This window comes from Pseudophaeobacter leonis, from assembly GCF_002087335.1.
GTDB lineage: Bacteria > Pseudomonadota > Alphaproteobacteria > Rhodobacterales > Rhodobacteraceae > Pseudophaeobacter > Pseudophaeobacter leonis.
Genome location: NZ_MWVJ01000021.1, coordinates 1 through 57,671, shown reverse-complemented (window position 1 = coordinate 57,671; position 57,671 = coordinate 1). Strand labels below are relative to the sequence as shown.

The 57,671-nt window shown below is 61.8% G+C and carries 35 protein-coding genes, 9 pseudogenes and 1 riboswitch (1 of these 45 running past the window's edge); of the genes and pseudogenes, 19 read left to right on the top strand and 25 right to left on the bottom strand.

From position 1 onward, the window contains the following. From B4968_RS06870 to B4968_RS06855, 4 genes and pseudogenes are all read right to left on the bottom strand, one after another. A protein-coding gene (locus B4968_RS06870) for a MupA/Atu3671 family FMN-dependent luciferase-like monooxygenase (RefSeq protein WP_083097699.1) crosses the window boundary here: on the bottom strand, nt 1-4,499 show its 5' portion. Its footprint begins 238 nt before the window's first position; 4,499 of the gene's 4,737 nt are visible here — the first part of the coding sequence; it begins with the start codon at nt 4,497-4,499; its stop codon lies beyond the left edge, outside the window. Beyond that, a complete protein-coding gene (locus B4968_RS06865; protein WP_083097697.1) occupies nt 4,496-5,506 on the bottom strand; it encodes a glycosyltransferase family 2 protein in 1,011 nt (336 codons plus the stop codon). Before B4968_RS06865 ends, B4968_RS06870 begins: the two co-directional genes overlap by 4 nt. Nucleotides 5,507-5,514: 8 nt before the next feature. Further along, nucleotides 5,515-12,068, bottom strand: a pseudogene (locus tag B4968_RS06860) (type I polyketide synthase). Nucleotides 12,069-12,401: 333 nt separating this feature from the next. Next, nucleotides 12,402-13,866 (bottom strand): annotated as a pseudogene (locus B4968_RS06855) (hypothetical protein). A 269-nt stretch (nt 13,867-14,135) separates the two neighbouring features. On the opposite strand from B4968_RS06855, the gene B4968_RS06850 reads away from it, so the two are divergent. Then, nucleotides 14,136-14,888: a WecB/TagA/CpsF family glycosyltransferase gene (locus B4968_RS06850; protein ID WP_083097695.1), complete on the top strand. Its 753-nt coding sequence runs from the start codon at nt 14,136-14,138 to the stop codon at nt 14,886-14,888. A gap of 239 nt (nt 14,889-15,127) precedes the next feature. Here the strand turns inward: B4968_RS06850 and B4968_RS06845 are convergent, their stop codons facing one another. The 6 genes and pseudogenes from B4968_RS06845 to B4968_RS06825 all read right to left on the bottom strand — a co-directional run bounded on the left by B4968_RS06845 (nt 15,128) and on the right by B4968_RS06825 (nt 24,174). Then, nucleotides 15,128-16,099, bottom strand: a complete 972-nt coding sequence (locus B4968_RS06845) for a glycosyltransferase family 2 protein (protein WP_083097693.1) — start codon at nt 16,097-16,099, stop codon at nt 15,128-15,130. After that, nucleotides 16,092-17,195 (bottom strand): glycosyltransferase family 2 protein, encoded by a 1,104-nt coding sequence (locus tag B4968_RS06840; protein ID WP_083097691.1) that lies wholly within the window; start codon nt 17,193-17,195, stop codon nt 16,092-16,094. Before B4968_RS06840 ends, B4968_RS06845 begins: the two co-directional genes overlap by 8 nt. A 157-nt stretch (nt 17,196-17,352) precedes the next feature. After that, nucleotides 17,353-18,303 carry a translocation/assembly module TamB domain-containing protein gene (locus B4968_RS24145; protein ID WP_241525614.1) on the bottom strand — a complete coding sequence of 317 codons (951 nt, stop codon included), beginning with the start codon at nt 18,301-18,303 and terminating at the stop codon, nt 17,353-17,355. Further along, nucleotides 18,297-20,879 (bottom strand): translocation/assembly module TamB domain-containing protein, encoded by a 2,583-nt coding sequence (locus tag B4968_RS06835; protein WP_241525613.1) that lies wholly within the window; start codon nt 20,877-20,879, stop codon nt 18,297-18,299. The genes B4968_RS24145 and B4968_RS06835 overlap by 7 nt, the downstream gene beginning before the upstream one ends. After that, nucleotides 20,879-22,753 (bottom strand): annotated as a pseudogene (locus B4968_RS26065) (autotransporter assembly complex protein TamA). The gene B4968_RS06835 and the pseudogene B4968_RS26065 overlap by 1 nt, the downstream one beginning before the upstream one ends. Before the next feature lie 192 nt (nt 22,754-22,945). Continuing rightward, nucleotides 22,946-24,174, bottom strand: a pseudogene (locus B4968_RS06825) (urate hydroxylase PuuD). A 139-nt stretch (nt 24,175-24,313) separates the two neighbouring features. On the opposite strand from B4968_RS06825, the gene B4968_RS06820 reads away from it, so the two are divergent. After that, nucleotides 24,314-25,255, top strand: coding sequence for a LysR family transcriptional regulator (locus tag B4968_RS06820; RefSeq protein ID WP_083097690.1), 942 nt, complete (start codon nt 24,314-24,316; stop codon nt 25,253-25,255). Nucleotides 25,256-25,556: 301 nt separating this feature from the next. Here B4968_RS06820 and uraH read toward each other — a convergent pair whose 3' ends face one another. Then, on the bottom strand, nt 25,557-25,913 hold the full coding sequence (gene uraH / locus B4968_RS06815) for a hydroxyisourate hydrolase (protein ID WP_083097688.1): 357 nt from the start codon (nt 25,911-25,913) through the stop codon (nt 25,557-25,559). A gap of 191 nt (nt 25,914-26,104) precedes the next feature. On the opposite strand from uraH, the gene puuE reads away from it, so the two are divergent. The 3 genes from puuE to B4968_RS06800 all read left to right on the top strand — a co-directional run bounded on the left by puuE (nt 26,105) and on the right by B4968_RS06800 (nt 29,521). Continuing rightward, entirely contained in the window at nt 26,105-27,523 is a 1,419-nt protein-coding gene (gene puuE / locus B4968_RS06810) for an allantoinase PuuE (protein ID WP_083097744.1), read from the top strand. Nucleotides 27,524-27,541: 18 nt separating this feature from the next. Further along, nucleotides 27,542-28,018, top strand: coding sequence for an ureidoglycolate lyase (locus B4968_RS06805; RefSeq protein WP_083097686.1), 477 nt, complete (start codon nt 27,542-27,544; stop codon nt 28,016-28,018). Nucleotides 28,019-28,093: 75 nt separating this feature from the next. After that, a complete protein-coding gene (locus B4968_RS06800) occupies nt 28,094-29,521 on the top strand; it encodes a uracil-xanthine permease family protein (RefSeq protein ID WP_083097684.1) in 1,428 nt (475 codons plus the stop codon). Nucleotides 29,522-29,898: 377 nt separating this feature from the next. Here the strand turns inward: B4968_RS06800 and B4968_RS06795 are convergent, their stop codons facing one another. From B4968_RS06795 to B4968_RS24130, 5 genes are all read right to left on the bottom strand, one after another. Continuing rightward, complete coding sequence (locus B4968_RS06795) at nt 29,899-30,885, bottom strand: type I glyceraldehyde-3-phosphate dehydrogenase (protein ID WP_083097682.1); 987 nt, start codon at nt 30,883-30,885, stop codon at nt 29,899-29,901. 117 nt (nt 30,886-31,002) lie between these two features. Next, on the bottom strand, nt 31,003-31,422 hold the full coding sequence (locus tag B4968_RS06790) for a hypothetical protein (protein WP_241525610.1): 420 nt from the start codon (nt 31,420-31,422) through the stop codon (nt 31,003-31,005). Nucleotides 31,423-31,651: 229 nt separating this feature from the next. After that, nucleotides 31,652-32,476, bottom strand: coding sequence for a bifunctional allantoicase/(S)-ureidoglycine aminohydrolase (locus tag B4968_RS06785; protein ID WP_083097681.1), 825 nt, complete (start codon nt 32,474-32,476; stop codon nt 31,652-31,654). 41 nt (nt 32,477-32,517) lie between these two features. Continuing rightward, the gene (locus tag B4968_RS06780) at nt 32,518-33,324 is read right to left on the bottom strand and encodes an IclR family transcriptional regulator (protein WP_241525609.1); all 807 of its coding nucleotides are present in this window, start codon (nt 33,322-33,324) and stop codon (nt 32,518-32,520) included. Nucleotides 33,325-33,362: 38 nt separating this feature from the next. Beyond that, the gene (locus B4968_RS24130) at nt 33,363-33,518 is read right to left on the bottom strand and encodes a helix-turn-helix domain-containing protein (RefSeq protein WP_241525608.1); all 156 of its coding nucleotides are present in this window, start codon (nt 33,516-33,518) and stop codon (nt 33,363-33,365) included. Between the two features lie 173 nt (nt 33,519-33,691). Between B4968_RS24130 and B4968_RS26060 the strand changes: the two genes are divergently transcribed. The 5 genes and pseudogenes from B4968_RS26060 to B4968_RS06760 all read left to right on the top strand — a co-directional run bounded on the left by B4968_RS26060 (nt 33,692) and on the right by B4968_RS06760 (nt 39,563). Then, the gene (locus B4968_RS26060; RefSeq protein ID WP_420916480.1) at nt 33,692-34,522 is read left to right on the top strand and encodes a Rieske 2Fe-2S domain-containing protein; all 831 of its coding nucleotides are present in this window, start codon (nt 33,692-33,694) and stop codon (nt 34,520-34,522) included. Beyond that, on the top strand, nt 34,473-35,066 hold the full coding sequence (locus B4968_RS26055; RefSeq protein WP_420916479.1) for an SRPBCC family protein: 594 nt from the start codon (nt 34,473-34,475) through the stop codon (nt 35,064-35,066). The genes B4968_RS26060 and B4968_RS26055 overlap by 50 nt, the downstream gene beginning before the upstream one ends. 96 nt (nt 35,067-35,162) lie before the next feature. Next, entirely contained in the window at nt 35,163-36,656 is a 1,494-nt protein-coding gene (locus tag B4968_RS06770; protein ID WP_083097679.1) for a glutamine synthetase family protein, read from the top strand. 209 nt (nt 36,657-36,865) lie between these two features. Next, a riboswitch (glycine riboswitch) is annotated at nt 36,866-36,946 on the top strand. A gap of 175 nt (nt 36,947-37,121) precedes the next feature. Beyond that, nucleotides 37,122-37,481: a glycine cleavage system protein GcvH gene (gene gcvH, locus B4968_RS06765; RefSeq protein ID WP_083097677.1), complete on the top strand. Its 360-nt coding sequence runs from the start codon at nt 37,122-37,124 to the stop codon at nt 37,479-37,481. Nucleotides 37,482-37,721: 240 nt separating this feature from the next. Then, nucleotides 37,722-39,563 (top strand): annotated as a pseudogene (locus B4968_RS06760) (amidohydrolase). A gap of 32 nt (nt 39,564-39,595) precedes the next feature. On the opposite strand, the gene B4968_RS06755 reads toward B4968_RS06760, so the two are convergent. After that, nucleotides 39,596-40,531, bottom strand: coding sequence for a 2-hydroxyacid dehydrogenase (locus B4968_RS06755; RefSeq protein ID WP_083097675.1), 936 nt, complete (start codon nt 40,529-40,531; stop codon nt 39,596-39,598). Between the two features lie 125 nt (nt 40,532-40,656). Between B4968_RS06755 and B4968_RS06750 the strand changes: the two genes are divergently transcribed. Beyond that, entirely contained in the window at nt 40,657-41,892 is a 1,236-nt protein-coding gene (locus B4968_RS06750; protein ID WP_083097673.1) for an acyl-CoA dehydrogenase family protein, read from the top strand. A 172-nt stretch (nt 41,893-42,064) separates the two neighbouring features. On the opposite strand, the gene truA is transcribed toward B4968_RS06750, so the two are convergent. Then, a complete protein-coding gene (truA, locus tag B4968_RS06745) occupies nt 42,065-42,850 on the bottom strand; it encodes a tRNA pseudouridine(38-40) synthase TruA (protein WP_083097671.1) in 786 nt (261 codons plus the stop codon). Between the two features lie 110 nt (nt 42,851-42,960). Here truA and B4968_RS06740 point away from each other — a divergent pair, with 110 nt between their 5' ends. The 3 genes and pseudogenes from B4968_RS06740 to B4968_RS06730 all read left to right on the top strand — a co-directional run bounded on the left by B4968_RS06740 (nt 42,961) and on the right by B4968_RS06730 (nt 45,891). Further along, a complete protein-coding gene (locus B4968_RS06740) occupies nt 42,961-44,376 on the top strand; it encodes a YcjX family GTP-binding protein (protein ID WP_083097740.1) in 1,416 nt (471 codons plus the stop codon). Next, nucleotides 44,373-44,831: a GNAT family N-acetyltransferase gene (locus B4968_RS06735; RefSeq protein WP_083097669.1), complete on the top strand. Its 459-nt coding sequence runs from the start codon at nt 44,373-44,375 to the stop codon at nt 44,829-44,831. The genes B4968_RS06740 and B4968_RS06735 overlap by 4 nt, the downstream gene beginning before the upstream one ends. An 8-nt stretch (nt 44,832-44,839) precedes the next feature. Continuing rightward, nucleotides 44,840-45,891 (top strand): annotated as a pseudogene (locus B4968_RS06730) (YcjF family protein). Nucleotides 45,892-45,915: 24 nt separating this feature from the next. On the opposite strand, the gene B4968_RS06725 reads toward B4968_RS06730, so the two are convergent. Continuing rightward, a complete protein-coding gene (locus tag B4968_RS06725) occupies nt 45,916-46,317 on the bottom strand; it encodes a group III truncated hemoglobin (protein WP_083097738.1) in 402 nt (133 codons plus the stop codon). 266 nt (nt 46,318-46,583) lie between these two features. Here B4968_RS06725 and B4968_RS06720 point away from each other — a divergent pair, with 266 nt between their 5' ends. After that, complete coding sequence (locus B4968_RS06720) at nt 46,584-47,324, top strand: VIT1/CCC1 transporter family protein (RefSeq protein WP_083097667.1); 741 nt, start codon at nt 46,584-46,586, stop codon at nt 47,322-47,324. A 408-nt stretch (nt 47,325-47,732) separates the two neighbouring features. Then, nucleotides 47,733-50,666: pseudogene (ileS, locus tag B4968_RS06715) on the top strand (isoleucine--tRNA ligase). Between the two features lie 245 nt (nt 50,667-50,911). On the opposite strand, the gene B4968_RS06710 reads toward ileS, so the two are convergent. After that, nucleotides 50,912-51,277 (bottom strand): hypothetical protein, encoded by a 366-nt coding sequence (locus B4968_RS06710; protein ID WP_083097665.1) that lies wholly within the window; start codon nt 51,275-51,277, stop codon nt 50,912-50,914. A gap of 223 nt (nt 51,278-51,500) precedes the next feature. Between B4968_RS06710 and B4968_RS06705 the strand changes: the two are divergent. Continuing rightward, nucleotides 51,501-51,954 (top strand): annotated as a pseudogene (locus tag B4968_RS06705) (methylated-DNA--[protein]-cysteine S-methyltransferase). An 85-nt stretch (nt 51,955-52,039) separates the two neighbouring features. On the opposite strand, the gene B4968_RS06700 reads toward B4968_RS06705, so the two are convergent. Together B4968_RS06700 and B4968_RS06695 are read right to left on the bottom strand one after the other, a co-directional pair. Further along, nucleotides 52,040-52,732, bottom strand: a complete 693-nt coding sequence (locus tag B4968_RS06700; protein WP_083097663.1) for a CDP-alcohol phosphatidyltransferase family protein — start codon at nt 52,730-52,732, stop codon at nt 52,040-52,042. A gap of 39 nt (nt 52,733-52,771) precedes the next feature. After that, on the bottom strand, nt 52,772-52,993 hold the full coding sequence (locus B4968_RS06695) for a hypothetical protein (protein WP_083097661.1): 222 nt from the start codon (nt 52,991-52,993) through the stop codon (nt 52,772-52,774). Between the two features lie 235 nt (nt 52,994-53,228). Between B4968_RS06695 and B4968_RS06690 the strand changes: the two genes are divergently transcribed. Further along, entirely contained in the window at nt 53,229-53,414 is a 186-nt protein-coding gene (locus B4968_RS06690) for a hypothetical protein (RefSeq protein ID WP_083097659.1), read from the top strand. A gap of 315 nt (nt 53,415-53,729) precedes the next feature. Here B4968_RS06690 and B4968_RS06685 read toward each other — a convergent pair whose 3' ends face one another. The 3 genes and pseudogenes from B4968_RS06685 to fsa all read right to left on the bottom strand — a co-directional run bounded on the left by B4968_RS06685 (nt 53,730) and on the right by fsa (nt 57,091). Continuing rightward, nucleotides 53,730-54,671 carry a tyrosine recombinase XerC gene (locus B4968_RS06685; protein ID WP_083097657.1) on the bottom strand — a complete coding sequence of 314 codons (942 nt, stop codon included), beginning with the start codon at nt 54,669-54,671 and terminating at the stop codon, nt 53,730-53,732. Nucleotides 54,672-54,801: 130 nt separating this feature from the next. Next, a complete protein-coding gene (locus tag B4968_RS06680; RefSeq protein WP_139792620.1) occupies nt 54,802-55,425 on the bottom strand; it encodes a DUF484 family protein in 624 nt (207 codons plus the stop codon). Between the two features lie 1,011 nt (nt 55,426-56,436). Beyond that, nucleotides 56,437-57,091: pseudogene (gene fsa, locus B4968_RS06670) on the bottom strand (fructose-6-phosphate aldolase). 97 nt (nt 57,092-57,188) lie between these two features. Here fsa and B4968_RS06665 point away from each other — a divergent pair. Further along, nucleotides 57,189-57,671, top strand: a 483-nt coding sequence (locus B4968_RS06665) for a primosomal protein N' family DNA-binding protein (RefSeq protein ID WP_479559042.1), incomplete at its 3' end; no start/stop codon positions are given.

Here is a 57,671-nt window from a genome sequence, read left to right as displayed (position 1 = left end):
AGGGAATGCCCCCCAAGGGCAAAGAAATTGTCCTGTGCTCCGATGCCCTCAACCCCGAGGATCCGGGACCAGACCTTGGCGATCTCGTCCTGAACCCCGGCGCTGAGAGGAGACACTGCACCGGCGTCATGCGCCTGACCTTCTTTGGCCTGTCCTGTTGCAACCTGTGTTGAAGCAGTCTGCCCACCTGTGATCTGTGCACCTGCGACCTTGCCGGGGACTGGCGCGGGCAGCGCCTTACGGTCGATTTTTTTGTTGGGTGTCAGCGGAAAGGCGTCCAGAACAACGATATGCGCCGGAACCATGACAGCCGCAAGGCTGCGCGCCAGTTCGGCTTTTGCGGCAGCAAGATCTACCTGCTTGCCACTTTCCAGGCTACTCTCCTGGGTGATATATCCGACTAGCTGCACATCCGCGCCAAGCTGGCGTTCCACCACCACAGCGCCGGTGACATGGGGCTGGGCGGCGAGGGCGGCCTCAATCCCGCCCAGCTCAATGCGCTGACCACGGATCTTGACCTGATGATCGGTGCGGCCCAAAAAGGCGAGCTGGCCATCTGCGCGCCAGCGCACCAGATCGCCGGTGCGATACATCTTGCCCGCCGCAACAGGGCCAGCCGTGTTTGGATCGGGAACAAACCGCTCTGCGGTCAGATCGGCGCGCTGCCAGTAGCCGTCCGTCACCCCAGCGCCTGCAATATACAGCTCACCTGCAGCGCCCATGGCCACCGGGCGCTGGGCCGCGTCCAGCACATAGAGCGCGGTATTGGCCACGGGGCTGCCAATAGAGGTCACGCCGTTGGGCACCTCTGCAAGGGTCGCAGAGCTGGACCAGATTGTGGTTTCGGTCGGGCCATACATGTTGTGGATCTGCGCAGGCGTTGCTTCGCGCAGGGCGCCAACCAGATCGCCGGGCAGGGCTTCGCCGCCAACCAGCAGATGCTGCAGGCGGTGCATAACCATGCGGGCCTCGTCGTCCTGCACCAGCATGCGTGCCATCGAGGGGGTGCATTGCATATGGGTGACGCCGTGCCGCATCATCTGGGCCGACAGGGAATAGTCATCTGCTGCCAGCTCCTGCGCCGTATTGGCGCGGCGCAGCACCTCGGCCAGCGGTTTTAGCCCTTCCAGCACCACCTCCGGCGCAATGCCATAGTCGATGAGGCAGGCGATTTCATCGACGCCAATGCGCTTCAGCTGCTCGGTGCGCGCCAGAGCGTCCTCAACGGTGCCAAACAGACCGGACTCTTCAAAATAGCGCTCAAAGGCAAAGTCCAGAATGGCTTCCAGCTCATCTTCGCCCAGCATATCCAGCTGCATCTCAAAGGCATTGTTGACGCCCTTGGGACGTTTGAAGGCGGGAAAGGCCCAGGCATATTGCTTGATCAGGCCAGCGGCGGCGCGCAGGTAATCCTTCATCGGCTCGCGGGCAATGCGGCGGGCGTCTTCGCGGCTCTCGGCGAGATAGCTGTGCAGCATCAGCGTAACCTTATAGTCGGCAGGATCGCGCCCCGAGGCGCGCAGGGCATCGTGATAGATGCGGATCTTGCCGCCGACCTCTTCAATGCTTTGGCCCAACAGATGCGTCAGCACATTGGCGCCAATCTCACCGGCCTCGCGCCAGGTGTCGGGGTTGCCAGCGGTGGTGACCCAGACCGGCAGCTCTGCGCTGACCGGGCGCGGCTGCGTCACAACGGCGTGCATAGAGCCATCCTGACGGGGAAAGGCGACCTCTTCGCCGCGCCAGAGTTTGCGCAGGGTTTCGATTGTTTCAAACATTGCGGGCTTGTTGGCGGGGGGCGTGTTTTCCGGGCGCAGCACAAAATCATCCGGCTGCCAGCCCGAGGCAATACCAACCCCGGCGCGACCATTGGTGAGGTTATCAATCACCGACCATTCCTCGGCGATGCGGGCCGGGTGGTGCAATGGCGCCACGCAAGAACCCGCCCGCACGCTGAGATTGCTGGTCACAGCCGCAACGGCCGCGCCTGTCACCGCAGGGTTCGGGTAGGGGCCACCAAAGGCGTGAAAATGGCGTTCCGGCGTCCAGACCGCATTAAAGCCATTGGCATCGGCAAATTTCGCGCCTTCCAGCAGTAAATGGTATTTACGCGGCCCGGGGCCGTCGTCATTGCCCCAGTAAAACAGATTGAAATCCATCCGCCGGTCCGAGATCGCAATGGGGCCATTGGACAGCTCAAGGCGGCTTTCATCGCTGGACAGCACCAGTTTAAAGCCACGCGACAGGGTCCAGAACAGCTCAAGCACCGAGATGTCAAAGGACAGCGAGGTCACCGCCAGCCAGGCATCGCCCGCCTTATGGGGGATGCGGGCATCCATGGCGGCAAAGAAGTTCGCCACATTGTCCTGCCGCACCATGACGCCCTTGGGCGTGCCGGTCGAGCCGGAAGTATAGATCAGATAGGCCAGATCGGTGCTGGCTGCTGCGCTGGTCACATTTGCCGCGCTGATATCGGCGGCAGGTACAGAATCCACCGTAACAATCTGCGCCTCGGTGGCTGGCAGCTCTGGGCGCAGGGCCTCTTGTGTGACCACAACGCTGGCCTGGCTGTCAGACAGATAATGGGCGATGCGCGCGGGCGGGTAGGCGGGGTCCAGCGGCACATAGGCACCGCCTGCTTTTAACACCGCAAGGGCGCCCACCAGCAGATCAGCCGAGCGTTTGATATAGACGCCCACATGGCTGCCAGGCGCGACGCCCAGCTGTTGCAGCCTGGCGGCCAGCGCATTGGCGCGGGCATTGAGGGCAGCATAACTGTAGTTTTCACCTTCAAACACCAGGGCTGTGGCCTCGGGGGTGCGGGCGACCTGGGCCTCAAAGGCCTGCTGAATAGTGGTCTCGGCGGGCAGAGCGCAGGCGGTCTGGTTCCAGTCCTGCAGCAGGGTTTTGCCCTCGGCCTCGGGCAGGATGGGCAGATCCGGGAGGGGCGTGTCGTTGTGAGATGCGATGACACCCAGCACCAGCTCAAGCCGCGCGGCGAGCAGCTCCGCGGCCGTGCTGTCCAGCTGGGCGTCATCTACATGCAGCGCCAAGGCGCCCTCACTCAGCGAAACGGTTAGCATGCAGCCTGGCAGGGCGGCATCGCGATCCGCTGATATCCCGATTGCAGGCTGGCTCTGCGGACCCAGCTCTGGGGCACGGCCCACCAGATCCAGGGAAAAACCGCCATACTTGCGGGCCTTATGGATGTCTGTTCTTATCCGAGTCGTCAAAGCGGTAACAGTGAGATCTCGCGTCACCTGCAGCGGAATCCAGTCTGAGATCAGCGCCTTTGCACGCAATGCGATAGTCGCCCCGGTAGCCGCTGCTACTGGAGTGGCAAAGGCAACATCTGCCTGCTCTTCACCGGTGCTCAGCAGCGCCCAGGCGAGGCAGGCGGCAAGGATTTGTTCCTCGCTCAGATCTGACGGCAGAGACAGGACATGGCGGCTGCTGCCGGTACTGGCACCGGTCTGGTGCGCCAGTGGCACGGCAACGGGCTGCATGGCACCCAGCGCGCGGCGCCAGTGGCTTTCTCCGGCCTGCGATTTGGCCAGTAATTCGGCCTGAGTCTGTGCCAGCTCAGGGCTTAACCCCGGCAACTGTTCACCGGGCGTGACCAGAGCAGGAAAATCCAGCGCCGTCCCCGCAAGGGTGGTGACATCTTGCAGCGCAATGGCGCCATCAGAGGTGGCAACCGTCACCACAGCGCCCGTGACCGAGAGCACTGTTCCGGCTGAATCAGAGCCATCGGAACCAGCGCCCTCAGCGGGGCTGGCTTTGCCAACGCGCAGGATCTGGTCAGCCAGCAGCAGTTTGGCGCAGCACAGCGGATTCCAGTAGGGGCCAAAATCAAGAGCGCGCACCAGCTGGCACAGCGCCTGAGCTGAAGTGTTGAAATCCAGAATGGCGCCCGCTGCCGGGCGATGACCCTTGCCGAAATAACTGCGTGCACTCAGGTCCTGCGGCTGGCGCTGCAGCTCATTTGCGGCCAGTTGTTGCAGCACCTCGCCAAAGCTGTCCATGGCGGCGGCGTAGCATTTGGAGTTGAGGCTAAAGGCGGTCTCATCCGCGGCAATGTCAAACAGGCGCTGGGCAAGGATACCGCCCTCGTCAATGCCGCCCTCCATCATATGCCAGGTAATGCCGTGCTGCACCTCTCCTGCCATAATGGCCCAGTTGGGCGTGTTGAGGCCGGCATAGCGCGGCAGGGGGCCATCGTGAAAGTTCACCGCCCCTTTGGAGGCCTGCGCCAGCACCTGATCCGGGATCACCCGCAGGTTGGCAATCGAAAGCAGCCAGTCAAAGGGGGCCGTGATTTCCGCCGGGATCTCACTTGGGGCATCCAGAACGGGCAGGTCTTTGTCCCGGGCCCAGGCGCGAATGTCGCCATTGGTCGAGACCACAGCCGCAATTGTGTGGCCCTCGGCCAGGACTGCTTCGGCGCAGCCGATCAACAGGGATTCATTGCCGATAACGACACAGGAAAAATTGCTCATTTGAGGTCCTCCGAAACCGGGGCGTGAAGGCGCGTTTCACTCGATGCAGCAGGCGTGCGGCTGATGGGACGCAGCGCATTCGCGATGAGGTCACCGAGAAAATGGTTGGGGTCGGCCTGCGGTTTACCCTGCACCAGCCGACGGAGTTCGTAAACGCCGCAGCCTGCAATGCGCGCCAGCGTCGCCAGCGCAGCATAGAGCCTGCCGTGAGATGTGGTGAAATAGTGCTGGCGGGACTGAAACCAATAGGTCGGCGTGCGGGCCCATTGTTGCATCCCGGTTGAGGCAGAGCCCACATGCGCCACCTGACTGTCCGGTACGTAATGCGTCTGCCATCCTGCATGCAGGGCGCGGCGACACAGATCTGTTTCTTCAAAATACAAAAAGAAAGTCTCGTCAAAGCCGCCGGTCTGTTCAATGACCGCGCGGCGGATCATCAGGCTGGCACCGGCTGTCCAGGCCACCTGGGTTCCGGTCTTTGGGATCTCCATTGCGACGACCCAGGGCGCCAGCAGCCGGGTAAAGATCCCGGTGCGCGCGCCCATCTCAAACTCGCCGGCAATCGACGGAAAGCGAAAGGCGGTGCGGTGCGGTGTGCCATCTGTGCCCTGCACGTATGAGCCCGCCAGCCCGGCGCGGGGATGGGCGGCAAGAAAGTCGCGCAGGGTGCGAATGGTCTGGCCCTGCACAAAGGCGTCTGAATTCAGCAGGTAGTAATAGTCCGGCCCGGATCCATCTGACAGCCCAGCGGCAAAGCCGATATTCATGCCCGCGCCAAAGCCGCCGTTGACCATAGAGCGCATCAGCCTGATTTTGCCGCTGTCTTGCCAGCCGCGTATCGCCATCCCCGCCTGCAACGCCTCCCAGGAGCCATCTTCTGAGCCGTTATCAATCACCAGCACTTCACCGGGGAGATCTTCCATCTCAGCCAGGGCCGCCTCGGCCGCCTGCAGCGTCATCTCGGGCGTGCGGTAATTCAGGATGATTGTGAGGATACTACCGGTCATTGTGATGGCTACTCCGCTGCCTGCGAGAAGGAGGATGCCCCGCGGGAGGGCGGTGACTGGGCGTCCTGTGCGGCCGCATCCGCAGAGGCGAGCCCCTGTTCCAGCCGGGGTTTCACAGCTGCCGCCAGAGTGCTCACATTTGGCACCAGAACCATGCTGTCATGATTGCCCGGAACCTCGATCACCTCAAGGCCGGGGGCCCAGCGCGTCCAGTCATTGTCGTCAAAAACATATTCGCGCTCAGGGCTTACCCAATTGCCGCGCGAGACCTTCCAGTGCCGGTCCAGCGGTGGGCGCAACAGCGTCAGCGGCCCGCTCCAGGGCTGCAGAGCATAGGTTTCCACCGCGTGGCGGAAACCCATCTCGATCTCGCGGTTGTTAAAGGCCGGGGCCTGGTTGGTCGGCACCGGAGTTCGGCGCCGCTTGCTGATTTCCCACAGGATACGGGCCTTGGCCCATTGCAAAAGATAGCCCGCGCCTTTTTTGCGCAGCTCCTGCAGTTTGATCAGTGCCTTGTCCACAGGCGTCAGGCCGGGGCGCACCGGTAAAGGCGTGTCGAGCAGGATCAGCGCCGCAGTTGTGTCGCCCAGCACCCGGACCTGCTGCGCCATCTCATAGGCGGTGATGCCACCGCCGGAGAAGCCCCCAAAGAGATAGGGCCCCGTGGGCTGGATCTGTATCACCTCGGCCAGATAGTCTGCGGCGGCCTGTGCGATGTCTCGGTGCGGCGTGTCACTGCCCATCAGGCCGCGCGCCTGCAGACCATAAACCGGGCGGTCGCCGCCCAGCTCTTGCGCCAGTTGACGCAGGTTCAGCACATTGCCAAACATGCCAGCCACCAAAAAGACCGGCGTGGCCCCGCCACCTGGGCCGGGATGCAACTGCACCAGATGGGTATAGCTGGCAGGGCTGCTCTGGTCAGTCTGGTCTGAGCTGGGAGAGGCAGAGCTGTCGCCGCTGCCCTGCGGGCCGCCCTGATCCAGTCCCGGACCGCCCTGTTGCACGACCAGCGCCGCAAGTTTGGCAACGCTGGGGGCCTCAAACAGGATTGATAGCGGCAGGTCGACCTCAAACTGGCGTTTGATCTGGGCAAAAAGGCGCACCGCAATCAGCGAGTGGCCACCCAGATCAAAGAAACTGTCCGCAACCCCGACCTGCGATACGCCAAGCAGGCTCTGGAACAATCCGGCAAGATGTTCCTCAACGGGATTTGACGGCGCGAGATACGCGGTGTCCAGATCAGGCCGCTCAAAACTTTGACCACCGGCGGAACTGTCGGCGGAACTGGTGTCGCTGCTGATCTGATCCGCTTGGGTAATCAGCGCGGGCAGATCAAGCGACGAGACCACCACCTGACTGCGCCCCGTCGCCAGCGCGCGGCTCAGCGCTTTGGGGCCCTCATCGGCGCGGATGCCATTGGCAAGATTGCGCTGGAAGCGGCGTTCCTCCTCGGAGAGCGGCTGTGGTGTAGCCCCTGCCACCAGACCCAGCGCCTGCGCGGTTGCATCGGCACTGTCCTGTGCCGGGGAGGCGTCAAACCCGGCGTCAAGCCGTGTCATCTGAAAGCCTGTGATCTCGACCAGAACCGCGCCCGTGGCATCGGTGAGGGTCACGTCAAAACTGGCGCTTTGGGCGGTGGCGCCGTCAGCAAGCCGCATATGGCTGTAAACTTCAGCGCCCAAAGGCGCAAAGATGCGAATGCTGCGATAGGCTAACGGCACCCAGAGCGTTGCGTCGTCATAGCCGGGGACCAGCGAGATCGCCCAGCCGGTGGCCAGATCCATCAGTCCGGGATGCAACTGGCAGTGATCCTGCGCCGCCGCCTGTGGCAGCTCCAGGCGGGCCAGGCCTTCGCCGGCGCCCAATGCCATCTGCTGCAGGACACGCCAGCGGGGGCCAAAATTCAGATGCGCCTCTTGTGGCGAGCGCAGAGGGGCTGCGGCACTTGCTGTCTGAACCTCGGGGCAGCGGCTGTAGATTGCCGCCAGATCAATCGGTTGCGGCGCCTGCGTCGCGGGCAGCAGGGCAACCCTGGCCTCACTGTTGAGGGCATAGCCGCCAGCATTGAGGGCGCTGTGTAGGGCTATATCATAGCCCGCCTCCTGGCCCTCTAAGCGCAACACGATCTGGCGCGGGGCAGTCTCTTCGACCACCAGTGGCCGCAGGAAATACAGATCACTGATCTCAAAGGGGGCGGCAAGATCCAGGGCTGTCAGGGCCTCAGAGATCCATTCGATATAGCCAGTGCCGGGCACCAGTGCTGTGCCAGCTTTGGTGCGGTGCTCATCAACAAGCCAGCTCTTTTTGGCCTCAAGCTGGCTGAGAAAGATTGGATTGCCAAAGCCGTCAAAGCCGGTCTCGTCCAGCAGGGGCTGGGCGCAGGTCTGGCGCGCCGAGGGGCCAGCGCCCCCCTGGCGTGCTACCATGGCTTCGGCCGCCATGCCGGTGTCGGCCCATATGCCCCAGTCAACTGCCACAACGCGGGTCTTGCCGCCCTGCCGATGGGCGGCGTAGGCGTTGAGGTATTCATTGGCTGCGACATAGTCGATCTGTCCGGCGGGCCGGGTAACAGTCGAGGAAGATGAGAACAGCAGCATGAGATCCAGCGTGCCATCCGGGAACAGCGCGTCCAGCACCCGCAACCCGGTGACTTTGGGGGCGAGAACCCGGGCAATCTGCACCTCTGGTTTGGGCCAGAATTGGCCCGTCCTCAATCACGCCAGCGCCATGGATCACACCGCTGAGCGCGCCAAACGTGGTCTCGGCCTGATCCACAGCGGCGCGCATCTCGGCGCTGTTGCAGACATCACCGGTAAGTGGCAGGATTTTTCCGCATCCCAGCGCCTCAAGTGCCCGCACGGCGCGGATGCGCTGGGCGATGCGGTTGGCGGGACTGTGGCTGGCGACATAGCGCTCCCAGCTGTCGCGTGCGGGCAGGCCTTCGCGCGACAGCAGCACCACATTGGCATTGAAATGCTGCATAAAAGGCGCCGCTGTGCTTAGCCCGATGCCGCCATAACCGCCGGTGATCAGATAGGTGCCGCCGTGTTTGAAACCGGCAAGATCAGGTTTGGCCGCAGAACTGGCGCCTGTGTTGGCTCCTGTGCTGGTGCCCGTGCTGGCCGCAGAACTCGTTTCAGGGCTTGCCGCGGGCACTGCCAGACTGCGCCAGCTCTTTTCAAAACGCATGTCTCCCCGCCAGGCGGCGATTGTATTGCCAGGCTCGGCCAGCATCTCTTTCAGCAGGCGCGAGGTGATTTCCGGGGCCTGATCGCCACGCAGGGATGCCAGAAAGCTGGGAGGGGGGGGCAGTTCGATGTCGATCGTGGCGCAGGTGAGCATGGGGAACTCACGCGGAATCACCCCGCAAGGTCCGGCAACCGTCGATTTCTCCGGGTAAGGCAGGGCTTCGGATCTCACCTGTGCGGCGCCGGTAGTAAAGACGCTCAGATGCACAGGCTCTGCCATCTCAAGCGCGCCCAGCTCTTGTGCCAGCGCGGTGAGCGATGAGAACCCCATCTCCAGATTGCGATCAAAGAAGGAGGAGCCGGGACGGAATGTCTCGGTCTCGGTGACCAGCCAGAAATGGGCAATGCGGCTTGGCAGCGCTGCGGCCTCGGTCAGATCTGCCAGAGCGCGCCATAGCCAAAACGCCCCTGCTCAGGCGCCAGAATATAGCTGTCATCGTCCAGCTTTGCATAGGTGTCGCCAGGGTGCACCAGGCTGACGCGATGGCCAGCGGTGCGCAGCTGTGTGGCGGCGGCGGCTGCATGACCACAGTCATCTGCAAAGAGCAGCCAGTTTTGTGGGGCCTCACCCAGCTCTGTCACTATATCCACAGCGCAGTCGGCCAGTCGCTGCCGCCAGGCCGGGCGGTAGCCCCAGTCCGCGATCGCGTCATGGCGCCGGGGCAAGGCTACGTCTTCTGGCTGTTGTTGCGTGCCCGGCGCGATGAAATAGCGATTCCTTTGGAAGGCGTAGCCGGGCAGCGCGAGGCGATGGCGCGTGGCCTCACCCCAGATCTGGTCCCAGTCGGCCTCAACGCCGCAGGCCCAGAGGCGGCCAATGATGCCAAAGAAATAGGCATCATCCGCGATCTGCTGATCCGGGTGGCGCAGCGCGCTGAGCACCTGAGCAGGCTGAACAGCGGGTGACATCTGGGTCAGGGCGCTGAGGGCTTTGCCGGGGCCGACCTCAAGAAACACCCGCCCCGGTGTGGCGGCGAGGCTTTCGATACAGCTGGAAAAGAGCACGGTATTGCGCAGCTGACCAACCCAGTAGTCGGGGTCTGTAGCCTGCGCAGTTGTCAATGGCTGACCTGTGCGGTTTGAGATCACCGGGATCTGAGGCGCCGCAAGGCTGAGCCCGCGCAAAAAGTCGCCGTAGTCTTGCAAGATACCGACCAGCATGCGGGAATGCGCTGCGATGTCGATCTGGATGCGCTGGAAATCGACCTCTTGCAGCGTCAGCTGCGCCGCCAGCGCGTCCAGTGCGGCCTGCGGGCCGGACACAGCGGTCAGGCTGGGGGCGTTGACGCTGGCAATGTCGAGATCGGGCCCGATCAGCGCTTTGACTTCCTCCAGCGGCAGAGCAATGGACAGCATGCCACCAGCAGGCACTGTGTCAAACAGACGGCCCCGCAGCAGCACCAGATCAATGCAGTCCTCAAAAGACATCACCCCGGCCAGACAGGCGGCGGTGTTTTCGCCCATCGAGTGGCCCACCAGGGCCGTGGGGCGCACTCCCCAGCTGATCCAGAGCTGTGCCAGCGCGTATTCCAAAATCATGATCAGCGGCAATTGCACCGAAGGCTTTTGCAGCTGGGCATTTGCGGCCGCCTCATCGCCCTCTGGCGGCAGCCAGAGCGCGCGGATGTCATAGTCGAGCTGCGCCTGCAAATGATCCAGCCCCCGGTCCATCCAGTCGGCAAAGGCGGGCTCGGTCTCGTAGAGGTCGCGCCCCATGCCGGCATATTGCGCCCCACCGCCGGGGAAGGAAAACACCACCTCGGGGGCATCGCCCAGACGATCATGACTAAAGACCTGGCGCGGATCACTGTCGCGCAGCAAAGCGGCTGCTTGGAGCGCGGTTTCGGCCACCAGCACCCGGCGTTTGGCAAAGCCGCGCCGCCCCTGTTTCAGGGTATAGGCCACATCCGCCAGATCCACATCCGGGTTGGCCTCAAGATAGCTGGCAAGGGCGGCGCTGTTGCCGTCGAGCGCCGATTTGGACTGACCCGACAGGCACAGAATGTGAAAGGGGAAATCGCTTTCCTCGGAGGGGGCACGTACGGGGGCCTCTTCCAGAATGGCATGGGCATTGGTGCCGCCAACCCCAAGCGCGTTGATGCCGGCCCGGCGCGGCCCCTGATGCGAGACCCAAGGGGCTGAGCACGGCATTCACCCGGAAGGGAGAGCTGTCAAAATCAATCGCCGGATTGGGCGCTTCATAGCCCAGCGAGGGGGGGATCTCGCCGTGTTTCAGACCCAGCGAGGTCTTGACCAGCCCGGCAATGCCTGCGGCGGTGTCCAGGTGGCCAATATTGGTTTTGACCGAACCGATACGGCAATAGCCCGTCGCATCGGTGCTGTCGCGAAAGGCCTCGGTTGAGGGCTGAGACCTCAATGGGGTCGCCCAGATAGGTGCCGGTGCCGTGGCATTCGACATAGTCGATGGTCTCAGCCGAAATATCTGCCGCATCAAGCGCTTGGCGGATGGCGCCTGCCTGACCGCCGACCGAGGGCGCCAGATAGCCGGCCTTGTCGGCGCCATCGTTGTTGATTGCGGTGGATTTGATCACGGCCCAGATATGGTCGCCATCGGCCTGGGCGTCCTCAAGGCGGCGCAGGGCGACGGCCCCGGCGCCAGAGCCAAAGACGGTGCCCCGGGCACGGTGATCAAAGGCATGACAATGGCCGTCGGGGGACAGAATTTCGTTTTCTTTATAGAGATAGCCACGCCCCTGCGGCATATCGATGGTAACACCGCCCGCCAGCGCCATGCCACATTCGCCCTCGCGCAGGGCTTTGCAGGCGTAATGCACCGCCACCAGCGAGGTCGAGCAGGCGGTCTGAATATTGACCGAGGGCCCTTTGAGATCAAAGGCATGGCTGACACGGGTGGTGAGGAAATCCTTGTCGTTGCCGGTGTGGCGCAGCAGGAACATGCCGACCTCGTCCACCAGCGCGGGGTTCGAGCAGATGTTGAAGTAGAAATAGCTGCCCATGCCGCAGCCGGCATAGACGCCAATCGGCTCTTTCAGGCTTTCTGGTGGGTGGGCGGCGTTTTCCATCGCACCCCAGGCCACCTCAAGAAACTTACGGTGCTGCGGGTCGAGGATGGCGGCCTCTTTGGGGCTGAAGCCAAAGAACTCAGCGTCGAAATCCGCAAAACCGTCGAGCAGGGCCGCGTGCGGCACGTAGTTGGGGTCGCTCAGCGTGGTCTCAGAGACCCCTGCGGCCAGCAGGTCTTCTTTCGCCAGTGGGCAAATCGATTCAATGCCTGCGCGCAGGTTGTGCCAATAGGTCTCAACCCCGTCGGCACCGGGCACATTGACCGACATGCCAACGATGGCGATATCCCCGCAATACTGCTGGGCGGGAGCGGATTGATCAGCTGTCTTTGCCACGAAAATCACAGACCTCTAAGCTCGGCGACTGTTACATAACTCTCCTTGGTGCAGATACCACCCTGCCGACGGGGGATATTGGCGAGGCCAAAGGAGGCGATGGTGCGCTGGGCACCTGTTGTGCAGCGGCGGCAATCAGGGGGGATGGCCCGCCGATTTTGTCGCCATTGCGAATCTTTTACACCAGGAAGACACTGGTTCATCTATGCGGCCAAGCTGTGAAGACCAGGTGATCAAATCGCAGGTTATCGTGAAAATAATAGGGCATTATAGCAAGCTACGGGCATGGGCGGCAGGGGGCTGAGGCACCAGCGCCTGCGCCCCCTCAAAGAGCGGTCGTCGTTTTTCAAACAGGCCCGGATAGCGCAATCGTTCCGCATAGCCCAGGATTGAGCCGGCACAGAGCCAGGTCATTGGCACCAATGTGTCATTCAGCATCATATCCACCATGGTTGCCGCGAGGATCAGCGCGATAGGGGTGGCAAAGGGAGAAATCCCCTCTTTGCCACGCCGCCGGATTTCACGGCCCTGCAGGGCCAGCGGCAGGCACAACAGTCCCATCTCAGCCAGATACCCAAGCCAGCCAAACGAGCCAAAGACCAGGATCCAATGGCCATCAGGGATCGAGATGATGGAGCCGGTTTCCGAGTCGCGTACCAGATTGCGGCCCCAGCCTCCCCAGCCAAACCAGGGCTTTTCTGCAGCGCGTTGCAACATCATGGCCTCGTTGTCGAACCTGTAGCCCAGCGACTGGGCCCGCTCGGCGCTGAGCGCTTCGGCCTGGGCCAGGATGGCTTCGGTTGGGATCAGGCCAAGGTTGCGCAGCATCGGGTAGGTGATGGCGATGGCCGCCAGCAGCAGCGCCGCCCGGATCTGCCAGCGCGCCGAGGCCAGCGCCACCATCGGCACAAAACTCAGGCCGTAGGCCAGTGAGGCAAAGCTTTTGCACAAGATCAGAACCCAAAACAGATAGGCCGCAGCCATTGCCAGCCGAATCCGCTCGCGTCCCTGCGCCGCCCGCGCCAAAGCTGCCGCCGCCAGCACAGCCGAAAACATGAACAGGGCCAGCCACAGCGAGTGGGGCATGAACACGATAGGACGAAAGCCGCCCTGGCGCATGGTTTGCGAAAAATTGTGCTGAAAAAAACCATAGACATTGATGTTGATCTGCGGGCTGAGACGGATCTCGATCAGCGAGGGAATAGAGTAGGCAAGGCCGGCAATACAAAAGGCCAGCAGCAGCTCTTTTTGCCCCATCTCAGAAGACAGATACCGCCGCGCCAGCAGAAACGGCATCAGAATGATGATCTGATTGATCATAACCGATCCCAGATCACGCCACCTGAGCCCCGGCAGCATATCAACAATGAACACAATCGGGTCGGAGCCGGCCAGCACCTCAAAGATGATCGGATCCCCATTGGTCATCACGGTGGGCACAACGGCAAAGGCAAACAGCAGGGTCAGCACCTTAGCCAGCGGGTGGCGCGGCAACAGAGGCACTTTTTTGCGCAGCAGACCGACGCACAGAACAAAGGCCATGATCGACGGAATGGTGAATTTGTCCATGTCAGGCACCAGTGGCAGGTCAAATTCGGCCACCGGCGGCAACAGCATATAGCCGGCCAGAATGCACCACAAAATCGCCCGTTCTGGCGAAAGACGCCGGAACAGCACCACACTGACCACGGGCCAGATCAGCAACATCCAGATAGGCGAGAGCGTTGGGCATGGGTGTTAGCTAGGGTCCAATTGCGGCAGGTCGATGGGATTTTAATGACCCGGATCGGACCATTTCATCTCAAAGTTAAAACATTTCCCTATCCATTGTCCTGTGTTCTTGCGCGTAGCCCATATTCCAAAGGCGAAGCCGGGCGATACAAAAGGCTATGAAAACCAACCTTGTTCGCGAGACTTGAGCGGGGGTCAGAGGCAGGCTATTACGCTAAGCTGCACAGGACAGGCCGCATCCGTTCCGGATTTTGCAGCAGGGGTAAGCAATTGTTTTTTGAATTTCAAGACCAGCGTATCACAGTGAACCTGCCAGATCAGGCCGCGCTTGAGAGCGAGGTTCTGCGGCGTTTTTCTACGGGCGAAGGCTTTGCGCTTGCCACTATAAATCTGGATCATCTGGTGAAGCTGGCCCAGTCAGAGAGCTTCCTTGCGGCCTATTGCGGCCAGGATCTGGTGGTTGCGGATGGGCGCCCCATTGTCTGGCTGTCGCGTCTTGCGGGGCGCCCGGTGGAATTGCTGCCAGGCTCTGACCTGGTTTTGCCGCTCTGCCGTCTGGCAGCGGCAGCGGGGGTGCCTGTTGCCCTGGTCGGAAGCACGGATGAATCACTGGGGGATGCGGCAGCATCGCTGCAGGCGCAGGTGCCGGGGCTGGATGTGGCCTGGTGTCATGCGCCCTCGGGTGTTGTTCGACCCCGAAAGCGCCGAGGCGGGGGCGATTTTAGAGGCGCTGAAAAGCAAAGCATCCGGCTGTGCTTTCTGGCGCTGGGCGCGCCGAAACAAGAGAGTCTGGCGCATCGGGGCCGGGGTGAGGCACCGGCGGTTGGCTTTGCCTCGATTGGAGCCGGGCTTGATTTTCTGGGCGGACATCAGACCCGGGCGCCGCTTTGGGTGCGCAAAATTGCAATGGAATGGCTGTGGCGGGCCCTGAGCAGCCCGGTGCGGATGATGCCGCGCTATGCCAAGTGTTTTGCTATTTTGCCGGGGCAGATCGTCAAAGCGCTGCGTCTGCGAAAGCGCTAGACACAAAGGCTGGTGAGACAAAGGCTGGCGAGACGAAACCTGCGGGCTGCAGGACAGGCAAAGGAGTGGCTCCCGCGCCCGCAGATGGCGGCTGCGCCCCCACCTTGGCGGCCTTGGGCCCGGCGCCGCCTCTTTTGAGGCGGCGCGGGTGTGGATATATCTGGCCCCTGTTCTGGTCTCTGTGGAGTAGAATGGATTGGAGTGAGGGGCGAGGGCTGCACAAATGCGAGCCGCCTGGGCTATTTATATTCCAGTATCGCGCGGTTTTTACCCCGCAGCCGGTTCCACCAGTATTCGGCAACGCCTGCGCATTCGGCAAATTTTCCCAGCACCGAGAAAAACCCTGGTAAAACCCCTATCCGGCGCGACAGACGGAGCCATTGCAGCGGGTAGATCAGCCCTGCTATCAGGGCCCAGGGTGAGAAAAACACTGCGGCAATGATGACAAAAAGCGGCAGCAAACCGCCCCAGATCACAGCGCGCCCTGTTTCGCGGACCCAGTGCCGTTCGGGCGGGGCCCCATGCAACGCGGCACCCTCTGCAAAGGCATGGCCGGCCCTGCGGCTGCGCTTCCACCATTGGTCAAATCGTAGGATCTGAGCGTCATGCAAACTCCTTTCGGCATCGAGGCGCCAGATTTTCCAGCCGGCCTGACGCAGGCGCAGGCACATCTCGGGCTCTTCTCCGGCAATGAGATCAGCACGGTAGCCTGTCACCGCGCGCAGCGCGTCCAGTCGCATCAGGGCGTCGCCACCGCAGGCCTTGGTCTCTCCGATCGGGGTGTCCCACTCTCTGTCGCAGAGGTGGTTGTAAATGGAGGCCTCGGGGAAGCGTTCGCGCCGCCGGCCGCAGGTCACCGCCACCTTTGGGTGCTGTTGCAAAAAGGCGCAGGCCAGCGCAACCCAGGTCGGGTCAACCGTGCAGTCGCCATCAACCAGCTGCACAAAACCCTCCTCATCGGCCAGCTGGGCCAGCCCGGCATTGCGGGCGCGGGCGGCGGTAAAAGGCTGCGACATATCCAGGGCAACAACCTCGGCGCCGAGGCGTCTGGCGGCAGCAACAGAGCCGTCACTGGAGCCGCTGTCGACATAGATCAGCCGCTGTACCTGTGGTTTCAGTGAGGCGAGGCAGGCCAGAAGGCTTGCGCCCTCGTTGCGGCCAATCACAACGGCGCTGAGCGTGGGCTGCTTTGCGAGGGGTATCTCAGCCATGCGAGGCCTCGTTGGTCTGTGACGGGGCTGCTTTGCTCTGTGACGCGGCTACGCTTTGGCTCAGGACGGCGGAATAGGCGGGATCTGCCTGTAAAAACCCCTGCTGTTGCAAGGTGGCAATACCGTCAAAACACTGCGCCTGCGGCGACCAGAGGCTGAGGTCCGGCTCCTGTGTCAGCACCGAGAGGCGCAAGCGGTCCTCGCCATGGGAGATTGAGGCCCGGGCCTGCGAGGCCTTGTCGCGCGCAAGGGCGTCATTGGCAAATTTGTAGTGCTTCAGAAGTGCACTCATCGGGGCCAAGCGCAACCCGGTTGAGGCATGCGGATGCAGGGCCGCCTGCACGCCGGGGCCGACAAAAATCAGGGGATGTTTGCTGAGACAGCAGGTCTCGCCAAAGACCTTGCCGCGGATGCCGCCAAAGAGAACAGGCGGCACAGGGGCAGGGCCGCTATTCTGACGCAGAAAATACGCAAGCCCCGTCGCGGCGCTACTGTAGTCATGCGTGGTAATTGTGCTGATATCAAAATGGGTAAACTGCTCCAAGACCTGTGGGTAGGGCAGGTTTGCGACCGCGCTCAAAGGGGCTTTGGGGAACATCTCAAGCATTTGCGCCATCAGCCCGGTGTAGCCCTGTTCGGTCAGGTAGCGGGTCAAGCCGCTGAGCCCAATCTCGGCACGTCCTTCAAAATCAAAGATCTCGTCCATGTCGACAATCAAACACCAGCGATCTGCGGCATAGCGCTGGGCCGCGTAGTTGCGGAAATCGTTTTCAAAATCGCCCCAGTGCAGGGTGGATTGCAGGATGACGACGCCCGGTTCCTGCCGCAGCCGGGCCAGCGTTGTGTCACTGGAGCCATTGTCGAAAAAGACAAAATGCGACAGGCCAAGGCTGCGATAATGGTCAAAAAACGCGTCGAGATAATAGGCGCCGTCCCGGACCAGCGCGACCAGAACCACCTCATCCGGCGCGGCGACACGGTGCCTGGGCCCATGAAGATGCCGCAAAGAGGCGTGAAACTTCTGCAGATGCAGCCAATGTTTCATGCGCTTTACGATGCGGGCCAATATCGAGGGCCGCCTGGGCTGATCCGTCATGCAGTTTGGCCCTCTTGGCTGATGTGGCGGGTTCGGCAGGCAGACTAGGCGCCTGCGGCGTTTTGGAAAAGGGCTTGCGTTGCATATGGGTGAAATTGTCAGATCCGCAGGGCGCGGCGGCCTGACGCCCCACTGTGCATTTAAGGCGCGCCAGCTGTCAGTAATCGCGCTTGAACAGCAGGCCAATGCCGCTTTCGCCCTGGCTGTCGACCGTGCCCTTGACCGTTATGTTGTTCGACAGGTCCAGGTTGATGCTCAACTCGCTGTCGCCGCGGGTGTTGACGTTTAGGTCGGTATAGGCCTTTGCCCCGAGATAGCCGCCAATGCCAACGAGGCCCGAGCCGCCATTGTCCAGTCCCAGATCCACCCGGTCCGCGCCGGTGCTGTCGCGCAGCCCGCGCTGTTGCGTGCCAAGACCACGACCGCTGAGGTCCAGCGCCGATTTGGCCAGGCGGGCCAGGGCCAGCGGGGACAGATCGGCAATGTTGTCGCCAAACAGCAGCAGCGCCAGAGCCTCTTCGCTGGGGCGGGGCGGATCCGAGGTGACCTTGATCTCGGGGGCATCCACCGGTCCCGAGATCTCCAGCGTGGCGCTGCCCGTGGAAGTACTGGCCGAAGAGGTGAACTCAAGATAGGGCTTCAGGTTGCCCAGCAGGGTAATGCGGCCTTCATCCAGATCCAGCCTGCGACCGAGAATATCAAAGGTGCCGCGCACCAGACTGATCTGACCAGAAGGGGCCAGTGCAGCAGTACTGCCCCGCAGATGGATCTGGCCTCCCAGTTCCGCGCGCAGGCCACGGCCGCGGGCATAGACGCGATTTGGTGCATCAATCATCACATCCAGCGCGATATTGGTGCTGGAGCCGCCTGAGGCATTGCTTTGAATCAGACCGGCGCGGGCGCGGGTCAGCTGGCTGTGGCGCGGCTCGGCGATGTGGCGAATGGGCGGAATAGGAGCAGCTGAGATGGCGCCGCCGGCCGTGTTGAGATTAATATTGGTCTCACCAACATTTATGCGTCCGCTCAGGCGGCTGTTGCTGCTGAGAGCGCCGGACAAGGCCAGATCCCCGTTCAGCAGCGTCTCGTAGCTCAGACTATCGGTTAGCACGACATCTCGGATGCCAATCTGCAGCGCGCCCTCAAAGGGCGAATTTCGGGCAACGGCCCTTCAATCCGTACCGCGCCCCCATCGCGGGGGCGGGCGGAGACCAGTATCTGGGCCTGGGCACCCGCCAGAGTCACGGAGGCTGCGATATCATCCACGCGCAGGGCGGCCGCGGGCAGCGCCAGTGAGGCGCCTGAGGTGGTGACGCTGCCGCTCAGGGCGTCCAGACCGGGCGCGCCTTTCAGAGTGAGATCAAAGGCGGCACTGCCCTGCACCAGGTTGGGGCTGATAAAGGGATTGGCGCCCTCAAGCCGCAGCGCGCCTTTGGCGCTGAGGTCGGCCAGACCGCTGGCCTCATCAAAACCTCCCGAAAGCCGGGCCTCGGCACCTGCAGGCGCCTTGGCGTCTGCTGTAATTTGCCACTGCCCATCGCGGCGCAGCGCCTGGCCAACTGCTGTCACTTTGCCGGGCAGTTCGGGCACAAATCGCTGCAACTCGGCCAGAGCCGCGTCAAAGGTGAAATCGGCATCGCCGTCCAGTTGCACCGCGCCTTTCAGGCTGGCAAATGAGGCATGCGGTCCCGTGAGCTGCACCGCGCCCGTCAGGCTGTCGCCATCGCGAACAACATCACCGGCCAAGGCCAGAGGCCCCGAAATCTGCGGCACAAACTGGCCAAGCTCTTTGAGTTCGGCGCGTAATTGCAGCGCGCCTGCGCGACTGTCCAGATCACCACTGGCCTCGGCTGAAAACTGGCCGGCCTCCAGATGGAAGGTGTCGACCCGCAGCCCTTCGGCCCCGCGTCCGCCTTTGAAGGTCAGAGCCAGTGTGCCCTGAGTTATGCGATCCAATTGGGCAATGCCTGCGGAAAGCCCCTGACCCTGCAGCGCCAGATCTGCCTCAAAGGCGCCTGAGAGCGGTGTGAGCGACCCGTCTATCTGCGCCTGCACAGCACCGGCCAGCGGTTGCCCCGCCAGGGCGGAAAACCGTGCCATATTTGCGGCCCCGGCACGCAGATCTGCAGTGATCTTCAGGCCTGCCTGCAGTCCTTCAAATGTCACATCTCCGCTGGCCTGATAGTCACTGCCCTGCAGCAAGACCTCCTTGAGCGCCAGCGCGCCGGGGCCTTCGGAGGTGAGGCCGGTGGAGAGGGAAATCTCGGTGCCGATGGCCGCAGCCAGCGCTGGGTCGCGCAGCTGCAGGCCCTGCAGCTCTGCCGTGATCTGACCGTTGAGGGCAGCCGCCGCTGCACCCTCTTGTGTGAGCAGCCCCTCGGCCGTCACAACGCCGCTGGCGACCTGAGCCTCCGGATGGTTGAGCTGGCGTAGCTCTGCGGTGACACTCCAGGGCCCATCGCTGGTTTTGCTGGCCAGTATTTCGGCGCGCGCCAGATGGGTGTCCGCACCGGGCAGAGGCAGCAGGATTGCCGTCTGCCCCTCGGGGGCCGTGATGGCGGCGCGCAGGTTGGCCGTGTCGAGCACGCCAGTCGGCGTGAGCGCCAGTGCGCCCGATATACCCAGCGCCCGGGTGCGCAGTGCGAGGCTGTCGAGGGTGATACCGCGGTCCGCTGCGGTATCGCCGCGCAGGCTCAGCGCCAGATCCGGGCCAAAGAAGGGCCGGTAGTCGGCCTGCAGCAAGGCGTCGATGTCGCCGTGCAGATCGGCGCTGAACCGGATGCCGCCTGGGGAGGCTGTCTCTTGCGTCTCGCCCTCCCTGGGCGCAGCCGTACTGCCTGTAGGCAGGCCGTCAGAACCTGCGGCAGCAGGGTTGGCCATGAGCACGACATTGCCAGCAAGCCGCTCGGTGCCATCGGAGGCCAATGCAATCTGGGCGGCAAAATCCTCAACCGGGCCATCACCCGCGATGCTGAGGCGCAGGCTGGGGCTGCCCGGCAGCTTGAGAGCGGTCGAGATCAGGCCCCCTGTAGCCTCGTCCAGCGCCAGATCGAGGGTGATTTGGCGGCTTTCATTGGCATAGCCTGCCTTCAGAGCCAGCCGGTCGCCGGGCTTGTCGAGGCGGTTGATCTGCAGCTCGGTGGCGAGGCTGGCCTCCGCAAACCTCAAAGACCCCTGCAGATCCAGACTGGCGGCAAAGCCAAAGAGCTCTTTGGCAAGCTCGATGCGCCCGACACTGATTTCGCCAAGGTCTATTGCGACTGGCAGCTCTGGCAGCTGAAAGGGCGTGGCCTCTGGGGTGGGCAGGCTCGGGTCTTGTGGCAGGGGCTGCGGCTGGCGCAACACATTTATCTCAGAGGCGGTGAGGCGATTGACCGAGAACTCTCCGCGCAGCAGGGCCAGCCGGGTCCAGTCCCGCCCGGCGTGGATGAGTTGCAGCCAGACGCCCGCCTCATCCGCCACGGTTATCTTTTCAATGCTGGCCTGCGACGACAGGGCCCCCGTGAGGCCGCTTACCGAGATGAACTGACTGTCGCTCGACAGGGTGTCCTCGATAAAGGTTTCGAGATAGCTGGGTTCCGCTTGGCTGTCTTGTTGGCTGTCTTGCGCCGCCAGCGGCGTTAGTGCCGCGAAGCACAGCGTAGTTGCTGCCAGCAGCGTGGCGCGCAGGGGAGAGAGAAGACGCATCAGAAAGACTGCCCAATACCGATGTAGAATTGCAACCCGTCGTCGGTGCCGCCATCCACCGGATAGGCGAGGTCGACCCGCAACGCCCCGTTGCCCGCCACATCATAGCGCAGGCCCAGCCCGGCGCCCGAGTGGCTTTGCGAGGTGCTGGAAACAAAGGCATCGCTGTCGACATAGCCAATATCAAAAAAGCCCACCAGCGAGAGTTTGTCGTTCAGTTTGCCGCGTATTTCGCCGGAAAGAGCCAGATAGCCGCGCCCGCCGGCCGTGTTGCTGCCGATGGGAATGCCAAGCGACTGGTACTCGTGGCCGCGTACAGATCCGGCACCACCGGAAAAGAACAACAGCGTCGGGGAGGTGTTGCCCAGCGAGGGGCCAATGACCGACCCCAGCTGTGCGCGCCCGGCCAGAACGATGCGATCATCATGACCCAGCCCGTGATAAACCCGCCCGTCCAGCTGCACCTGCAACCCGCTATCGGTGCCATCGAGCCCAAAGAAAGGCGTCAGACGCGCATCAAGGAAATAGCCCTGGGTGGCGTCAACCCGACTGTTGCGTTGGTCATACTCGGCCCGCACATAGCCGGTGATGTATTTGAACCGGCGCTCGCCAAAGGCGTCCGAGGCGAGGATCGTGTTAAAGCCAATGCTGGCTTCGCCAAACAGCTGGTCGGAATAGACCCGGCGCACACCAATAGCGCCCAGCCCCTGGGTCGCGGTATAGTGTTCTTCATCCAGGCGTTCTGCCTCTAGCAGGTAAAACAGGTTGTCATCCGGCCCCAGGGTGGCAGGCCGGTCCAGCCGTAGCGCGATGCGCCCGTCAATATCGTTGCTGCTGCCCAGACCGCTGAGGCGGGTTTCAAAGCGCAGTTTCTCGGCACCGCCAAAAAGGTTGCGATGCATCCAGGAGGCGGTGATCTACAGCCCGTCGGTCGAGCTGAGTTCGGCGCCAAAGGTAAGACGGCGGGGCGGCAGGTCCTCTACCTCAAAGGCGAAGTCCAACCTGTCATCGAATGTGGCCTGATCATCGACCCGTAGTGTCACCGAGGAAAAGGCGCCCGTGCGGCGCAGACGGGCTGCCGATTTGGCCAAAAGATTCGGATGATAAATCTCATCGGTGGGAAACCCTGCGATCCTTTGCAGGGCCTCAGGACGCACGGTACTGCTGTTGGCGGGCCGGAGCGTGCCAAATTTCAGCCGTGGTCCGGGGGCCAGCCGCAGCCGGGCGTCCAGTGTATTGGCGCGATGATTGGCGGAGATGTCCTGCTGGGCCATGCGGACCTTAGGGTGACCGGCGTTTTGCCAGGCCTGCAGCCCGGCGGCACCGGCCGCGCTCAACACGGCGGTATTGGCGGGTTTGCCTGCGCTAAAGCCTGTGGGGATCTCCACCGCGCTGGCGGCAGGCCAGGGGGTGATTTCGGCGCGTGAGAAGCGAAAGCTGGGGCCGGGGGTGACGATGATCTGGATCTTGTCTATTCGGCGCGGTTGGTTCAGCGGTTGAATGTGGGCGGCCTCGACCCCATCCAGCTGGATGGTCACCTGCGGTGAGAAATGCCCGGCGTTATAGAGCACCTGAACCAGAGTGCGGTAATCCGACAACGCGGCGGCCAGCAGCTCTTGCACATCTGTTTCCGCACGGGCTGCCAGTACCGAAGATGCGGCCTGCAGTTGCGATGCTAGGTCTTCAGATGCGCCGGGAGAGGTCAAGACAGCCTCGGCGGCCCTCCCAGCTGTTGGCGCAAACAGCCCAGTCAAAGTAAACCCGGTCAAACAGAGGCTCAGGGCTGTCGTCCGCAGTGAAGTCCGCAGTGAAGTCCACAGTGAAGTCCACAGTGCAGTGCGCAGTGCAGTGCGGAGGGACAAATTGAGAAACATGGGCACTCCGGGCAGCGTGCAAAAAGGGGGCGTAACGCGGGCATCCCGGCAGGGTTGGATCTGAAAAAAAGAGCCATCCGGGACAACAGCGCGACCCTAGCACAGCGCGGCGCGAGGTAAAGGGATCAGAGCGGCGTGGCGAACAAACTTGGGCGCGGACGGGCAGGAACCTGCTCGTCCGCGCAAAGGCGGTCACATGCGGGCGTTTTTGAACCAGCGCCGGATGGCGGCGCGATCCTCGGGCTCCATAAAGGTGACATTGGCAGGGGGCATGGCGTCAGTGAGGCCGGCATGCATAAAGACAGCCTCGGCCTGGCGGGCCAGATCGCCTTCGGTTTCCAGCAACACACCCTTTGGGGCGGTGCGAATGCCATCCCAAAAGGGCTCGCGCGCGTGGCACATGCTGCAGCGGCCCAGGACGATCTCATGCACCTCGTCAAATCCCTGTGCCTTGGCCATCACCAGGGCGGTGCCGGTAAGGGCGGCGTCTTGCTCGGGCTCGCCGTCATGCTTGAGCCCAAAGGTGGACAGGATGATCACGCCCATAAACAGCAGTGTTGTGGCCAGCCAGGTCCAGGTCGGATTGCCTGTGCCTGCGTGTTTGGTGTTGAAATAATGGCGGATGGGCGTCACCATCAGGAACACCAGCGCGGCAATCAACCAGTTGTACTGCGAGGCAAAGGCCAGTGGGGAGTGGTTCGACAGCATCAGGAAGATCACCGGCAGGGTGAGGTAGTTGTTATGGGTCGAGCGCAGATTGGCGATCTTGCCGTATTTTGCGTCCGGTGTGCGCCCCGCCTGCAGGTCGGCCACCACAATGCGCTGGTTTGGCATGATGATGAAAAACACATTGGCGGTCATGATGGTGGCGGTAAAGGCGCCCAGATGCAGCATCATGGCGCGACCGGTAAAGACCTGATTGAGCCCATAGCCCATGGCCACCAGCAGCACAAACAGCAGCACCATCAACAGGGTGGGGCGCTCGGCCAGACCGGATTTGCACAGCCGGTCGTAGATCAGCCAGCCGACCGACAGCGAAGCGGCAGAGATCGCGATTCCCTGCCAGAGCGCCAGTTGGGCCTTGGTCTGGTCGATCAGGTAGAGCTCACCGCCAACCCAATACACCACCATCAGCAGGGCAAAACCACTGAGCCAGGTGGTATAGCTTTCCCATTTGAACCAGATCAGGTGCTCGGGCATCTCGCCGGGGCCACCAGATATTTGCGGATGTGATAAAATCCACCGCCATGCACCTGCCACTCTTCGCCATGGGCGCCAACGGGCAGGTCCGGGGATTTGCGCAGCCCCAGATCAAGAGCAATAAAGTAAAAAGATGAGCCGATCCAGGCCATTGCCGTGATCACATGCAGCCAGCGAATGGCAAAGCCCAGCCAATCCCACATCATCAAAATCTCGTACATGCCACGCCCTCATTGTCTTTGTCGTAAGGGTTTCCCCTTTGGCCACCCTAGGCAAGCCCGTGTTTCTTCGGTATTCCAGTAAACTTCCAAGCTGTATCAAAAAAACAAGAAGAATGCCGCAAAAGAAGAGTGGAGCTGTATGTCTTATCTCGACAATATCCGGACCTTTGTGAGGGTCTATGAGCTGGGCTCTATGTCGGCGGCGGGGCGGGATTTACGGATCTCACCGGCGGTGACCTCGGCGCGGATCTCGCAGCTGGAGGACTATCTCGGGGTGCGTCTGTTCCAGCGCACCACCCGCAATCTGACGGCGACCGAGCAGGGCCAGGCGTTTTATTCCGGCGCGGTTTCGGTGCTGGAGGCGGTGGATCAGGCTGAGGCGCAGGTGATGCATCTGACGGATACGCCGCGTGGCACGTTGTTTGTGGCAGCCCCTTTGGGGGCCGGGCGGCGTTTGGTGGCGCCAGAGGTGCCTGAATTTTTGGCGCAGTACCCGGAGATCAATCTGCGCCTGCGGATGTCTGACCGCACGGTGGATCTGACCACCGAGGGGCTGGATATGGCGTTCTTTCTGGGACAGCCCGCCGATAGCAATCTGCGCATTCGCAAGATTGCCGACTGCCAAAGGGTGCTTTGCGCAGCACCCAGCTATATTGCGCGCCATGGCAGCCCTGATAGTGGCGAGGATCTGGTCAGGGGGACGCACAATTGCCTCAACCTGCGCTATCCCGGCGCCAGCGAGTTTCAGTGGATGCTGCAGTGTGAAGACGGCCCACAACGCTTTGCTGTCTCGGGGCGCTATGAGTGTGACGATGGTGATGTGCTGACAGACTGGGCGCTGTCCGGAGAAGGCATTGCGCTGAAGCCGGTGTTTGAGGTGGCAGGGCACCTGGCATCCGGAGCGTTGGTTGCTGTGGCTGAGAAAACGCCGCCGGTTTCGGTGCAGATGGCCTGTCTTTATACCCATCGCCGTCATCAGGATCCAAAGACGCGTCTGTTCATGGATTTTATGACCCAGCGCATGGGAGCCTCGGTGCGGGCGGCGGAGGCCTCGATCTTTGGCACCCCGGACGAGAGCTGACTGGTGTTGGAGCAAAGAAACAAGGGGGAGCTCCCGCCCCGGGCGCATGCCCTGACGGGCCCGCTCCTGCGTTGGGCCCAGCGCCGCTGCGCGGCGCAAAAAAGAAAGTAAGAAAGAAAGTAAGAAAATCTGCTGAGAAGCGCTTCAGGGGGGATTTGCCCCTGAAGGCGCCACAACAAGTTTAATCCAGTTGTGATCGCCTCAAGGGCAAGCCGGGCAGAGCCCGGCGGCTGCGCCGCCCTTGACCCTTTCACAACTGGGACGGTGAGAAGGGAGCTGGCCGGAAGGGGCGCGCGCGGGGTCAGCTGCCGCGATAGGTGGAGTAGCCAAAGGGCGAGAGCAGCAGGGGGACGTGATAATGCGCCGCAGCATCGCTCATGCCAAAGCGAATGGGCACCTCATCGAGAAACAGCGGATCGGCACCGGCCTGGCCGCTGGCGCGCAGGTAGTGGCCTGCGTGAAAAACCAGCTCGTAAATGCCGGGACTGAAATCCGCCTGGGGCAGGATCGGGCTGTTGGTGCGGCCATCGGCATTGGTGGTCATCTCGACCAGTTTGTGGCGTGCCGCACCTTCAAAACGAAAAAGGGTGATGGGCAGGCCGGTCGCGGGGCAGCCCCGGGCCGTATCCAGAACATGGGTCGTCAGATAGCCGCTCATATCGGGGATCCTTTTGTTGTGCTGCTTTTACCTGCACCAGTTTGACGATCGCCGCAAATGGCGGCGTTTTGACAGTGTATTCGGGAAAATTTGAAAGCGAAGCGACATCTTTTGCAATAGCAAGATAGAATAGGATATTCGCGCGCCTTAAAAGGGCGATGCGGGCATTGGGAAAGAAAGAGACGCAGGCCATGAACAGATATCCGCGCAACATGATTGGCTACGGGGCGCAGGCACCGAATGCGGCCTGGCCTGGCGATGCCAAGGTGGCGGTGCAATTTGTGCTGAACTACGAGGAGGGCGGCGAGAACTGCACGCTGCACGGCGACGCGGGCTCTGAGGCCTTCCTGTCGGATATCGCGGGAGCCGCGTCCTGGGTGGGGCAGCGCCACTGGAATATGGAATCGATTTATGAATACGGCGCGCGGGCCGGGTTCTGGCGGCTGCATGACATGTTCACCGGGGCAGGCATTCCGCTGACGATTTATGGCGTGGCAACGGCCCTTGCGCGCTCGCCTGATCAGGTGGCAGCCATGAAGGCCGCAGGCTGGGAAATCGCCAGCCATGGCCTGAAATGGGTCGAGCACAAAGATATGTCCGAGACTGAAGAGCGCGCCGCCATCACCGAGGCCGTGCGCCTGCATACCGAGGTGGTCGGGGAGCGTCCGCGCGGCTGGTACACAGGGCGCTGCAGTAGCAACACCGTGCGTCTGGTGGCCGAAGAGGGCGGCTTTAACTATGTGTCAGACACCTATGATGACGATCTGCCCTATTGGCTTGAGGTGGGCACGCGCGATCAGCTGATCATTCCCTACACGCTGGAAGCCAATGACATGCGCTTTGCCACCGCGCCGGGATATATTACCGGAGAACAGTTCTTTCAGTACCTCAAAGACGCCTTTGATCTGCTCTATGCCGAGGGCACCGCCGGGGCTCCCAAGATGATGAGCATCGGGTTGCATTGCCGCCTGATTGGCCGGCCGGGCAAGGCCGCCGGGTTGAAAAAGTTCATCGACTACATTCAGGGCTTTGACGCGGTCTGGTGCCCGCGCCGCATTGAGATAGCCGAACACTGGGCCAACACCCATCCGCACCAGCGCCGGGAGCGCGCCAGTCAGATGAGCCGCGAGCGATTTGTCGAGGTGTTTGGCGGCATCTTTGAGCACTCGGCCTGGATTGCCGAACGGGCCCATGGGCTGGAGCTGGGTCCGGCGCATGACACGGCGGGCGGGGTGCACAATGCGCTGTGCCGGATGTTCCGTTCTGCCAGCAAGGCCGAGCGTCTGGGCGTGCTGAATGCGCACCCGGATCTGGCAGGCAAGCTGGCGGCAGCCAAACGGCTGACGGCTGAAAGCACATCCGAACAGGCAAGCGCCGGGCTGGATGCGTTGACGGATGGTGAGCGCGCCCGGTTCACGGAACTGAACAGCAATTATGTTGCCAAACACGGCTTTCCCTTCATCATTGCGGTGCGCGATCACGACAAGGCGTCTATCCTGGCGGCCTTTGAACGCCGCATAGGTAACGGTCAGGTGGCAGAGTTTGCTGAGGCCTGCAAACAGGTTGAACGCATTGCCGAATTCCGCCTGCGCGATCTGGTGCCGTCATGAACACGTCGCAGGACAGGGATCCTGATCCAGGCACTTACAGCGCAGGGTTTTGCACCCTTTGGCGATCTGCTGGACACAGCGGGGAGCCCTGACAAAATCATCAATCAGGGATTGTGCGGTCGCTATCACGATCGGGCCGAGATGGATTTCATGGCGGGACGTGCGGGGCTAAGCCTGTTCAAGGCCGAGCCGCGCGATTTGCCTCTGCCGCTGGCGATGATGGAGCGTCATCCCGAGGGCAGCCAGGCCTTTATCCCGATGAGCGAACACGGCTTTTTGGTGATCGTGGCGCCGGATGCAGATGGCAGGCCCGGACAGCCGCTGGCCTTTGAGACCGCGCCCGGTCAGGCGATCAATTTCCATCGCGGCACCTGGCACGGGGTTCTGACGCCGCTGCAGGCACCGGGGCTTTTTGCCGTGGTTGACCGAATAGGCGCTGGCGACAATCTGCAGGAACACTGGTTCGAGACGGGCTATGTGGTGGATCGTGCCTGACAAATGCAAATCTGAAACCAGCCGCCCGACAGAAGGCGGCTGTTTCACTATCGTAAACAGAATGAGGGAATGAAAATGGCCGATGGCTCCTTGGGAAGCCCCGCGCAATTGCGGGATCCGAACTATACTCCACCTCTGGCGCGCGCGGTGCCACTGGGCATCCAGCATGTGCTGGCGATGTTTGTCTCCAATGTGACGCCTGCGATCATCGTAGCCGGCGCGGCCGGGTTTGGCTTTGGCTCGAACTCGCCCGATTTTCCCGAACTGCTGTATCTGATCCAGATGTCGATGCTGTTTGCCGGGGTTGCCACCCTGCTGCAGACCGTGACGCTGGGGCCGGTTGGCGCGGCTTTGCCGATTGTGCAGGGGACGTCGTTTGCCTTTTTGCCAATCATGATCCCGCTGGTGGCAGGCAAGGGCGTTGATGGGCTGGCTGCATTGTATGGCGGTGTGCTGATTGGTGGTCTCTTTCATGGGATGCTGGGGCTGGTGATAGGCAAGGTCCGCTTTGCGCTGCCGCCGCTGGTTACGGGGCTGGTGGTGACGATGATTGGTCTGGCGCTGGTCAAGGTCGGCATTCAATACGCCGCCGGCGGGGTGCCTGCGATGGGCACGCCTGAATATGGCTCTTTGCTGAACTGGTCTGCAGCACTTGTGGTGATTTTTGCCACTTTGGGGCTCAAGTTCTTTGCCCGCGGTATGCTGTCGGTCTCGGCGGTGCTGCTGGGGCTTGTCCTTGGCTATATCTATGCGCTGATGATGGGCATGGTGACCTTTGATGCCATTGGCACCAGCTGGTCGCGCGCGGCGAGTTTTGCTTTGCCTGTGCCGTTTAAATATGGGTTTGAGCTGTCTTTTGCGGCCATTCTGGGCTTTTGCCTGATGGCCTTTGTTTCGGCCGTTGAGACGGTGGGGGATGTCAGCGGCATCACCAAGGGCGGCGCCGGGCGCGAGGCCACTGATCAGGAGATCGCGGGGGCGACTTATGCCGATGGTATAGGCTCGGCTGTGGCTGGTATCTTTGGCGGTCTGCCCAACACCTCGTTCAGCCAGAACGTGGGCCTGATTGCGATGACGGGCGTGATGAGCCGCCACGTGGTGACCATCGGCGCGTTGTTCCTGATCCTGTGCGGTCTGGTGCCCAAGGTGGGGGCGATTATTCGCACCATCCCGATTGAGGTGCTGGGCGGTGGTGTCATCGTGATGTTTGGGATGGTGGTCGCGGCTGGCATCTCGATGCTGTCTGATGTTGACTGGAACCGGCGCAACATGGTGATTTTTGCCATCTCGCTGTCGGTTGGTCTTGGTCTGCAGCTGGAACCCGGCGCGGTGCAGTACCTGCCCGATACGCTGAAAGTGCTGATGACCAGTGGGCTTTTGCCTGCGGCGCTGATTGCGATTGTTCTGAACCTGGTGCTGCCTGCAGAGCTGGCGGATGAGGCCACAGAAGAAGTCTCCGGTGGCATGGCTGGAAACGGCGAGGGCAATCTGCCCGGCAAGTGAGGCGCTCATTTCCTGGTTGAGGCGGGGCTCCCGCCCAATCCGGGACAATCAAAGATTGGCCCGGATCAGTTGGGCCCGGCGCCGCGCTTCGCGCGGCGCTTGCATTTTACTGATAGCTTCTGGATGGGCTTTTCAGCCCATCCGGAAGCTTGTTTTTCAGTGTTGTCAGACTTCTGAAATGCTGCCTTCATGGCGCGGCTTCCGGGGCTGGACCTGGCTCAGTAGGTGGTGAAATCTAGCGATGTGCGGACTGGATCCTGTCGGCTGGATCCGCGCCGCGCGAAGCGCGGCGCTGGGCCCAACGGGAGCCAAGCTGCTGTGCTGCGCGGGCGACGGGCGGGAGCAGCTCCTTGTCTGGCTATTGTTCCGCTGTTTGCTCAGGTCGTGGCCATCAGCCGTGCGACGTCCAGCATCCGGGCTGAAAACCCCCATTCGTTATCATACCAACCAAAGACCCGTAGCTGTTGTGCGCCAACGAGACGGGTTTCCGGTGCCGCGATGATCAGGGATTCAGGGCGTGTCCGCAGATCAGACGAGACCAGTGGCATCTCTGTCCAGCCCAGAACCTCGGCAGCTGAGACACCTGCCCTGAGGGCCGCAGTGAAACCTGCCTCATCCATCGGGGTTGCCAGCCGCGCCACCAGGTCGACGGCGGAGACACTGGCGGTAGGCACCCTTACGGCGGCGCCACTTATCCGGCCTTTCAGATGCGGCAACACCTCGTCAATCAGATGCGTGGCAGAGGTGGGGGTCGGCACCATCGACAGGGCCCCTGCCCGCTCGCGGGCAAAATCCCCACGTGGTGCATCCACCATGGGTTGCGAGTTGGTATAGCAGTGAATGGTGGTCATATGAGCGCTCTCAATGCCGCCAATCTCATCCAGAAGCTTGACCAGCGGGGCCAGCCCATTGGTGGTGCACGACGCATTCGAGACAATCCGCGCGCTGTTCAGTTGATCCTCATTGGCGCCATAAACCACTGTGATTTCTGCCGCAGGAGAAGGCCCCGAGATCAGCACCTTTGCCGCCCCGGCCTGCAGGCCGCGTTGCGCCACGTCCGAGCTGCGGGCAATGCCGGTGCAGTCCAACACCACATCCACCCCCGTCAGGTCCACCTGGGTGAGGTCGGCCTGGTGGCTCATAGCAAAGCTGCGCCCCAGCACTGAGAGCATGCCGCCGCCGTGGGTCACCGGATGCGGAAAGGGGCCAAAGGTGCTGTCATACTGGAACAGATAGGCGCACATCTCCAATGGTGCGATATCATTGATCCGCACAACCTCGATGCCGTCACCACGCGCGGTGGTGAGAATTTGGCGCAGAATGGCGCGGCCAATGCGACCAAACCCATTGATTGCGATCTTCATGACAGCAGGTCTCCTGCGCTCCGTCTTGTCGCCGGCGAGGCAGCACAGCGGAATCTGTTTAAGGGGCTATTGTTTGCGGTGCGCGGGCGCCACAGCGGAGCGCAAGGCGCGTCGCTGTTAATTTTGAGGGCAGATCAGCGTGGTGTAATATGAGCCTGAAATAGTGCGATAGATCGTGTCAAGATTGGCGCTGCAGCCGGTGGCGCCTTTGATGGCGCGGATGGCCTGTCGCACACTCAGGACTGCTGGTGGGCGAAACGGTTCCATCTCGTTGTTAAGCCGGGTTGCGCGATAAAAGCCGGGGGCCTCTTCTGCGGGTTCAACACTCCAGGCGCGCCCCAAAACATTAACGTGCTTTGCCTCTGCGGTCTCCAGAGCGGCGCTGGCCAGTGGGAACGTCGCAAGCACCATTGCGGCGCAGAGCCCGGCCACCCGCGTTTTAGCCCGCGTTTGCGCCTGTATTTCGGCCTGTATTTCGGCCTGTGTTCTGGCCTGTGTTCTGGCCTGCATTCCGGCCTGTGTGCTGTGTCTCATCATCAAAGGCTCCCGCAATCAAATGGAAATCCAGAACAGCCTAGCGGGGTCTGCGGGCTTTGCAATGGCGTTCCCCAGCTGCAGGGGCGGGGAACGTCTCAGAGATGCAACATTTTCGTGAAGACCTCAGGGGGAACTGCTGTCGAGGCGGCTGCAAACCTGCTGCGATGCGAGCTGCTGCAAACGCGCCTGCGTTGCGTGCTGTTGTTTTGCGCGCCAGGGCCGCAGCGGATCACAAGGTGAGAGGCATGTGGCGGTTCACATCCTTGTACAACAGATAGCGGAACGGGCCCGGGCCACCGGCATAGCAGGCCTGCGGGCAAAAGGCGCGCAGCCACATGAAATCGCCGGCCTCGACCTCGACCCAATCCTGATTGAGCCGGTAAACGGCCTTACCTTCAAGCACATAGAGCCCGTGTTCCATCACATGCGTCTCGGCAAAGGGGATAACGCCGCCAGGCAGGAAGGTGACGATGGTGACATGCATATCGTGGGACATGTCGTCAGGATCCATAAAGCGCGTGGTGGCCCAGCGGCCTTCGGTGTCGGGCATCACATTGGGGCTGATGTCGCGCTCATTGCGCACAAAGGCCTGCGGCTTTGCAACGCCCGGCGCGGCCTGCCAGCGTTTGCGGATCCAGTGAAAGCTGGCAGTAGCCTCGCTGGTGTTGTGCAGGGCCCAGTTGCTGCCTGCGGGCAGATAGGCAAAACTGCCGCTGGTCAGCACGTGGGTGGTGCCGTCAAGGCTCAGCTCCAGTGTGCCTTCGGTGTCAAATATGCCGCCCTGGGCCGCAGCATCGCTTTCGGGGGTGTCAGAGCCCCCGCCGGGCTGCAGCTCGACGATATACTGCGAGAAGGTCTCGGCAAATCCGGTCAGCGGGCGGGCAATCACCCACATGCGCATGCCGTGCCATCCGGGCAGGCAGGAGGTGGTGATATCCATCATGGTGCCTTGGGGCAGCACCGCATAGGCGTCGGTAAAGACCGCGCGCCCTGTCAGCAGTTGATCCTGGCCAGGGTGGCCGCCTTTTGGGGTGAAATAGCTGCCTTGGCTCATCGTGTTGCGTCCTCGTTCACTGCTGCCCGCCTGTCAGGTGCTCATACATTAGGTGCCTGTATATCAAGCGCCCGCATGATTGGCTGTTCAAAGGGGACTATGCGCCGCGCCTTGCGCCGCTCCAAGCGGCACAAGGGGGATAGCTTTCTTCGCGTTTTTTTGAAAACGCCTCGCGTGCGGCCCGTGCCAAAGGCCCGTATCAAAAGACCGGTATCAAAGGCCGGCGACAACCTCGGTCTGGCGCAGCTCGCGGCACAGACCTGCAGGCCCCGCAACAGGCGCTCGGCGTGTTCGCCTGCCGGTGTGCCACCCGGATCGCCCTGGCCACCCAGCTCACCCAGATCGCCCATACCGCCCAGACCGCGCGGCGATGAGCTGCCGACAACCACAGGCGTTTGGCCGGGGCGCGACAGGGGCACCGCATAGCCGATAATGCCGGGTTCAAATTCGCTGTCGGTGACCGCATAGCCCTGCGAACGGGCCTGCGCGATCTGTTTCAGGATGGCGTTTTCTGCGATAAGCGATTGTTCCGTGTGCTGTGGGATGTCGGCAGACCGCAACAGCTCAGTGGCTTCTTGCTGCGGCAGGCAGGCCAACAGCATGCGGCCAAGGCTGGTATGGACCAGCGGAATATGGGCGCCGGCGGTAAAGCCATAGGTGACGGGGCCGCGCTCTGTGGTGGACTGCGCCAGCAGCAGAACCCGGCCCTGATCCAGGATCGCCCGATTGATTTCAGTGTCGAGCTTGCGGGCATGTCGGTTCAGCACGGGCTGCACCCGGCGGCCGAACTCATTGGCCTGCAAAAAGCCCCCGGCCCGCGCCAGAACCCGCGGAGTGAGCGACAGCATACGCCCCTGCTGACGCAGATAGCCGGCCTGAACCAGCGTCAGAGCACCACGCCGGGCGTGGCGCGATCCTGGCCGGTTCGGCGGGCGATTTCCGCCAGCGTCATGCTGGGCGTCTCTGCGTCAAACACGGCCAGGACTGACAGTCCCTTGGCAAAACTGGAGGAAATATTGCGATCTTGTTCTGGTTTGGTCATGGGTCCGGCCGTTTGTAAGGTTTGAAAACGAAGTCGTGGCCTTGACAAGGGCCGATACACACCACAAGGATTGATCGTATTTAGAATTGTTCGTACGTTAAACGAACAATGTCAAGTGATCTTGTTGGACTGCGTGATCCGATGTTTGAGGCGCAAAAGAGAGGGACCTAGCCATGATCAGCCAGGAATTGAACGACAGCCTGACCCGCGTAGGCCCTGGCCGCGATGCCGGAGAAGTGCTGCGCCGCTATTGGCAACCCGCCGCCCTGCTGGATGAGCTGCAGGGACCCCGACCTGTGGTGCCGGTGCGTTTGCTGGGCGAGGATCTGGTGTTGTTTCGCGATACTGAGGGCGCCTTGGGCCTGATTGGTCGTCATTGCCCGCATCGCGGCGCTGACATGTGTTTTGGCCGCCTTGAGGACAACGGGTTGCGCTGCCCCTTCCATGGCTGGCATTTTAACCGTGCGGGCCAATGTGTTGAACAACCCGGTGAGCCGGAAGGCAGCCGGATGCACGAACAGATCCAGAGCACGGCCTATCCTGTGGTCGAAAACAACGGCAGCATCTGGGCCTATATGGGGCCGGGTGAGCCGCCGGCCTTTCCGGCTCTGGATTGTTTTCGGGCCCCCGAAACCCATGTCTTTGACTTCAAAGGGCTGTGGCAGTGCAATTGGCTGCAGGCGATGGAGGTGGGGATTGATCCGGCGCATGCCTCGTTCCTGCACCGGTTCCTGCAGGACGAAGACCCGGCAGAGGCCTATGGCAAGCAGTTCCGCGACACAGCGGGCGATACCGAAATCCCCATGCCAAGCTGCTGCGTGATTTTCCCCGCCCCGAGATCACAGCCGAGGCGGTGCCTAATGCCTCAAGATCACCGCTCTGCGGCATCTGGGCGACGGCCGCACCCATGTGCGCATCACCAATCAGATCTTCCCCGGGGCGATCTGCATCCCGATGTCGCGCGAGATGACCATCACCCAGTGGCATGTGCCGATCGACGATGAAAACTGCTATTGGTATTCAATGTTCACCAGTTTTGACCAACCCGTGAACAAAGACCTGATGCGCGAACAGCGTCTGAAGGAACACAGCCTGCCGGACTATGCACCGCTGAAAGGGCGTCACAACAACTATGGTTTTGACCCGGAAGAGCAGGCGCGCGAGACCTATACCGGCATGGGGCTCGACATCAATGTGCACGATCAGTGGGCGGTTGAAAGTCTGGGCGCCATTCAGGACCGCACTCAGGAACATCTCGGCAAGACCGATATTGCCATCATCCGCTATCGCCGCCAACTGCGCGCCGCGATCGCTGCGGTAAAAGAGGGTCGGGAGGCAGATTTGCCAATGCACGGCGGGCTGGACCTTTCGACCGTATTTGGCCCGGTTTCCAATGATTCGATTGCCCAGGATGGCGACTGGCACCGCGCCGCTGAGGAGGCGGACCAGCAGCGCCGGGGAAGCTGCTCCTGGAATGCACAGGTGGATGCCACTGTGGATACCACTGTGGATACCGGGGCGGATGTGAAAGCGGATAGCAAAGCCTGACGCGTTTTTCTCGCAACATCAGGGAATTTCAGCTAGAAACAGGGCCGGGATTGCGGGCGTAAGATCGCCTGCGACAGGCAAATAACGTGAGGCGCAATGGCACAAGATCTGGCAACAGGGCGTTTGGCCCGCGAGGGGCTTTTGAGCGCTGAGGCGCAGGATCAGGCGCAGGCGGTTCTGGCAGAGGCACGCGCGGCAGGGCTGGAAACCCTGCGGGTGCTGGTTGGGGATCAACATGGTATTTTGCGCGGCAAAACGCTGGTGGCCGAGGCCTTTGAGGGGCTGTTTCGCGCCGGGCTCAATGTGCCGTCAACGCTGCTGTTAAAGGACACATCACACCGGACCGCTTTTGCGGTTTGGGGCCAGGAAGGCAGCCAGGACGGCAGCCAGGGCGCCAATCAGGATGGCGGGCCGTCCGGGGGCTTTGTGCCGATGCGCGGCGCGGGTGATGTCCTGTTGCTGCCACGTCCCGAGACCTTCCGCATCCTGCCCTGGTCGCCGCATTCCGGCTGGATCCTGTGTGATGCGGTGATGCCAGACGGCACGCCGATCAGCTTTTCCTCCAGCGAAGTGCTGCGCCGGGCCGAGGCCGGGCTTGCGGCACAGGGCCTGCAGGCGGTGTTTGGGCTGGAGGTCGAATTCCAGATCTTTGAGCGTCTGGACAGCGCCCGCAGCCATTCCCAAAGCACCATGCCCGGCGCGCCAATCAGGACCCGCAACCTGAACCAGGGCTACCAATATCTCACCGAGACCCGCTACGCGGAATGCGAAGCGGTGCTGGACGACATCCGCCGCGCGGCCCAGGGGCTGGGATTGCAGCCGCGTTCGGTTGAGATCGAGATGGGCCCCAGCCAGTTTGAATTCACCTTTGCGCCACTGCCTGCGCTGCAGCAGGCCGATGCCATGGTGATGTTTCGCACCATGGTCAAAGAGGTCTGCGCCCGCGCCGGACTGCATGCCAGCTTTATGGCAAAACCCCGGCTCGACAACGCCATGGCCAATGGCTGGCACCTGCATCAGTCGCTGGTCGAGTGCAGCAGCGGGCGCAATCTGTTTCAGCCCGCAGGCGATGGCAGCCTGAGCCCGCAAGCTTCGGGCTGGATTGCCGGGCTGCTGGCCCATGCCGCCGCCTGTTCGGTGATGATTGCGCCGACGGTGAACAGCTACAAACGATATCTGCCGTTTCAGCTGGCCCCGGACCGCATTCAGTGGGGGCACGACAATCGCGGCGCCATGCTGCGCGCCCTGATGCAGCCCGGCGACAGCGCCAGCCGCATTGAAAACCGCGCGCCCGACAGCTCTGCCAACCCCTATTTTGCCATTGCGGCCCAGATCCTTGCGGGATCGGCCGGGATGGCGGCGGGGCTGCAGGCGCCCGATGCGACCCAGTCGCCCTATGAGGAGGGCGCGGCGCGGCTGCCGCGCTCATTGGGGCAGGCGCTGCAGGCTTTTGAGGGCTCTGATTTATTTGCCACCACATTGGGGCCTGAGTTTGTCAGCTACCTGTCGCAGCTGAAACGGTTCGAGTGGGAGCGCTATCTGGACACGGTCAGCGAGTGGGAGCAGGCCGAGTATTTCAACCTGTTCTGACGCGCCGGCCGGGGCCGAAAATATTTTGCCGCAGGCGTGACAGGTCCGGGCGTATTTGCGTCTTGAACGCCACATAGCGCGCTGGTATCTTGTCGCGGTGTATAGGGGAGAACCGACGCTGCGCAGTCTGGCCATCGTGTCTGGCGGTGCAAGCCCGGTGCCGTAGGAGCAACCGCCCCGGAAACTCTCAGGCAGCAGGGACCTTATGCATGAATGACTCTGGAGAGAGCACAGGAAAGCTGCGCCGCCGAAGGGATAACGATCTCAGGCAAAGGGACAGAGGGGGCATCGCGCCGTGCGGCAGATTTGCGCGCGGTGGATGTCGGAGTGTCTTGAGCAGATTTCACTGATCGAGCCGACCCCAGCCTTTGGGACAATGCACGCCAGAAACAGATCTCCGGCCACCAAAGCCGGACCTCAAAACCGGACCCAACACGCCGGGACCAGCAAAACGGGATGACGACGATGAAATTTACGGAAGAACACGAATGGCTCGACGTGGACGGGGACATAGTGACTGTTGGCATTACCGCCCATGCTGCCGAGCAGCTGGGCGATGTTGTCTTTATCGAGCTGCCTGAAGTGGGCGATGAGTTTGCCAAAGACGACGAGATCGTGGTGATTGAATCGGTCAAAGCGGCGTCTGACATTCTGTCCCCGCTGGACGGTGAGGTTGTCGAGGTCAATCAGGCCCTGACAGAGAACCCCGGCAAAGTGAACGATGACCCGCAGGGCGATGCCTGGTTCTTCAAGCTCAAGGTGGAAGATATGTCGCCAATGGACGACTATATGGAAGAGCCCGCCTACAAGACATTCATCGGCTAAAAACCGCAGCCCGCCGCGCCTCTGGTTCGGCGGGGTTTTTTTACCCCCCCCGCCAGGCTGTCTGGGGGTTTTGACCTTTTCCGCCCTTTATCTGTGGGGCCTTTACCTGTGCGACCTTTTATGTGTGAAGGGCCAGTATGTGTGAGGGGCTGTATCGCAGGCTCGCGGGCGCGCCTGGGTGCGGGATGATCGTTGGGCCGAGCACACAGCCGGACCACGCAGTAAGTGTTTGGTTGCGCTATGTGGCGCGCAAAAAGTGCAGCGTCTGCCGCCACGTCATGCTTGTTTAGAAATGAGACCTCTCCAATCCTTTGGCGCAAACCAATGGGGACGTATGAGATGAAATGGCTGGGTCGAATTCTGAAGGGTCTCATCGTGGGGCTGCTGCTGGTTGGGGGTGTCTCCTGGTACTTGCTGCGGCCGGAGACCGTTCCGGCCCGGCTGATACTGACTGGCGGCGAGATTATCACCATGGCCGAGCCAGAGGGGCAAAGCGCCTCCGCAAGCCAGCCAGTCGAGGCCTTGCTGATCGAGGGTGGTGTCATTACCCAAATGGGCTCTCTGGCGGCGCTGAAATCCAGTGGCGCGCCGGTCCATGATCTGAAAGGCAAGGTGCTGACACCTGGTCTGATTGAACCCCATACCCACCCAATCGCGACGGCTCTGCTGGGGGCTGTGGTGGATATCAGCGGCTTTTCCCACGGCAGCCGGGCCGAGGTGATGCAGACCCTGCGGGCCGCTGCAGACAAGACTGCGCTGACGCCCTGGCTGGTCGCCTATGGCTGGGATCCGGTGGCGATTGCGGACCTGTCGGCGCCGACCCTGGCCGAGCTGGACGCCATAGCACCTGAACGCCCGATGGTGGTGATCACCCAGATGCTGCATGAGGTTATTGCCAATTCCGCCGCGATGAAGGCGGCCGGCATTGCGCTGGTCTCGCAGGAGGCGGCTGAGGGCATCATCCGCGACGGCGAGGGCCGCGCCACTGGCGCCTTTCGTGAGTTGGCAGCGGTGAATGCCGTGCTCGGCGCCATGCCCTCGGCTGATCCGGCAGTGATCGAGCTCTTGGTGCGCAAAACCTACGCCGACTACGCAAAGGCGGGCTATACCAGCATTGGCATAACGGGCGCGGTTGGCAAACATCCCGACCCGGTGGGATTGCTGCGCCATATCGGTGCGACTGAGGCTCCGTTGCGGGCCTATCTTTACCTGATGCCGCATCAGGGTGCAGAGCTGGGTGGCACCGATGATTTTCGCGTGATCGGCACCAAGTACTGGATGGATGGGTCACCCTTTACCGGCGGCGCCGCTTTTGCCGAGGCCTATTAGCACAGCGAGCTCACCTCTGACCGGATGCATCTGCCGCATGGGCATCTGGGACCGGTGAGCCATGAGGCAGAAGATTTTGCCGCCAAAGTGGCAGCGCTGCAGGCGGCGGGCCACCAGATCGCGGTGCATGCGCAGGGCGAGCGCGCCATTGACATGGTGCTGGAAGCCTTTGCGGCCGCTGGGAAAATCAATGGGCTGCATCATCGCCTGGAGCATAATGCGCTGATCACCCAGCGGCAGATAGAGCGGGCCACGGCGCTTGGTGTCAGTCTCGGGTTTTTTGTTGATCACATCTACTACTATGGCGATGCGCTGCCTGACATCGTCGGCAGCCGCGCCGACCGCTACATGCCGGTTGGCTCGGCCATGACGGCGGGGGCCGTCACCGCGCTGCACGGAGATCACCCGGCGTCACCGATTGATCCGCTGCGTAGCCTGCGCACTGCGGTTGAGCGCGGCTCGGTCTCGGGCCAGACCCAAACCGCTCTGGGGCAGGCTGTGTCGCGAGGCGATGCGCTGCGGGCGATGACCCTGAATGCGGCGCGGCAATTGGGGCAGGCGGATCTGATCGGATCTATCGAGGTGGGCAAACGCGCCGATTTCACCCTGTTCAATGCCAGCCCCCTGACCAGCGATTGGCAGGACCTCACGGTGGCAGGCACCTGGAAAGATGGCCAGCCTGCCCATACCGGGCTAAGCAGCTGGCTGCGTCCGGGGCCAGCCTGGACCGCGTTGAAAAATATGCTGTTTTAGGCAGGGCCTCCTGGCGTGATGAGCTGGCGGGGCTAGTAAACCCGTTGTCCGTCCACGGCGTGCAGCAGAGCCTCGCCGGCCTCAAGGCGGCGGTAGTTTTCCACCACATCCTGCAGGGCATCGCCAAGATGCCAGCCCGACCCATGCGGCGTGATGGTGACGCCTGGCTGGCGCCACAGCGGATCTGTCGCTGGCAGCGGCTCAGTACAGAGCACATCCAGCACCGCATGGCCCAGATGACCACTCTCCAGCGCTTTGATCAGGGCAGGCTCGTCGACCAGATCGCCGCGCCCGGCATTGATAATGGTCGCACCGGGCTTCATTGCTGCCAGAGTTTCGCTATTGATCAAACCGCGTGTTTCCGGGGTCGAGGGCAGGATGGCGCAGACATAGTCGCATTGCGCCAGCATTGGCTCCAGAGCCGCCTCGCCATGATGACACTGCACCCCCTCAATGTTTTTGGCAGAGCGGCTCCAGCCATGCACCTCAAACCCCAGATCGCGCATCAGCAGGGCGGTCTGGCCCCCGATATGGCCCAGGCCCAGCACACCCACGCGGGTCTTGTGGTTCTGCTTTGGCGCCAGAGGCTCCCAGGCGGCGCGGGCCTGTGCTGCGGCATGGGCGGCAATGTTGCGTTGTCCCTGCAGCACATAGGCGAGGCAATACTGCGCAATCTCGCGGGCGGGTTCCATGGGTTTGAGCCGCGCCACCTGCACATGCGGTGCCAGCGCAGGATGCGCCACAATGGTCTCGACACCGGCGCCCAGTTTTTGCACCAGGGCCAGGTTGGGCAGACGCGCGGGCAGGTCGGGATCCAGTCGCGAGACCGCCAGCATGGTCACCTGCGACAGATCGCCGGCAGCTGACAGGGTGCGAATATCTGCACCGGGCCTCAGAGCGCGCAGCTCATCCGCCAGTGCGGTATCCGTATACCATCCATCGTGACCGATGCTGATGAGTAGCGCCATGCCCGTTTCCCTTCGATGTTTTTCCCTTGTCCCCCGGTGACGTTCCGTCACTGTGCTGGACAGGTCTTGGGCGACTAAGCCATGGTTTTTGCAAAAGCGAAAGCGGCAGTGGAGGAGAATTTACGATGGATATGAATTTTGGCATGCGGGCAGAGAACCGCAAGCTGCTGGACCGGGTTGCCGCCATGGTGCGTGACGAGATCATGCCACTGGAGGCCGAATATCAGGCCGAACTCGGCAAGGGCGACCGCCGGCAGTATACTGCGCGGCAGTCTGAGATCCTTGAAGGGCTGAAAGCCAGGGCGAAAGAGCAGGGATTGTGGAACTTCTGGCTGACCGACAGCGACAAGGGCTTTGGCCTTTCGACCGTTGAATACGCCTATTTTGCCGAGGAAATGGGCAAGACGCCGCTGGGAGCCGAAGTGTTCAACTGTGCGGCGCCTGATACCGGCAATATGGAAGTGTTTGAGCGCTACGGCACCGAGGCGATGAAGAAAGAGTGGCTGGCGCCGCTGCTGGAGGGCAAGATCCGCTCGGCCTATCTGATGACCGAGCCTGACGTGGCCTCCTCGGATGCCACCAATGTGTCGATGTCCTGCGTGCGCGACGGCGATGACTATGTGCTGAACGGCGAAAAATGGTGGGCCTCGGGGGCGGGTGATCCGCGCTGTAAGGTCTATATCGTCATGGTGAAAACCGGCGGCGAAGAGCACTCTAAGCACCAGCGTCAGTCGATGATTGTGGTGCCTGCCGCCAGCGAAGGCATCGAGGTGCTGCGGCCAATGGAGGTCTATGGCCACGATGATGCGCCGCATGGCCACATGCATATCCGCTTCACCAACGTGCGGGTGCCTGCCGACAGCATTTTGCTCGGCGAAGGGCGCGGTTTTGAAATCGCCCAAGGCCGCCTTGGACCTGGACGGATTCACCACTGCATGCGCGCGATTGGTCAGGCGGAATCAGCTCTGGAGCAGATGTGCAAACGCTCGCTGCAGCGTGAGGCCTTTGGCAAAAAGCTGGCGCATCTGGGGGCCAACTTTGACATTATTGCGGAATGCCGCATGGAGATTGAGATGGCGCGCCTGCTCTGCCTCAAGGCGGCCTGGTATATGGATCAGGGCGACGGCCGCGCGGCAGCGCCCTGGATCAGCCAGATCAAAGTGGTGGCGCCCCGCGTCGCCCTGAAGGTGATCGACGAGGCTGTGCAGATGTTTGGCGCCCAGGGCATCAGTCAGGATACACCCCTGGCAAATGCCTGGACCCATGTGCGCAGCCTGCGTCTGGCCGATGGCCCCGATGCGGTGCACCGGCGTCAGGTCGCCCGTGGTGAGCTGCGAAAGTACACCCAGGAAAAGGTCTGACGACCCAGGAAAAAGCGGCATGGGCCTTTAGGCCCGTGTCTGTCCAGTATCTGTTCCGTGTCGGCCATTGTCTGTTCCGTGGTCTGTTCCGTGTCGGCCAGTGTCTGTCAGGACGCTGGGGGCCAGTCAGGCTGGCCACGCGCAACATATGCGACCTTGCCGCAGAGGCTTTTTATGCGTGCTGCAGGTCCACGGCAAACGGATCGTCAGGATAGCCAACCCGTGCCAGATACAGCCCATGTCCGGGGCAGACCGGGCCGCAGGCGGCGCGATCACGGGCCTCAAGGGCGGTCTTTACATCCACAGGATCCCAGCTGCCCGCGCCAACCCGTTCCAGCGTGCCAACAAAGCTGCGGACCTGATTGTGCAAAAAGCTGCGGGCGCGCACGTGGAAATGCACCTCGGGTCCAGACAGGCCCTGCACCTGTTCAAGCCGCAACTCATCCAGCGTTTTTTGCGGGCTTTGCGCCTGACAGATAGACGAGCGGAAGGTGGTAAAATCATGATTGCCCAGCAGATGGTTGGCCGCCTGCTGCATGGCTGCCACGTCAAGATCCTGCGTTACCTGCCAGACCTGACCCGCGTCATGGGTGGCGGGCGCACGCCGGACCAGAATGCGAAACAGATACTGCCGCTCGATCGCGGAAAACCGCGCGTGCCAGTCGTCAGGTACCAGGGCGCAGTCGACAATCGCCACCGGCGCCGGCTTCAGGTGATAGTTCAGCGCCTCTGACAGGCGAAACGGGCTCCAGTCCTTGGTCAGGTCACAATGGGCCACCTGGCCCAGCCCGTGCACGCCGGTATCGGTGCGGCCGGCCGCCGCAATGGTGTGCGGCCCGGGTTCCAGCCGCGCAAGCGCCGCCTCGATCGCGCCCTGCACCGAGGGCTGATCTTTTTGCCGCTGCCATCCGGCAAAGGGCTTTCCGTGATATTCGACTTTAAGAGCAAAACGTGGCATGGGCGGGCAAGTAACCCGGCAACAGAGTTGAGGCAAGTGCCCGTATGCTCTGGAAACCACCCCCGGTGCTGCCTATCTTGGAGCGGGAACAAACGGGGCAGGTGAGGCGCGTGGTATTATCGACAATGGCCGAGGGAGCCTTTCGCGGGCTGGACAGCCTTGGCAACAGCGTCTCGTCGCGCCTGTTTGAGCCGACGCTGCGGCTGGGCGTCACCGGTCTGGCGCGGGCGGGCAAGACGGTGTTTATCACCTCTCTGGTGGCCAATCTGCTGAACCGGGGCCGCATGTTGCAGCTTGAGGCGGCGCGTACGGGCCGCATCGACAGCGCCTATCTGCAGCCGCAGCCCGACGATACCGTGCCGCGTTTTGCCTATGAAGATCACCTTGCAGCCCTGACAGGACCAGAGCCACATTGGCCCGCCAGCACGCGGGCGGTCTCGGAGCTGCGCCTCAGCCTGACACTGCGCCCCAGGGGGCTGCTCTCTGGGCTGCAGGGGCCGCGGCGGCTGCATCTGGATATTGTTGACTACCCGGGTGAATGGCTGCTGGATCTGGCGCTGCTGGACAAAAGCTATGCGCAGTGGTCGGCCGAGGTGCTGGCCCGCCTGCCAGCCCGCCCAGTTGCGGCTGAATTTTTGCAAATGCTGACCACGGTCGAGGCCACGGCACCCCATGACGAGCCACAGGCGCAGGCACTGGCGGCCGAATTCACCCGCCACCTGAACGCGGCGCGCGGTGCCGGGTTTTACGACTGCTCTCCGGGGCGCTTTTTGCTGCCGGGCGATCTCGCAGGCTCGCCGGTGCTGACCTTTGGCCCACTGCCTGTTGAAGAGGCACCAGCCCGGCGCAGTCTGTGGCGCGAGATGCAGCGCCGCTATGAGGCCTATAAGGCCAAGGTGGTGCAGCCATTTTTTCGCGACCATTTTACCCGGATTGACCGGCAGGTGGTGCTGGTGGATGCGCTCAGCGCCATTCATTCCGGACCACAGGCGGTCGAGGACCTGCGCCAAGCCATGGGCGATGTGCTCTCGGCCTTTCGCCCCGGTCACAACGGGTTTCTCACCTCATTGTTGCGCGGAAAACGGGTGGAGAAAATCCTGTTTGCCGCCACCAAGGCAGATCATCTGCACCACCTGCAGCACCCACAAATGAGCGCCATCATCGAAGCGCTCACCCGCGAAGCCCGCGACCGGGCGCAGTTTGCCGGCGCCGAGACAGCCGCGCTGGCGCTGGCCTCATTGCGCGCCACGACAGAAGAGATGCGCCCGCATGATGGGGCCGAACTGGCCTGCGTACGTGGCTGGCTGCTGCAGACAGGCCGGCAGGCGGCGTTTTATCCCGGCGCACTACCGGATGATCCGGCGCAGCTCTTGGCCCCGGCACGTCAGGGGGCGACGCGCTGGCTGGGCGGCGACTATCAGGCCATGCAGTTCGCCCCGGCGAAGCTCAGCCTGAGGCCGGGCGATGGGCCGCCGCATATCCGGCTTGACCGGGCGGCGGAATTCCTGATTGGAGACCAGCTATGACACCCCGATTGCGCAACGCGCGCTCAACCGATGCCGGCAAGATCGGCGAGATCCTGCACCGGTTCGAGGTGGAAACCCCCTGGATGCCAAAGCAGCACAGCGGCGCCGAGGCCGTGGCCTTTTGCGGGGTGATGATTGATCGCGGCTGGGTCACCGTGGCCTATGATGGGCCGCAGGTGCTGGGTTTTTTGGCGCGGGACGGTGAGGAGATCTGCGCGCTCTATGTGACGCCTGAAATCTGCGGGCAAGGCATAGGAAAGCTGCTGCTGGATGTCGCCAAGAGCGCCAAGCCACGCCTGAGCCTCTGGACCTTTCAGGCCAATACAGGCGCGCAACGGTTCTATCTGCGCGAAGGATTTAAAGAGCAACAGCGCAGTGATGGTGCCCGCAACGACGAGGGTTTGCCCGACATAGAATACCTCTGGAGCCAGGCTGCCGGGGAGGGCAGCACATGACAGAGCGTATGACAGATAACTCAGGAGAGCGCCCCACACAGGGGCCGGTGGTTTTTGAGCTGGATGAAGAGCAGCACCCGCAGCCGCAGGTGAGCGAGGCGCCGCCAGTGCCGGATCCAGTGCCGGATATGGCGCAGACGGGCAGGGGCGCTGTGCCTGCATCAGATGTCGCGGGGGCGGCTCTGGGCGCGGCGCGGCGACCCTCACGGCTGGCGCGCTGGTTCTGGGGGCTGGTTCTGGCGCTGCTGGGGGCTGTGATCTCGCTGGCTGCCTGGGATTTTGCCATGGGGCTGATCCCGCGGCTGCCGCTTCTGGGCTGGGCTGTCAGTGCGGGATTTGCGCTGGCGTTGGCGCTAGCACTGATCATGGTTCTGCGCGAACTGGCCGCGCTCTCGCGGCTCAAACGGGTGGACTATCTGCGCCAGAGCGCCCCTGCGGCGACGCGCGACATTGCTGCGGCACGGGCGCATGTCTCGCGGCTTGAAGGGTTTACTCTGGCCGCGCGGATCTCGGCTGGCAGCTGGCGCGCCTGGCTGAGCGTAAGGCGGATGTGCTGGACGCGGATGCCCTGTTGATGCTGGCCGAGGAAGAGCTGCTGGTGCCGCTGGATGCCCGTGCGCTGCGCGAGGTTGAGGCGGCGGCGCGTCAGGTGGCCACGGTCACAGCTCTGGTGCCGCTGGCGCTGGCGGATGTGGTGGTGGCGCTGCTGGCGTCGGTGCGGATGATCCGGCAGGTGGCGCAGATTTATGGTGGGCGTTCGGGGCTGTTCAGCTCCTGGCGTCTGACCCGCGCGGTGCTGGCGCATCTTGCCGCCACGGGCGCGGTTGCGGCGGGGGATGATCTGCTTGAATCGGTACTGGGGGGCTCTGTTCTGTCCAAACTGTCGCGGCGTTTTGGCGAGGGGGTGGTCAATGGTGCATTGTCAGCCCGCGTTGGCATTGCCGCCATGGAGGTCTGCCGTCCGATGCCCTTCTCAAAGGCGCATCGCCCCTCGATCCGTCAGGTGATCAAAGGTGCCTTGGCTGGTTTGTTCCGGCGTGAAATAGCGGACAAAGACTGAAACAGACGTTGCAGCTGCTGTGGGTTAAAACAGTCGGGGTGGCGCATCCCTAGGCTGGCGCATGGCGACAATGCCGGTGCGAAAGCCTTCGCCGATCCGGTCCGCCAATGTACCCCATTGCAGGGCAATCGCCTCGGGCAACTCGGCGCGCAAAACCTCGTGGAACAGGCTCAGCCATTGGGCAAAATGGTGCGCCTGGATTTCGGGACGCGACACATGCACCCGCATCGGATTGCCGTTGTAGCATTTCTCGCGCAGGATTGCGTTGCGCCAAAACCGGGCGATCTTGGCCTCATGGGCGGGCCAGTCACCATCCGGCACGTAGAGCGCAAAAACGGGTCCCAGCTCCGCATGGGCGCGAATGCGCATGTAAAACAGCTGCACAATCCGGTCGATCTCATCGGCTGTGATGTCAAAACGCTTCATCGGGTGATCGCTGGCCTGTGTCTGGGTTTGCGTCTGCGTCTGTGACAGTTTCTGCGTCTCGGGGGGCATTGCGTCGTCCTGTCTTGCGGTTTCACAGCTTTGCCAGAGACTGCGTTGAGAGCCAGTGGCTGGGCCGAGAAACTGGCCTGAGAAACTGGGCTGAGAAACTGGGCTGGGCAATAGGTAGAGGCAGCGGTAATCTGGCGCAAGGCAACCGGTGCACTCCGCGCTAGGTTTATGCCAGCCAGCAACACGGAGCGCCCGCCATGTCAGAGCCCACCAAGACAGAGCCTGATCCCTCAGAGCATGGCCACAGCCCGCAGGAGATCAGCGACCGGATTGGCGCGCCGACAGGACGCGGCGTGCTGCGGGATGTGGTCTACGGCGGCATTGACGGATCTGTCACCACCTTTGCCATCGTCGCGGGCGTGGCCGGCGCCGGGCTGTCGCCGACGATTATCGTCGCCCTTGGCCTCGCCAATGTTCTGGCAGATGGGTTTTCGATGGCGGCCGGCAACTATTCGGGCACTAAGGCAGAAGTGGACAACCTGATGCGCCTGCGCCAGGTCGAGGAGCGCCATATTGTCAAATACCCCGAAGGTGAGCGCGGCGAAGTGCGCGAGATCCTGCGTCTCAAAGGCCTGTCGGGTCCGGTCCTTGAGGCGGCGACCGATGCGATCTGCGCCAACCATGAGGCCTGGATCAATTTGATGATGGAGGGCGAATATGGCGCAGGCCCGGTGGACCCTGATCCGATGCGCGCAGCCATTGCCACCTTCCTCGCCTTTCTGGCGGCCGGCATGGTGCCGCTTGTGCCGTTTCTCTTTGGGCTGGAGACCGCGTTTTCGCTGTCGGTCTGGCTGACGCTGGCGACCTTTTTTGGCATCGGCGCTTTAAAAAGCCGCTGGTCTCTGGCGCCCTGGTGGCGCTCGGGGTTTGAAACCCTGGCAATCGGGGGGGCTGCTGCTGCGCTGGCCTACGGTGTTGGCAGCCTGTTTCAGCTCTGAGCCGCAGGGTCCGATGTTTCGCGTGCGATACAAAGCGCACAGTGGCAAATCTGGCTGGCCACTCTTGCTGAGCCGTGTGAAATTTTTCTGACCCTTGTGAAGTCTTTGCCAAGTCATGCGCACTATGCAGGGCTCGGGGGCTTTTTACGCGGTTCTGCCGGGCTTTTGGTGTGGCCACTCTGTGGTGCAAAAGGCGTCACAGGCTGCGGTGATCCGGGCAGTCCATCGGTGCTTTACCCCGGCTCCCGGTCGGCCTATAAGGCCCCCATGTCCCACCGTGCGGCCAACATTATGCGAATTATATCCCCGGCGCTCTGATTGATTGAGCCGCCGGGCAAAGGCGCTTGAGCCATCGCGCCGAACCGAGCAACCCTGTTTTTCGACCAGATCATCCAAAGGACGCCACCCATGTGCGCCGACACACCCGAGACCCACGACTATAAACAGACCCTGAACCTGCCAAAAACCGATTTCCCGATGCGCGCAGGCCTGCCCAAGCGCGAGCCCAACTGGCTGGACCGCTGGGCCAAGATTGGCGTCTATGACCGTTTGCGCGAAAAAGAAGGCCGCACGCCCTTTACGCTGCATGATGGTCCTCCCTATGCCAACGGTCATCTGCACATCGGCCACGCGCTGAACAAGACAATCAAGGACATGATCGTGCGCAGCCACCAGATGATGGGGTTTGACGCACGTTACGTGCCGGGCTGGGATTGCCATGGCCTGCCGATCGAGTGGAAGATCGAAGAACAGTACCGCAAGAAGGGCAAGAACAAAGACGCCGTTGATGTGGTTGAGTTCCGTCAGGAATGCCGCGCCTTTGCCGACAAATGGGTCGATATCCAGCGCGAAGAGTTCAAACGGCTTGGCATCACCGGCAACTGGGCGGATCCCTACCTGACGATGGATTTCCACGCCGAGGCGGTGATCGCGGCAGAATTCCAGAAGTTCCTGATGAACGGCACGCTGTATCAGGGCTCGAAACCGGTGATGTGGTCGCCGGTTGAAAAGACCGCCCTGGCCGAGGCTGAGGTGGAATACAAGGACAAGGACAGCTTCACCATCTGGGTGAAATTTGCCGTTACCGGCGGCTCTGATGATCTGGCTGATGATCTGGCCGGGGCCAATGTGGTGATCTGGACCACCACCCCCTGGACCATTCCGTCCAACAAGGCCGTGGTCTATGGCGACAGCTTTGATTACGGCCTCTATGAGGTGACCGACGCGCCCGAAGAATGCTGGGCCGCCAAGGGCGACCGCTTTTTGCTGGCCGACAAGCTGGCAGGCGATGTGATGTCGCGCGCGCGTCTTGAGGATGGCATGTACCGCCGCGTCCGGGCCGTGCCCGCGGATGAGCTGGCGACCTTGCAATTGTCGCACCCGCTGGCTGGCGCAGAGGGTAGCAATGGCGAATGGGACGCGCCACGTGATTTCCGTGCCTCGCCTTTCGTGACCGATGAAGAGGGCACCGGTTTTGTCCACTGCGCGCCAAGCCACGGTATGGAGGAATTTGAGCTCTACCGTGATCTTGGGATGCTGGAATAGGTGATCACCTATAACGTCATGGATGATGGTGGCTTCCGGGCGGACCTGCCGTTCTTTGGCGGCAAATACATCCTCAACCGCAAGGGCGGCGAAGGCGATGCCAACAAGACCGTGATCGACAAGCTGGTCGAGGTCGGCGGGCTGCTGGCCCGTGGCAAGATCAAGCACAGCTACCCGCACAGCTGGCGTTCAAAAGCGCCGATCATCTATCGCACCACGCCGCAATGGTTTGCTGCGGTGGACCGCGCCGTTGGCGATGGTCAGGACGAGATGGGCACCACGGTCCGCGAACGCGCGCTGCGCTCGATTGACGAGCTGGTGAAATGGACACCGCAAAAGGGCCGCAACCGGCTCTATTCCATGATCGAAAGCCGCCCGGACTGGGTGCTGTCGCGCCAGCGCGCCTGGGGTGTGCCACTGACCTGTTTTGTCAAAAAGGGTCTGCTGCCAACGGATGAGGGCTTTATCCTGCGCGATGACGCGGTCAATGCCCGCATCGTGGCCGCGTTTGAAGCCGAAGGTGCCGATGCTTGGTATGCGACAGGCGCCAAAGAGCGCTTTCTGGGGGATGGCTACACTGCAGATGACTGGGAGCAGGTCTTTGACGTGCTTGATGTCTGGTTCGACAGTGGCTCGACCCATGCCTTTGTGCTGCGCGACCGCAAGGATGGCACCGAAGACGGCATCGCTGATGTCTATATGGAAGGCACCGACCAGCACCGTGGCTGGTTCCACTCGTCGCTGTTGCAGGCCTGTGGCACCACGGGGCGCGCGCCCTACCGCAATGTGGTCACCCATGGCTTCACGCTGGACGGCAAGGGCAACAAGATGTCCAAATCGCTCGGCAATACCATCGTGCCCGAAGAGATCATCAAGCAATATGGCGCCGATATTCTGCGTCTCTGGGTGGCGCAGACTGACTATACCTCGGACCAGCGCATTGGCCCTGAGATCCTGAAAGGCACCGCCGACAGCTATCGCCGGCTGCGCAACACCATGCGCTATATGCTGGGCTCGCTGCATGACTTTAGCGAGGATCAACGGGTGGATGCCGCCGATATGCCCGAGCTGGAGCAATGGGTGCTGCATCGTCTCGCCGAGCTGGATCATCAGGTGCGCAGCGGCTATCAGGCCTTTGATTTCAATGGTGTCTGGCAGGCGATCTTCACCTTTGCCACCGTTGATCTCTCGGCCTTTTATTTCGATGTGCGCAAGGATGCGCTCTATTGCGATGGCGACACGCTCAATGCGCGTGCGGCGCGGACCGTGCTCGACATTCTGTTCCACCGGCTCACCACTTGGCTGGCGCCAATCCTGGTGTTCACCATGGAAGAGGTCTGGCTTGAGCGTTTCCCGGGCGAACAAAGCTCGGTGCATCTGACGGATATTCCGGACACGCCTGCAGATTGGCTGAACGAGCCCCTGGCGGCCAAGTGGACCAAGATCCGTCAGGCGCGTCGCGTGGTGACTGCGGCGCTGGAAATCCAGCGGATCGACAAGGTGATCGGCGCCTCGCTTGAGGCCAATCCGGTGGTGCATCTGCGGGATGTAGAGGTGCTGGCGGCGCTGAAATCGGTGAATTTTGCCGATGTCTGCATCACCTCGGACATTGCCCTCAGTGGGGACCCGGCCCCGGATGAGGCCTTCCGTATGCCCGAAGTCGAGGGGATCTCGGTGGTGTTTGAAAAGGCCGAAGGCGACAAATGCCAACGCTGCTGGAAGATCCTGCCAGATGTGGGCCGCCACAGCCATGCGGGTGTCTGCGGTCGCTGTGACGCCGCCCTTGACGGCGTCTGATCGGGAAGGTTGACATCGTCTCCGACCTTTAGGCCGGGCGACACTAATAGGCTGGGCGACACTAAAAAAGGCCTCCGAAAACGGGGGCCTTTTTTGCGCTTTGGCCGCTCTCGATGGGCGGACAAAGCGCTGTTTCCCTGAGAGCGCAGGAGGTCTGGTCGCTGTGCAGGCCCCAGATCCTCTGCAGCGGATCTGTTATGGGCGGCTTTCAGTCGGTCGGCCCGCCGGGACAGGGCCGGCGTCTTTTAGCTGATTAGGTTGACTGCCTTCAGGTAGTTGAGCTCGGCAATCAGCCTGTTTGTCGGTTTTGGGCCGGGGGCAAAGTCAGAGTTTTGGTCAAGGAGCTTTGCTGCGATGGCTTGTTCGCAATAACTGCCGCGTTGCAGCGCCTGATTGTGTGCCATTTCCTGCGCCGGACCCACGTACTCAACCTTTGGAAGCTCCACCACAACAGGGGCCGTCTCAGCCGAGAGCGCCACTTGCCGCTGAATAGCCCGGCTCATGCCCTGCGTCTTGCCTTCATTGGCGCTGGCATCTGTCTCCGGCACGCCGGCCTTGCTGGACAAAAACAGGCTGTTTGCGTGGAATCCAGAAGACAGTGCAGAGATCATGAACGTACCTACTTACGTGTGTTGAAGCTCGTTTTTAGCCTGATTTTAGCAAAATATGTCGCCACCTTGGGTCACAGCCTGAACCCGTTTGTATAGCGACCTATCCAAAAGAGCGTCTTTTGCCTGTCCCTGCTCTGTCCTGGCTGATTTACTGCCCGCAAACGCCGTCCTATTGACCTGGCCGATTGACCTGACCCATTGACCTGATTGGATTCGACTGCCTATGCCCTCAGCCACCATTGCGACAATCGTTGGAAGCCTCTGTGTGACAGAGTTGGATGGCGCCATTTGCGAGCTGGCCTGGCGCGATGGAAAACAGCGACACCACAGCGCTGCTGAGCCGGGCAATAGAACAACTCCGGGCCTATTTCGCCGCCGAGCTGCAGGTGTTTGACCTGCCGCTTCAGGTGGCAGGGTCGGAGTTTCAGCGCGCAGTCTGTGATGCCATGCTGGCTATCCCCTTTGGAGAGACCCGCACCTATGGCGACATTGGTCGCGATCTCAAAGCACTGCCCCAGCCCATTGGCAATGCCTGCGGCGCCAACCCCATTCCGGTGATCATTCCCTGTCACCGGGTGCTGGGGGTCAATGGGCTGGGGGGCTTTTCCGGCAGAGGCGGAGTTGAGACCAAGGTCACGCTGTTGAAACATGAAGGCGCGGCCGGCTTGTTGATTTGAAGCAGTCCTATGCGCTATGCGCCGACCATGCCGCCTGCCGACCATGCTGCAGCGTCTGGCCCGGTATCTGGCAAGCGACGTGAGGCTAGCGGCGTTCTGGAATGATCTGCTGCGCGATGCCGACAAAAATCAGATAGATCGAGGTCACAACCAGGCCCCAATGCGCCCAGCTCTCCGGATGGAAATCAACCCAGGCGGCCCACCCGGCAAAAAAGGTCCAGGCCAGCGCCACGGGCAGCGAAACCCTGCGCCAGCACCCGGTGCGCACCGGGTGAATGAATTTTAGCGGCAGGAACATGGCAACCGACAGCAGCGTGACCAGTACCAGAATGGTCCAGTGGCTGGGCTCCAGCGCAAAGATCACCAGGATGAGCATGTTCCAGCAGCCGGGAAAGCCGGAAAAGGAATTATCCTTGGTCTTCATCCGGGTGTCGGCAAAATACATCGCACTGGCAAAGGTGATGACAATGATCGCAACCCAACCGGTCCACCCCGCCATCAGCCCCGATTTGAACAGGGCAAAGGCCGGGATAAAGACATAGGTCAGATAGTCGATGATCAGATCCAGCAGCACGCCATCAAACTGCGGCGCGTAGCGTTTCACATGATAGTGACGCGCCAGCGGGCCATCAATGCCATCCACAGCAAAGGCCACAACCAGCCAGACAAACATCAGGCTCCACTTGGCATCAACCGCTGCCAGCATGGACAACATGGCAAAAACGGCGCCGGTTGCGGTGAAAAGATGAACGGAGAGGGCGCGGATCTGAGGTGTCATACGCCTCTGATGGCAATTTTCACCCGCGCCCGCAAGGCTTCAGTGGTAATAAGCCGGGTATTCCTGACCGGTCTGCGCTGCAAGCCCACCCTGTGTGAGGGCAATCTCTGCTTGTAAAAAGACCATCTCTGCCCTGTGCCTTTCCGAGGTGGGAAGGTCTGGGCGGCGAATTTTGCGCGGCAGGCGCGGAAACCGGATCTGGGAGGGGGCAGGGGCAGGCGCGGCAGGGGCGGGGTGAAACGCGAGCGGATGTGCGGTCATTTTGGGCGTCCTTTCTGGAGCGAGTGGTGGCTCCAGAGATAACGGCGCAAGCCTTAACCGAAGATGTTTTGGCGGGTGAAACTTATATCGAATTTTAGCGGCTTTAGGTTTGACGGCTTTGCTGTGCGACCCAGGCGCAGGCTGGCTTTGTGTCGGCTGATAGAGTTTTCCAAAATGTATATACAATGCATGCGCGTTGTATTAGCAATGTATCACTCACCGAGGTAGATGGCGCATGAACAAGTCTGAAAAATCCGGCAAAAAGCGCAAAGATGCGCAACTGGTCCTTCGCATCAAAAAGGACGAGCGCGACACCTTTGTGGCGCTTTGCGAGGAGCTGGATACCAGTGCAGCCCGCGAAGTGCGCCGGTTTATCCGTGAGTTCGTAGCTAGCCATCAGGCTGATATGTCAAAAATTTGAGCAAAGGGTATCACTATGTCCAAGAAGGCCAAAATCAAAGAGCTGAAAAAAGAAGTAAAGCTGCGCCAGGGCAAGCTGGCGCGTCAGGCAAAGAAACTGAAGGCTGCGCTGAAGGCGCTGAAAAAAGCCGCCTGATCCGGCTGCATCTCCCCTTTGGGTTTGTCTGATTGGGAGTTGAAACAGAGGCGTCGCATGGGCCGAACCCCTGGTGCAGGGGCAGTGCCAATGCGGCGCCTCTTTACTGATACAGATGCTGATACTGTTACCGTTACTGTGGCCAGACCTTGCGGCTATGGCCAGACCTTGGGGCTGTGGCTAGGCCTTGGGATGGCTGCGGTTGTAGACAGCCATCAAATGCGCCGTATCCACCGCCGTGTAGGCCTGTGTGGTCGACAGCGAGGAATGACCCAAAAGCTCTTGAATAGCGCGCAAATCGCCTCCGGCTTCTAAAAGATGCGTGGCAAAGCTGTGCCGCAGGGCATGGGGCGTGGCCGTTGCTGGCAGTCCCAGCTGCGCCCGTGCCTGCGCCATCACGCCCTGAATTTGTCGCGGGCTGAGGGCGCCGCCGCGGACACCACGAAACAGTGGCTGGTCGTTTTCACGCGGATGTGGCGACAGCTGCAAATAGCGATCCACGGCGCTGCGCGCGGCGTCGATGACCGGCACCAGCCGCTCTTTGCCGCCTTTGCCGATGATCCTGAGGCTGGCAGGCAGCGGCGCGGCGCGCCCCATAAGGCCAAGGGCCTCGGAGATCCGCAGCCCGCAGCCATAGAGCAGGGTCACCACGGCCCCATCGCGCGCCGCCACCCAATCGCGGCTTGATTGCAGCTCGACGGTCTCGATGACCGCGCGGGCGGCATCAACCGCCAGAGGACGGGGCAGTTTCTTTTGAAATTTGGGCGCACGGGCGGCCAGAACGGCTGTTGGCTCAAACCCTTCACGCGCGGCCAGCCAGCGATAAAAGGTTTTGACGGCTGAGAGCTTGCGGGCCAGCGAGCGTGCTCCGGTGCCCGCGTTGCGCTCGCGCGCCATCCAGGATCGCATATCCGAGGTCGAGATCTGTGCCAGAGCGCCCAATCCCTGCCGGGCACCGCTGTGTTCGCTCATAAAGGCCAAAAAGCCGATCAGATCGCTTTGATAGGCGCTGAGGGTATTGGCCGCAGCACCTTCGAGCGCGCTGAGGCCCTGTAGCCAAAGCTGCAGCGCATCACGGCAGGCAGGCGAGACAAGCAGCGTTTGTTCAGCTGAGGCACTCATGGGCTGAAGGCCTCATCAGGGGGGGCCAGGATCACAGTCCTGTCAGTCACAGGCTTATCGGTCACAGCCTTATCAGTCACAGACCTGTCAGTCTCAGTCCAGTCAGGGAGCCAGAGGGCCTCCCCGCAGGTCATGACAACCAGCGACGCATGGCGCGTTCAAAGACGCCGGCAAAGAAGGTCAAAAGATCGGTGCCGTGCTGCGGGGTGAACTGATGCGGATCTTCCGAGCCCAGAACCAGCAGGCCCGGCAGACGCCCGCTGCCGAGATCCAGCCGCAGGCAGGCCTCAGAGCGGATCCACTCGGCCTTGTCGCCATAAATCATCGGGCTGCCGCCCTGCACCTGACGCAATGTGACCTGACGGGCGGGGCCGCCACGCGGGTTGGTAACATAGCTGTCGACATCGCCAGGGGTCGCAACCCTGAGCATCTCGCCCATGCGGGCGGCGGCGGCATCGCCATCGTTCTGGATGGTTTCCAGCACCAGGGCCACCGTGTCGACGCGCATGATTTCAGCCAGATCACTGTTCAGGGTCTGCAAAAATTCGTCAAAGTCGGCCGGAGCCAGCAGGCGCAGGATGGCGCGGTGGATCTGATTCGTCCCGGCGAGGTTTTCATAGGCGGCAGCAATGACCGAGCGGTGGGTGTCTTCGAGCTTGTCCAGCCGGGCTTCCATCCGCTCCATGGCGATGCCACGCAGGTCGACGATATTGGAGCCCATGGCGCGTTCATTGGCGGAAACCAGAGCGTTCATAAGGCCCTGATCGTCGAGAACCGCGTCTGGCTTTGCCAGAATCGCGTCGCGAAGGGGAGTGTCGAGTGTGGCGTGCTGCTGCTCATTCTTGAACCTCTGATTGGGCTTTCAGCCGGTTTATAACACGGGTTTTTGCCGATGCGGCCTAAAAATTCATTCCGGTCCGGAAAAGGCCAAATACAGCCCAGCGGCGCGCTCCCGCCCAAGGGCGGCTGGATCACAGATCCATTGCCTCGGTTGGGCGGGGCGCCGGGCTTTGCCCGGCGCAAAAAAAGGAAGAAAAGGGGCTGAGAAGCGGTTTAAGAGCAGGGCTGCCTGAAACGCGCCGCATCGATTTTGCACTGGGAGTAACGGCCTCAAGCGCAAGCCGCGCCGGGGGGCGCGGGCGCCCAAAAGGCGCCCCTTGACCCCGTAAATCCCGAACCCACCACTGTGATACAGTCTTGTCCCGCAGTCAGGGGTTGTGGTGTCGTTCAGCTGTCAGTCAGAAAGGGCTGGGTTTAGCGGAGGTCGAAAGCTGTCTGGTGCGGGAACTGGAGTTTCGACGTGAAGGAGCAGGTCCTCAAGCGGCTGTTGATGTGTTCGCCAAATCTTGTCTAGATTTTTGGGCTCACCTGCGCGGGTGAATTTCACCCTGTTGGTGTAGCTGAGAAGTGTCCAGCCGCGGAGATTGTCGCGGATATCCATTTGGCGCCAGGGAAGGCCTTGGGTGGCCGTAGTCCATGCGCCCGGCTCCGAGATGTTGGCGAAACGCTGGGACGCATTTGTGCACCAATAGTGGGTTGCGATGAGGCCAAGTTGCCGTGCCGATGAGATGTAGTAAGCTTGGAGCTGTCGTAGCCCGTCTGGCTGCAGCCCAAGAGTGAATTCAGCCTCGTAGCTCTGACTGTAGGGATCCCACCCGGGCTCGTAAACCGGGTGGGGAATGTAGCCGTGGTGCTTGAGAGTGGCCCCAAGGTGTTGGTGCCACCAGTTCCAGACATGCTTATGCTGGAGCTTAACCATGCAAGATTACAGGATCTTGATATCAGCGGCCTTGATGTCGGCGAGGAAGGTTGCCAGGCCCTTGTCGGTCAGCGGGTGGTTGACCAGGGACTTGATCACCGCAGGGGGGGCGGTGATCACATCGGCACCGATGAGGGCGCTGTCCAGAAATATGATTGGCGGACCGGATCGACGCCGCCAGGATTTCGGTGTCAAAGCCGTAGTTGTCGTAGATCTGGCGGATATCGTTGATCAGCTCCATGCCGTCGAGGTTGATATCGTCCAGGCGGCCAATGAAGGGCGAGATGAAGGTGGCGCCGGCCTTGGCGGCGATCAGCGCCTGATTGGCAGAAAAGCACAGCGTCACATTGACCATGTGGCCGTCGTCAGACAGGGTTTTGCAGGCCTTGAGGCCATCCCAGGTCAGCGGAACCTTGACGGCGATGTTCTCGGCGATCTCGACCAGCTTGCGACCCTCGGCGATCATGGTCTCGGCGTCTGTCGCGGTGACCTCGGCAGAAACGGGGCCGGTGACCATGGCGCAGATCTCTTTGGTGACCTCAATGATGTCGCGACCGGATTTCTTGATCAGCGAGGGGTTGGTGGTCACACCATCCACCATCCCGAGGTCATTCAGCTCGGCGATGGCGTCGATTTCGGCGGTATCTACAAAGAATTTCATCGGCAGGGATCCTTTTGGGAAAGTTTGGCCTTGATTGCGCTAGCCTTTAGCGCATGGCGCGGGCATTAAAAAGCCCCGAGGTTTGGAGACAGCACAGGTGAGCGCGCAGGATTTTTTCCATCAGGGTGACAGGGTGGCGGTTTTGACCGCGCAACCTCTTGATCGGCTTTTGGATTACCGTGCGCCGGAGGGGGGCTGTTTCCGGGGCGCCTTTGTTGAGGTGCCGCTGGGCCCGCGCAAGGTTCTGGGGGTAATCTGGGGTCCGGGCGCAGGTGGGTTTGATTCGGCCAAGCTGCGCAGCGTCATCCGGGTGCTGGACGTGGCGCCTATGCGCGAAGAGATGCGGCAGTTTCTGGGCAAGGCCGCAGACTACCCCCTGACACCGATGCACGCCATGCTGCGGCTGGCCACCCGCGCGCCGGGCCTGTCGGATCCGCCGTCGATGCGCCGCGTGCTGCGACTTGGCACAAAAGAGCCCGAGCGGATGACCGATGCCCGTGGCAGGGTTCTGGCCGTGATGGAAGAGTTTAGCGGCCTTGCGTTCACCCCGAAAGAGCTGGCCGATATGGCGGGGGTGGGG

Coding starts and splice junctions, on each gene's coding strand:
- B4968_RS06865 (WP_083097697.1), bottom strand. CDS start 5,506: ATGACCGGTAGTATCCTCACAATCATCCTGAATTACCGCACGCCCGAG.
- B4968_RS06845 (WP_083097693.1), bottom strand. CDS start 16,099: ATGGCTGAGATACCCCTCGCAAAGCAGCCCACGCTCAGCGCCGTTGTG.
- B4968_RS06840 (WP_083097691.1), bottom strand. CDS start 17,195: ATGACGGATCAGCCCAGGCGGCCCTCGATATTGGCCCGCATCGTAAAG.
- B4968_RS06835 (WP_241525613.1), bottom strand. CDS start 20,879: ATGCGTCTTCTCTCTCCCCTGCGCGCCACGCTGCTGGCAGCAACTACG.
- B4968_RS06820 (WP_083097690.1), top strand. CDS start 24,314: ATGTCTTATCTCGACAATATCCGGACCTTTGTGAGGGTCTATGAGCTG.
- uraH (WP_083097688.1), bottom strand. CDS start 25,913: ATGAGCGGCTATCTGACGACCCATGTTCTGGATACGGCCCGGGGCTGC.
- puuE (WP_083097744.1), top strand. CDS start 26,105: ATGAACAGATATCCGCGCAACATGATTGGCTACGGGGCGCAGGCACCG.
- B4968_RS06800 (WP_083097684.1), top strand. CDS start 28,094: ATGGCCGATGGCTCCTTGGGAAGCCCCGCGCAATTGCGGGATCCGAAC.
- B4968_RS06795 (WP_083097682.1), bottom strand. CDS start 30,885: ATGAAGATCGCAATCAATGGGTTTGGTCGCATTGGCCGCGCCATTCTG.
- B4968_RS06790 (WP_241525610.1), bottom strand. CDS start 31,422: ATGATGAGACACAGCACACAGGCCGGAATGCAGGCCAGAACACAGGCC.
- B4968_RS06785 (WP_083097681.1), bottom strand. CDS start 32,476: ATGAGCCAAGGCAGCTATTTCACCCCAAAAGGCGGCCACCCTGGCCAG.
- B4968_RS06780 (WP_241525609.1), bottom strand. CDS start 33,324: ATGCTGTCGCTCACTCCGCGGGTTCTGGCGCGGGCCGGGGGCTTTTTG.
- B4968_RS24130 (WP_241525608.1), bottom strand. CDS start 33,518: ATGACCAAACCAGAACAAGATCGCAATATTTCCTCCAGTTTTGCCAAG.
- B4968_RS26060 (WP_420916480.1), top strand. CDS start 33,692: ATGATCAGCCAGGAATTGAACGACAGCCTGACCCGCGTAGGCCCTGGC.
- B4968_RS26055 (WP_420916479.1), top strand. CDS start 34,473: ATGTCGCGCGAGATGACCATCACCCAGTGGCATGTGCCGATCGACGAT.
- B4968_RS06770 (WP_083097679.1), top strand. CDS start 35,163: ATGGCACAAGATCTGGCAACAGGGCGTTTGGCCCGCGAGGGGCTTTTG.
- gcvH (WP_083097677.1), top strand. CDS start 37,122: ATGAAATTTACGGAAGAACACGAATGGCTCGACGTGGACGGGGACATA.
- B4968_RS06755 (WP_083097675.1), bottom strand. CDS start 40,531: ATGGCGCTACTCATCAGCATCGGTCACGATGGATGGTATACGGATACC.
- B4968_RS06750 (WP_083097673.1), top strand. CDS start 40,657: ATGGATATGAATTTTGGCATGCGGGCAGAGAACCGCAAGCTGCTGGAC.
- truA (WP_083097671.1), bottom strand. CDS start 42,850: ATGCCACGTTTTGCTCTTAAAGTCGAATATCACGGAAAGCCCTTTGCC.
- B4968_RS06735 (WP_083097669.1), top strand. CDS start 44,373: ATGACACCCCGATTGCGCAACGCGCGCTCAACCGATGCCGGCAAGATC.
- B4968_RS06725 (WP_083097738.1), bottom strand. CDS start 46,317: ATGAAGCGTTTTGACATCACAGCCGATGAGATCGACCGGATTGTGCAG.
- B4968_RS06720 (WP_083097667.1), top strand. CDS start 46,584: ATGTCAGAGCCCACCAAGACAGAGCCTGATCCCTCAGAGCATGGCCAC.
- B4968_RS06710 (WP_083097665.1), bottom strand. CDS start 51,277: ATGATCTCTGCACTGTCTTCTGGATTCCACGCAAACAGCCTGTTTTTG.
- B4968_RS06700 (WP_083097663.1), bottom strand. CDS start 52,732: ATGACACCTCAGATCCGCGCCCTCTCCGTTCATCTTTTCACCGCAACC.
- B4968_RS06695 (WP_083097661.1), bottom strand. CDS start 52,993: ATGACCGCACATCCGCTCGCGTTTCACCCCGCCCCTGCCGCGCCTGCC.
- B4968_RS06690 (WP_083097659.1), top strand. CDS start 53,229: ATGAACAAGTCTGAAAAATCCGGCAAAAAGCGCAAAGATGCGCAACTG.
- B4968_RS06685 (WP_083097657.1), bottom strand. CDS start 54,671: ATGAGTGCCTCAGCTGAACAAACGCTGCTTGTCTCGCCTGCCTGCCGT.
- B4968_RS06680 (WP_139792620.1), bottom strand. CDS start 55,425: ATGAACGCTCTGGTTTCCGCCAATGAACGCGCCATGGGCTCCAATATC.